Raw genomic sequence first — 57,671 nt, forward strand, 5'->3', positions numbered from 1 at the left:
ATCGCTGTCAAACTCAATCTGCCAACTCAAGGGACGAACCAGTCTGCCGCTAGCAGCGTCGCCGCCCTCGTTGTGGCGCCATATAGACCCCACTCAACAAAACTGTCAACGTATAATCCGCAAAAAGGATAACTTTTCTTTCCACAGGCAATATGGTGGATTTTAACAGAATTTCAACCATTCGAAAGCGCTGATTCCAATTTTGCGACAATGAAATGACAAATATGACGATGAAATATCACTTTGGGATCGACGGCGGCGGCAGCGGGTGCCGTGCAATCCTTGCCGATGCGGCAGGCAACGTGCTTGGCAGGGGAGCATCTGGACCTGCTAATATTGGCGCGGATGCGGATAACACCATTCTCCATATCTATGAAGCAACCGAACGCGCGCGCGAAAATGCCGGTTTATCGGCTTCTATATATAAGTCAGCCAATGCCGTGCTTGGACTGGCCGGAGCCAACGCGCTATCCAGTCATGCCACTCTTTATAAGCGTCTGCCATTTGCAACGAGCAAAATTGTTTCCGATGCGCTCACCGCATTAGAAGGCGCGATGGGTGACGGTGATGGCGCAATTGTCATATTGGGAACCGGCTCGGCCTTTGTCCAGCGTATCGACGATGTGATTCAAATCATCGGGGGGCGCGGTTTTATGCTCAGCGATCATGCGGGCGGAGCGCGTCTCGGTCGGGATCTACTGGAATATACCTTGCTTTCGAGTGACGGTTTCGAAGATTCGACCGATCTCTCACAGGCCGTTTTGGAGAAATTCGAGGGCGATCCGCGCAACATCACCACATTTTCGCGCACAGCCAATGCTTCCGACTATGCGAGCCTTGCACCATTGCTTTTTGATTTTGCGGCGAAACGCGACCCGCTGGCGATCACTCTCCTCACCCACGCCTGCAACATGATCCGCACAGGATTGGAAAAAATGGCAATTAAAGAGCACAAACGTTTCAGCATAACAGGTGGACTTGCGGCATCATATATAGCGCTGCCATTCTTTCCTTATAGAGAATTTTATGCAGAGCCCCGTGGCGACAGTCTGCAAGGTGCACTTGCTCTCGCCATGAAGGGCTCAAGCGTCTGACACGTGCGACGTGAAGGTAACTTGCCCGGGCCGACATAACCCCCTAATTCTTATATATTCACTCACATGCGTGATCGGCTGGTTCTTAAGACAGTGCAACAGGGGTGCCATGCTAACCAAAAAAGGCAAATACGGCCTGAAAGCCATGGTGCATCTTGCCGGTGTAACGGACGGACAATTGGTTTCAGCGAGCGAAATCGCCGAGAAGCATCATATTCCGCGCAAATTTCTGGATAATATTTTCACTGAATTGCGCAATGCGGGCTTTGTATTAAGCCGCAAAGGCAAAGGCGGCGGATTTTGCCTCGCCCGCCCGGCCAATGAAATACATATCGGCAACATCATCCGCGCACTTGATGGCGCGCTTGCGCCCATCGCCTGTGCCAGCAAGACCGATTATCAGCCTTGCGATGACTGCGATGAGACCGATTGTGAAGTGCGGCACATGATGCTGGACGTGCGCGAAGCAATCGCCAATGTGCTTGATCACCGCACGCTTGCCGACAGCCGGGCTTCTGAAATGGCCGCGCTGTCGGCTGAATGAACTGGCGTTAAGCGGCAGCGGACCAGCTTGGAAACGGATCGCTGAGACGCTGCCAGCTTTCCGGCTTGAACACCTCTTCCGGCACCAGACAACCATCAAGTTCGGCAATCATGGCAGCCTTGTTCATCGGATCGACGCCGATAAACACAATTTCCTGTCGGCGATCTCCCCATTCAGCATCCAGATAGGGCTTCATTGCCTGATGCCATTCTGGCTCTGCAGGCCAATAGCTGCGCGGAACGGCAGACCACCAACGCCCACGCTTATTGGTGCGAACCAAAGCACCAGCCTGGCTGAGTTCGCCCACATAATCGGGACGTGTTGCCAACCAGAAAAAGCCCTTGGCGCGAACAACGCCCGGCCAGCTTTGATCGATAAAGGCCTGAAAACGGGCCGGATCGAACGGACGGCGCGCACGATAGACAAAGGACTGAACACCATATTCCTCCGTCTCCGGCACATGTTCATGGAAACCATGAAGTTCTTTATACCAAAGCGGATGCTCGTGGGCGCGATTGAAGTCAAACAACCGCGTATCAAGTATGGAATCGAGCGGGATTTTTCCGAAGTCCACTTCTTCAATGCGGGCATCAGGATTGAGTGACCGGATGACCTTGCGCGCCAGATCGCGCTCTTGCGCTGTCGCAGTCGAAATCTTGTTAAGCACCACAACATCCGCAAACTCAATCTGTTCGACCAGAAGATCGACCAGCGTGCGCTCATCTTCATCGCCCAGCGACTCACCACGATCACGCAAAAAATCGTTGGAAGAATAGTCCTTCAACAGATTGGCAGCATCAACAACTGTGACCATCGTATCAAGGCGCGCCAGATCGGACAGGCTTTCGCCCTTTTCATCGCGAAATTCGAACGTTGCGGCGACTGGCAAAGGTTCGGATATGCCGGTTGATTCAATCAGCAGGTAATCAAACCGATCCTGCGAAGCCAATTGTGCTACTTCTTTCAGGAGATCGTCACGCAACGTGCAGCAGATGCAGCCATTGGTCATCTCGACAAGCTGTTCTTCCGTGCGCGATAGATCGGCCCCGCCCTCGCGCACCAGAGCGGCATCAATATTAATCTCACTCATATCATTGACGATGACGGCCACGCGGCGGTTCTCGCGATTGTTAAGGACGTGATTAAGAAGCGTGGTTTTCCCCGCTCCGAGGAAGCCTGAAAGAACGGTAACTGGAAGCCTTTTCATGGCAACTCCTTTGCTGGCCAATTTAGACGGTACTGATTGTTAATGTTATATCATTACATTTGTGAGGCAAAAAAGAGGCGGCAAAGCCACCTGACAATCCTTAAACACCTCAACTGAGCGCCGTCGTTTATGATCTGATAGGTTTTTAAAAGCTTGCGTGCCGGACTGTTAGAGCTTTTCCGGCAAAAGCGCGCTGCGATTTTGCGCCGGATAATGCGTAACCAAACAAAGAGAGCATTTCTGGATTAAATTTAATCGTCAGAAATGCTCTGTCTTTTCATTTTAGCACACATCTTAGCCCGAAAACCGGTGCCCACTTTTCGGGATGTGCTTTATCTCGACAAACAGCCCTTCAAAGAATCTGCGAGATTACGGATGAGTTGCGGATAAAGGTCCGGGCCATTCTTCAATTCAGCTCCGAGCGGATCGAGTACACCGGTTTTTGCGTCCGTTCCGTCGATAACTGTGTTCACTAGCTTCGGCTCAAACTGTGGCTCAGAGAAAACGCATACAGCGCCAAGTGACTTGATCTTTTCGTGAATGTCCTTGATGCGCGCAGCACCGGGCGCTTTTTCCGGGCTAACCGTGATTGAACCGACAGCCTTCACACCAAAACGGTTTTCAAAATACTGGTAAGCATCGTGGAAAACGATGAAAGGCTTATCTTTTACCGGCTGCAGTTCGTTGTCGATATCTTTGGTCAGCGCATCGAGCTTTTCAGCATAATCGGCAGCATTCTTTTCATATTGCACCGCATGGTCTGGATCATTTTCGCTCAAAACCTTTGCAATGTCACCAACCAGAACCTTGCCATTTTGTGGATCCAGCCAAAAATGCAGATCGTAAGCACCATGCTCATGCTCATGTTCATGCGCCTTTTCAGCCGCTTCATTTGCGTGATCATGACCATCATGAGAACCGGCCTCGGCGCTATGATCGTGCGCGTCGTGATCATGGCTGTGACCTTCATGCCCGTGATCATGCGCCTCGAATGGCCCACCTTCGCGGAATTTAAGTTTGGTCAGACCGTCCGCATCACCAAGCGCCACCACTTTGGCACCATCGCCCAGTGTGTCGATCGATTTGTCGAGAAATGTTTCCATAGAAGGACCGGCCCAGAAAATGACCTTGGCATTTTCGATCGCCTTTGCATCTGAAGGCTTGAGGCTATAGGCGTGTTCTGATCCCGCCCCCTGCACGATCAATGTCGGCTCGCCGACGCCCTGCATGACGGCAGCAACCAGCGAATGCAACGGTTTGATTGAAACCACAATGCCAGTTCGCTCGGCAGCAGAAGCGGCATTACCAAAAACAGCCATAAAGGCGGATGCCAACAACAGGGATCGGAAGTGTTTCATAGAGCTCTCTTGAATGTCAGATTGGCGTTAACAATATGTGGGAGTGATATGTTATTTTATTACATCATTTGCGTTATGCTATAACGTCTGTAATAAGAAGACACAACCTCTTTTTGGAGAATTGTTCACAGCGCAAAACCACGAGACGCAAACGAACCCGAATCGGCATATGTTTCACACATGTTGAAATAAGGATTTCGGGGCTGCTGCGGGTTAATAACGCGAAGACGCTCTCAAAAAGGCAGCGAAAGCTCATTTTATATGGCTCATAAGACCGCCCTCCCCGCGCATTCGAAGCGGGAACCGCTGATAGAATTAAAAAATGCCGGCGTTTATCGCGACGGTCGTTGGCTTGTACGCAATGTTGATCTGAGCATTCATCGCGGCGAAATCGTCACCCTTATTGGCCCCAACGGTGCGGGGAAGAGCACAACGGCCAAGATGGCGCTGCATATTCTCAAGGCCGATGAAGGCAACATTCGCCATATCAAAGGCCTGCGCATCGGTTATGTGCCGCAAAAGATCAGCATCGACCGGACCATGCCGCTTTCCGTCGAGCGTCTGATGACGCTGACGGGACCGCTGTCCAAAGATGACATTCTGCGCGCACTCGACGCTGTCGGGATCACACATCTTATAAAGGCAGAGATTACCAATCTTTCAGGTGGTGAGTTTCAGCGTGCATTGATGGCGCGCGCGCTTGCGCGCAAGCCCGACATCATGGTGCTTGATGAGCCGGTGCAGGGCGTGGATTTTTCCGGTGAGGCCGCCCTTTACGAACTTATTGCCAAATTGCGCGATGATATCGGCTGCGGCGTGCTGCTAATTTCCCATGATCTGCATCTGGTGATGGCTGCAACGGATCGTGTTATTTGCCTCAATGGTCATGTCTGCTGCAGCGGTTCACCGCGTGATGTGGCCTCAAGCCCGGAATATGTGCGCCTGTTCGGAAGCCGAGCCGTTGGCCCCCTGGCTGTCTATGAGCATCACCATGATCATACGCACCTGCCTGACGGCCGCGTCATGCATGCGGATGGCACGGTGACAGATCATTGCCACACAGAAGACGGTCATCATCACGAGGGTGAGCATCATCACCACCATGAGGGAGACACGCCCCATGCTTGACGATTTTTTCACCCGCGCGGTCATTGCCGGTGTTGGGCTTGCGCTCACCACAGGCCCGCTGGGCTGTTTCATTGTGTGGCGGCGTATGGCCTATTTCGGTGATACAATGGCGCACTCAGCACTTTTGGGCGTCGCATTAGCTCTGATTCTGGACATCAATCTCATGATCGGTGTCTTTGCGGTGGCCGTTGCGATTTCAGCCATTATGCTGCTGCTTCAGAAAAAGCACTCGCTTTCAGCGGATTCGCTGCTGGGCATTCTATCACATGCAACATTGTCATTGGGTCTGGTTATCGTCGCCTTCATGACATGGGTGCGCGTTGATCTTTTGTCTTTCCTCTTTGGTGATCTGCTTGCGGTTTCACGTCTCGACATTGCGTTTATTTATGGCGGCGGAATTCTGGTACTCGCCTTGCTTGCATGGTTGTGGCGCCCATTGCTTGCCGCAACAGTCAGCGAAGATATTGCACGTGCAGAAGGATTGAACCCCGCCTTATCGCGGGTCATTTTCATGCTTCTGCTGGCAATCGTTATCGCCATCTCGATGAAGATCGTCGGTATATTGCTGATCACATCACTGTTGATCATTCCTGCCGCAACCGCCCGCAAATTTGCCACAACGCCGGAGCAAATGGCCATCATCGCATCCCTCATTGGCGCATTTGGCGTAATCGGCGGGCTTTATGGTTCGGTTGAGTTTGATACGCCTTCCGGCCCATCGATCGTCGTTGCCACACTGGCTATTTTCATTTTAAGCCTCCTGCCATTAAATAGGAGAGAGGCTTCACCGAAACGGACCGCAGGACAATGAGCAATCACACCGACCATAACCATGCCCATCATCATGCATCCCAAGACCTGACCCGCAATCAGACGCTCGTTTTCGATGTGTTGTCCAAGGCGGAAGGACCGCTGAGCGCCTATACGATCCTTGATCAACTCCGTGATGACGGTTTTCGCGCGCCCTTGCAGGTTTACCGTGCGCTGGAAAAGTTGCTTGATTACGGGATGGTGCACCGACTTGAGAGCCTCAATGCATTTGTTGCCTGCGCGCATCCGCAATGCCACGAACATGGTCTGATTGCTTTTGCCATTTGCGAGCAATGTGGACAGGTCACGGAATTCTCGGATTCAGCAATTGAAAACCTCGTCAGCGCATGGAGCGTGCAGACAGGCTTCAAATCCCGCAAGACGACGCTTGAGCTGCGCGGCCTGTGTGAAAAATGCGGTAATCACTAAAGCATCTCGCGGAAAAGTGGGAACTGCCTTCGCGAAGAAGTTCAATTCACCGAACTGATCTCTATTCCCGCTCCGATCCGAGAGTGACATACGTAAGAGCAAGAAGATAGAGCGAGCCTATTGGGGATGATTAAGCGCGACACGCTCTAAAACATTTCCAGACAAACTGCGAAGCGGTTTTGCTCGAGATAGAATTCGTAAAACAAAAACGGCGGGGATTCCCCGCCGTTTTCTATTCGCGTGCGCTCAGTTTACATCACATGAATAGATGCTGAACTTCAGGCATATCAATAATGCCCAGGGAGAGTGCCGTCGCAACTGCAGATGTCCTGTTGGAGCAATTGAGTTTGATCTTGGCATTCTGCAGATAGGTGACAACCGTCCAGCGGGCGATGCTGAGAATATCCGCAATCTCGCCGTCCGTTTTCCCGCTCGCCGCCCAGCGCAAGCAATCCACCTCACGGGGCGTTAACAGTCCATTTGCGGAATTGGCGTCTTTGCAGCCACAAAGCGAACTGTGGATGATGCCCGAAAGGCTGAGCAGACGCGGCCGCATACGCGCGATGAATTGTTCATGATCTTCATCCGTCACTTCAAAGCTAAACAGCGTGCAACCCATTACACCCTTTTGATTGCGCGCTGAAACTCCAATGAAAAGATTGCCAAGACCGTGCTTTTCGGCATCCTGTTGTAGCTCCATCACCGCAGGGCATACCTTCGCATCATCCGCCAAATTTCTGACAATGCCGCTGGCATCATTGCGAAAATACGGTGCATCTTCCTGAAAAATCGGATCAATCACGAAGTAGTTTTTCGTGGAGTAGCGTGTCGACCAGCTTACGGGAACGGTCATCACAACGGTCAGATCATCAGCACTGACTTTTGTGTTATCACCCATACGCCCCCTGAAAGTATGAATGATATGACGGCAGCCTATCTCATCACGAATACGCTGCAGCAGGGAGAGCACATCACTTTGAAAAGAAAGACCGAAAAACGTTTTTTTGAAGTTTGGAAAGTGAATCAAATCTAAAGTCATTGGCTAATATTCCTTAGCATATAAATATTCAAAACCCATATTTGAGGCTCAGCACTTCTCCTGAGAACCGACACTGTAAGTGCATCAATTCGCCATAAGTCAGATAAAAAATACGTCTTAAATCAACTCGCAATTTTTTCGTTGCAAATATGCATTTGCATGAAAAGCGTTGGGAAATGTGGTTAACGGGTCAAAAAAATAGATTTGTTACAAAAAATAACCAAATTGTGATCGAGCCATAAAGTAGGTGTTTCATTTCTAAACACCTTGCGCGTTTTTTCCAAAAGCTCTGAAGAAAAAATCAACGGCTGATTCTACGTTTTTTCTGATTGATTCTGGCGATGGCGGTTCTGAAAGAGTACCGAAAAGACGCGGACGATACATACCCGCCAAAAACAAATCCGTGAGCTGGTAGGCTTTCTCCATGACATCAAATGGCTCAAGCTCGCCTGCCTTGATCATCCGGTCCATATAATCAGCCATGACAATCAGGCTGCGCTTGGGGCCGCGTTCATAAAAACGCGCCGCAAGTTCCGGTTTGCGCTCACTCACGCCGATGATGATACGCTGCGCGCGGACTGCTGTTGATGAGGTAATAAGTGTTACCAAGGCTATGCCGAATTCCACAAGTTCCTGACGCGATGAAAATCCACGATCAAGCGTCTCCACCAATTTACTGAACAGCGTCTGCCGATAATGCTCGCAAAGCTCTACAAAAAGGTCTTCTTTGGAGTTAAAATAAACATAAATCGTGCCCTTGGAAACGCCGGCTTCGCGGGTAATGTCGTTCATGCTGGCGGCATCAAAGCCCATGCGCAGAAAAACACTCTGCGCGCCTTCAAGGATCTGCATGCGCTTTATAGGATCCTGTCCCGCACCCAGACGTGTGCGCGAGCCATCACTATCAGGTTCATCGGTGAACCGACCCACTTCGCGCTCCTCAACAGCTACATAATCAACATTTTCTATGCAGCGTTCACGATTCATTGTGCAATCTCTTCATTATTTTCGAACCAAGCGGTTCGATCACTCTTGATATGGGAAACTTATTGCTCTAAGTCAACATCGAACCAAGCGGTTCATTGAAGCGGTTGTAAAGAAAGTTTGCCTCATGTCCGCCCACAAATCTGTCGATACGGCTGATATCCGCCCATTTCCGAAACATTCCGTTCTGGATGATCAGAGCAAGGTAGATGCATACCCGATCAGTGAGCGGTCATCGCCCCACACCGAGCCACATGCAGCAACGCAGGATCTGAAAAAGGCAGACGCTGGCAATAAAAAAGGCTTCGGTAAGCGCGTTGTGCTTCCCGGCATTCTCATTGCGGCTGTGGCGGGTGGCCTCTGGTACGGTTATGACTGGTGGACCGTGGGCCGTTTCATGGTCTCGACAGATGACGCTTATGTGCAGGGCGACATTGCATCGATTGCACCAAAAGTGACCGGCTATATAGAAAACATTCCGGTTGTTGCCAATCAGGCCATCAAGGCTGGCGATGTGATTTTCCAGCTTGATTCTGGCGATTATCAGATTGCACTTGATGATGCTGAAGCCAAGCTCAACACGCAGAAGCAGACGCTCAATCGGATCACGGCCCAAATTGATGCCGCAAAAGCGAGCCTGCAACAGGCCCAGGCCGACGAGCAGGCTTCACAGGCAGTTTTGAAGAATGCCGAAAGCACGATGGTGCGCGTCCAGAAGCTGCACGATACCCGTTTCTCTGCGCAATCTGAACTCGACAACGCACAATCTTCGCTCGATCAGGCGAAGGCAAAGCTTGCGGGTTCAAACGCCCAGATCGCTTCAGCCAATGCCAATATTGAGGTGCTGAATGCGCAATATAAAGAGCAGGAAAGCACCATTCGCTCGCTGGAACTTGCACGCGATAAAGCTGCGCGTGATCTCAGCTTCACCACTCTGCGTGCGCCTTTTGATGGTGTTGTCGGTAATCTTTCCGGTAAGAAGGGCGATCTTGTAACACCCGGACAGAAGATTGCGGCGCTTGTTCCTGTGAACGCGCTCTATATCGACGCCAATTTCAAGGAAACGCAGCTCAGCCATATCAAAACGGGTGAAACAGCACGCATCTATGTGGATGCGATCGATGGTCCTTACATTGAAGGCAAGGTTGCATCCGTTGCTCCGGCGTCAGGCGCCGTGTTCTCGCTGCTGCCTCCTGAAAATGCGACGGGTAACTTCACCAAGATTGTTCAGCGCGTTCCAGTTCGCATCACAATTCCTCAGGATGCGCTCGATTCAGGCAAAATCCGCGCCGGTCTCAGCGTGACGGTGGATGTCGACACACGCACTGCGCCAGACGATAAGGCCAAGCAATAAAAGCGATTGCGCTTATGAGATGACGATATGGTGGTGCGGCTTTCATGTCCGCACCACCTTCCTTTGTTGAATTTCGGAGTGCGCCTTCATGGCTGCAAACACCACCATGGGGCCAATAGCTCCGGCAGATGATCGGATCGATCCCAAGAAGGCCATTGCCTTTCTTGCGATGGTGTTCGGCATGTTCATGGCCATTCTGGATATCCAGATTGTGTCGGCATCGCTTTCAGAAATTCAGGCTGGCCTCAGTGCCAGTTCCGATGAAATCTCGTGGGTTCAGACATCTTATCTGATTGCCGAAGTCATTATGATTCCGCTTTCTGGCTTTCTCGGACGCCTTGTGTCCACGCGGGTTCTGTTCACGGTTTCAGCCGCGGGCTTCACGCTGGCCTCCATGCTCTGCGCCACTGCGACCAGCATCGATCAAATGATCGTTTATCGCGCTATACAGGGTTTTATCGGCGGCGGCATGATCCCAAGTGTGTTTGCGGCAGCTTTCACAATCTTTCCACCATCCAAGCGATCCATCGTGTCGCCGATGATCGGCCTCGTCGCAACACTGGCGCCCACAATTGGCCCCACTGTTGGTGGCTATCTCAGTCACGCTTTTTCATGGCATTGGCTGTTTCTGGTCAATGTCGGCCCCGGCATTCTCGTCACCATCGCTGCATGGAACCTGATCGATTTCGATGAAGGCGACAGCTCTCTGCTGAGCAAGTTCGACTGGTGGGGTCTCGCTGGCATGGCAGCCTTCCTTGGTTCCATGGAATATGTGCTCGAAGAAGGCCCCCGCAATGACTGGTTACAGGATGAAGCCATTTTCATCATGACCGGCATTATGACAATCGGCGGTATCATATTCTTCTACCGCGCCTTCACAGCCGAAGAGCCCATTGTAGATTTGCGGGCTTTCAAGAACGTCAACTTTGCCTTTGGCTCTCTGTTTTCATTTGTCATGGGTGTCGGCCTTTACGGCCTCACTTATCTTTATCCGCTCTATCTGAGCAGTATACGCGGATACGACGCACTCATGATCGGCGAAGCACTGTTTGTGAGCGGTCTTGCCATGTTCTTCACGGCACCCCTGGCGGGTTTCCTGTCCAATCGCATGGACCCGCGTCTCATGATGATGATCGGTTTTCTTGGCTTTGCAGCCGGAACCTGGATGGTCACGGGCCTGACGGCCGACTGGGATTTCTATGAGCTTCTCATACCGCAAATCTTGCGTGGCTGCTCGCTAATGCTGTGTATGGTGCCGATCAACAATCTGGCACTCGGAACCCTGCCCCCGGCATTGATGAAAAATGCTTCCGGCCTGTTCAACCTGACGCGTAACCTTGGCGGCGCTGTTGGTCTCGCCGTCATCAATACCATTCTGACCCGCCGCAGCGATATGCATTATGAGCGGATGGCTGAGCATGTTCGCTGGGGCAATGCCCAGGCCGAGCAGATGCTGGCCAATCTGACAGCCAAATACAATGCCGCCGGGATGGATGGCGCAACAATTGCAATTTCGAAAATGTCGGGCATGGTGCGCCAGCAAGCAACCCTTATGTCCTTCATCGATGTCTTCTTCATCCTGACGATGATGTTCTGTTCGCTTGCAGTTTGTGCGATCCTGTTACGCAAGCCAAAAGCCGGTGCCGGAGGTGGTGGCGGTCACTAAACTGCAACCACCAAGCTTGAAAACTCAGGTTCAAACGAAGCTGATCCAGCTTCGTCCTCCGTTCATTAATTTTCATTTGAAAGCCACTTGCGCGCGTCATGCCGCCAGCAGACTAAAGCCTGTCGTTTTGGGAAAAGCCTCTCTTATAAATGTGACAGCGGCGAAAGCTCTGTCACATTTATTGTCATAAAAATGCAGTTCAACCTTATGGGTCAATTGCTAAGTGCCTGAAAACGTGTTTCACTTTCCACCGCTGACATTTTGTGACAAGCCGCGATCTGTCATCCAACCGTCATCTATGGCGGCTATCGGGAGTGCGCGAACACTGGAATCGACCGGGAGCGTTCGTCCGACTTAACAGGGGAGTCTAACAATGCTTGCTTTTACTGCGCGTCTGCTGTCTCTATCGACGGCAATCGCTGTTGGCGGAGTTTCTATTGCTGCTGCCGAACCATCAGCCGAACTCATCGCCGCTGCCAAGGCAGAAGGCCAATTGACAACGATCGCTCTCCCGCACGACTGGTGTGGCTACGGCGAAATCATCAAAAGCTTCAAAGACAAGTATGGCCTCAAGGTCAACGAGCTGAATCCTGATGCGGGTTCCGGCGACGAAATCGAAGCCATCAAGGCAAACAGAGACAACAAAGGCCCTCAGGCTCCTGACGTTATTGACGTCGGCTTTGCTTTTGGCACGACAGCCAAGAAAGACGGTCTGATCCAACCTTACAAGGTCTCAACCTGGGACGAAATTCCGGATAGCGCCAAGGACCCAGAAGGTTACTGGTATGGCGACTATTACGGCGTTCTTGGTTTTGAAGTAAACAAAGACATCGTCAAGGACGTCCCTCAGGATTGGGAAGACCTGCTCAAGAGCGATTACGCAAACTCGGTTGCTCTGGCTGGTGATCCACGTGTTTCCGCACAGGCAATCCTCGGCGTTCATGCAGCCGGTATCGCCCGTGGTGGAGAACCGGGCGCGGAAGCTGGCAAAAAAGGCCTCGAATTCTATAAAGAACTCAACGCAAATGGTAACTTCGTTCCAGTCATCGGCAAGGCTGCTTCGCTGGCGCAGGGTTCGACCCCGATCATCATCCGCTGGGATTATAACGCGCTCGCAGACCGTGATACGCTCAAAGGCAATCCGGCAATCGAAACCGTGATTCCAAAGTCGGGCGTTGTTGCTGGCGTTTACGTGCAGGCCATCAGCGCTTACGCACCGCATCCAAACGCTGCCAAGCTCTGGATGGAACACATCTACTCTGACGAAGGCCAGCTTGGCTATCTGAAGGGCTACTGCCATCCGATTCGCTTCAATGCGATGGCGAAAGCTGGCAAGATTCCACAGGAACTGCTCGACAAGCTGCCACCGGCAGAATCTTACGAAAAGGCAATCTTCCCAACGCTTGAACAGATTGAAACCGCTCAGGAAGAAATCACCAAGAACTGGGATAGCGTCGTCGGCGCAAACGTTCAGTAAGCGATTTCATCTCGCCCTGTTTATGCCTGTGACGACCAGAAATGGTCGTCACAGTGCTTCCAAAACAGATATAGAAAGAACGCATGAATTCATCAGCCGAAACAATCGCGCCAGTTAGCAGGGTGCGTAAGCGTCAACTGCCGCTTTCATATGTTGGCGTTGCGCCTTTTTTCCTGTTTGCCATTCTCTTCCTTTTATGGCCGACCATGTATCTTATCGTCGGCGCGTTTCAGGACCCGAACGGCAATTTTACGCTGAAAAATGTCTACGACCTTTTCCAGCCTCAAATTATGAGTGCCTATTGGGTTTCGATTAAAGTGAGCCTCGCATCTGCCATCGGCGGTGCATTCATCGGCTTCTTTCTGGCCTGGGCCGTTGTGCTTGGCAATCTGCCGCGCTGGCTGCGCCCGACCGTTCTGACATTCTCAGGTGTTGCATCGAATTTCGCTGGCGTTCCGCTGGCCTTCGCGTTTCTCGCGACCCTTGGCCGGACCGGCTTCGTGACGATCCTGTTGCGTGAGTGGTTCGGTTTCAATCTCTACTCGACCGGCTTCAACCTCTTGAGCTTTTTTGGTCTCACAATCACCTATTTGTTCTTCCAGATTCCGCTGATGGTGCTTATTCTGACCCCTGCCCTCGACGGTCTGAAAAAAGAATGGCGTGAAGCCTCTTCGATCTTAGGTGCCACCAATCTGCAATATTGGCGCATGGTAGCTTTCCCGATTCTCTGGCCAAGCCTGCTCGGCACAACACTGCTATTGTTCGCAAATGCCTTTGGAGCAATTGCCACGGCCTATGCATTGACCGGTTCTTCGCTCAACATCGTTCCGATCCTGCTTTATGCGCAGATCAGAGGCGACGTGCTGCATAACCAGAATCTTGGCTATGCACTGGCGCTTGGCATGATTGTGATCACCGGACTTTCCAATCTTCTTTACATCTGGCTGCGTATGCGTGCCGAAAGGTGGCAGCGATGAAGAAAGGTTTTAACGCCCAGAAAATCGGGGCATGGATCGCTTTCCTGATTGGGGCGATCTACTTCATCGTGCCGTTGATCGGTACTTTTGAGTTTTCATTGCGTATGCGCCGCGGCGAATATTCCTTTGATGCCTATCGTGTTGTTTTCAGCGATCCGAATTTTCAGGCCACATTCAGCTATTCGATTGTGCTCGGCATCCTGACCATCATCTTCGGCGTGCTTCTTGTCGTGCCAACGGCTTATTGGGTACGTCTGCGCCTGCCGCATCTGCGCCCTTTGATCGAATTCATAACCCTGATGCCGCTGGTTATTCCGGCAATCGTCATCGTGTTTGGATATCTGCGCATCTATAATTCGTCATCATGGCTGCCATTCACCTCCTCAACGCGTGCAACCGACCTGTTGCTGATGTTTGGCTATATGACGCTCTCGCTGCCTTATATGTATCGCGCCGTCGATACGGCCATGCGCACGATTGATGTTCGCACATTGACGGAAGCGGCCCAAAGTCTTGGCGCAGGCTGGGGCCGGATCATGTTCAAAGTCATTTTTCCCAATGTCATGTCGGGGGTGATGAGTGGTGCGTTCATCACTTTTGCGATCGTTATCGGCGAGTTTACGCTTGCCTCGCTGCTCAATCGTCCGGCCTTCGGCCCCTATCTCCAGCTCGTCGGCGCAAACCGCGCTTATGAACCCTCCGCGCTGGCGATCATCTCCTTTGGCATTACATGGCTCAGTATTATCATGTTGCAACTCGTTTCACGCCTTAATAAATTCAAGACAACCGCCGGGTAACCTTCATGGCTTTTCTTAATCTCAAGCACCTGAAAAAAAGCTTCGGCGCCAATACCGTCGTCCACGATTTCAATCTCGCCGTCGAAAAGGGTGAATTCGTTTCCTTCCTCGGACCTTCGGGCTGCGGTAAGACAACGGTCCTGCGCATGATTGCAGGCTTCGAAAGCGCCGATCAGGGGGCAATCGAAATTGATGGCAAAGATGTCGTTGATTTGAAGCCTAACCAGCGCAACATCGGCATGGTCTTTCAGGCCTATGCACTGTTTCCAAACATGACCGTTGCCCAGAACGTCGCCTTCGGGTTGCGCGTATCAGGCAAGCCAAAGGCTGAAATCGACGCGACGGTCAAGGAAATGCTCAGCCTGATCCGGTTGGAACATCTCGCCGACCGCTATCCTTATCAGATGTCAGGTGGTCAGCAGCAGCGTGTGGCACTGGCGCGTGCACTTGCAACCAAACCGCAAGTGCTTCTGCTCGACGAACCCCTCTCCGCACTTGATGCCAAGATCCGTATTTCTCTGCGTCAGGAAATCCGGGCAATCCAGCAAAAGCTCGGCATTACCACGGTTTTTGTGACCCACGATCAGGAAGAAGCACTTTCCATTTCTGATCGTATTGTCGTTATGCATGAAGGCAAGGCCGATCAGATCGGCACACCTTTCGATATCTATAACCGCCCTGCGTCGCGCTTCGTCGCCTCCTTCGTCGGCACGCTCAATATGCTGGAAGCATCGGTTGCCGAACCAGACCAGAACAGCATTGAGCTCGACGGATGCACGATCAAGGTGAATGAAGAACTTGGGCATCACGAAAAGGGCAAAACGATCACGCTCGCCCTGCGCCCGGAAGCGGTCAGCCTTGAAGCGCGCAAGAGCCATGACACATCGCTTGATGCAACCATCGAAGATGTCCACTTTCTTGGCTCGGTTATCAGAACCCGCGTTGCTCTTGGCAATAATCAGCTTTCATTCGACACGTTCAATGATCCGGCGCTTAAACCACCACAACGTGGCGACAAGGTCATTGTGCATTTTGCAGCACATGATTTGCTCGTTTTGGCAGATTAACACCAAAAAAGCCGCCCAAACGGGCGGCTTTTTTGTACTTTCATGCAATCAGGGCTGCAATATCTCAGTTCCATGGGCCGTGGAAATCGCCTTCTTTGTCCACACGCTTGAAGCCGTGCGAACCAAAAAAGTCGCGCTGGCCCTGAATGACATTGGCCGTACCCTGCGACTGCGTAAAGCTGTCGAAGTAGCTCAATGCCGAACTGAGTGCTGGAAGCGGCAGACCTGCAAGCGCAGCCTGTGCAACGATCTTGCGAAGGCCTTTCGATGCCTTGCCCATGCGTTCAACAAAGGCCGGAACCAGCAGAAGATTTTCGATATCCTGACCTTCAAAAGCCTGTGCAATATCGTCGAGGAACAGCGAACGGATGATGCAGCCTTCGCGCCAGATACGCGCCGTTGTAGCGAGCGGAATATTCCAGCCATGTTCCTTTGACGCTGCGGCCAGAACGGCAAAGCCCTGCGCATAGGCGACGATCTTTCCAGCCAGAAGCCCCTGCTCAAGATCAGCAAGAAACTGCGCCTGATCAGCAATATCGAGTTTGCGCGGCGCAGGATTATAAGCCTTTTCCGCAGCCTGACGTTCAGCTTTCAGCGACGAGATTGAACGTGCATCAACCGCAGCTTCAATGCCAGTCGCAGGCACACCGAGCATCTGCGCTTCAATCGCAGACCAGCGACCTGTACCCTTCTGCCCGGCCTGATCAAGGATCATATCGACCATCGCCTTGCCAGTTTCAGGATCGGTAGCCTTCAGAACTTTTGCTGTTATTTCAATGAGATAGGAATTTAGCGGGCCGGCATTCCATTTCTCGAACACATCACCGATTGCAGGCGCCGAAAGGCCAAGACCATCACGCAGAATACCATAAATTTCGGCAATCATCTGCATGTCAGCATATTCAATGCCGTTGTGAATCGTCTTTACAAAATGGCCTGCGCCATCAGGGCCGACAAGAGCGCAGCAAGGCTCGCCGTTATATTTTGCAGCCGCAGCCAGAAGAATTGGTGCGATGCGATCATAGGCTTCTTCAGTACCGCCAACCATCATGGATGGACCATGGCGTGCACCTTCTGCGCCACCCGATACGCCCATGCCGACAAAGGTCGGATCGTTAGGACCAAGCGCTTTCAGACGGCGCATCGTGTCACGATAATCGGAGTTACCCGCATCAATCATGATGTCGCCCTTCTCAAGATAAGCCTTAAGACGGGTGGTTTCGGCGTCAACGGGCGCGCCAGCCTTGATCAGAAAGATGATCGGACGTGGCTTGCGGATATTGTCAGCCAGTTCTTCAAAGGTCGCGCAAGGGATGATCTTGTCACGCAGAGCACCAGCTTTTTCGATGAATGCTTTCAGCACGGGCTCGTCGCGGTCATAAACGGCTACCTTGTAGCCCTTCTCGGCGATATTCAGCGCAAGGTTCGAACCCATGACGCCGAGACCGACCATACCGATATCTGCTTTTTCCATTTTTTGCCCTTTTGAAACACAGCCAACTGGCTTGCCGTAGAGAAATAGAGAGCCGACAGACTGGGCTGTCATAGCTGTTGCTGTCGCATTATTTAGCGCCAGCTTATACCAGTCTGTATCCTATTCTTGGATGATCTAGGGCATATGACACAAATTTGATAGAGCCTTTTCTAAGAAACTAACCGATTTAAATGCTCAAACACGCTCGAGTTTCTCATGCGGCAGCGGTGGCAGTTCAATCTTGATATGATCACCAGGCTGCACATTTCCACCCGCAAGAACGATCGACATGACGCCAGCTTTACGCACCAGTTCGCCATTTTCCGTTTTATCGAGGACAGCGCCCAAAAGCCCCTTCTCAAATTTCTCAATCTGCGAACATGGATTACGCAAGCCCGTGAGTTCAAGGACAACATCGGACCCAATTTTGAGAAGGGTCGATTTGGGCAGTGCGAGCAGATCGATCCCGCGCGTGGTGATGTTTTCACCCAACTGCGCAGGCGCAATGTCAAACCCCTTCTCTGTCAGCTCATCGAACAGTTCGGCTTGAATGAGATGGACCTGACGCAGATTGGGTTGCGTGGGATCTGCCCTCACACGCGACCGATGTTTGACGGTCACTCCCTTGTGCGCATCCCCTTCAACACCCTCGCCAGCGACAATGCTTATCTCTGAAACCAGCTGTTTCGAGAAGTGATGCTTCGCATCGCGTGCAACGGCTACAACAATTCCACTCATATTTTTACCTTGATCACATGAAGAGAGACGTCGGCGGCAAAGCCAGTCGTAATCCCGCATATCATGCGATATACAGTCGATGAAAGACAAGGGTATTGCGCAGGGGTAGGCGGTAAAACCATGACGAACAAGCAGCGCGACGGCAAGGATTTTCGCTGGGGCATCTGGGGCACAGGCACGATTGCCAAAGCTTTTGCTGCCGATATTCAGGCAAGCAGCGATATGCGCGTGAGTGCTGTCTGTTCGCGTTCCATGCAGAGTGCAGAGGATTTCAAAAGCCGCATCGGTGCGGATCAAGCCTTTAATGATGCTGCTGCCTTTCTCAACAGCGCGGAAATTGATGCGGTTTATATTGCCACGCCCAATGCCATGCATGTGCCGCAAACCTTGCAGGCCATTGCCGCTGGCATAGCGTGCCTCACGGAAAAACCGCTGACGCTTGATGCCGACGGCGCCAACCAGATCGAAGCAGCAAGCAAAGCGCATCATGTCTTTGCCATGGAAGCCATGTGGAGCCGCTTTCTTCCGGCAATTCATGCCACCCGCGAGCATATCAAAGCGGGGCGAATCGGAATGGTTAAGCGCATTGAGGCCGATCTGTCCTATTTGCGCGAAGAAGACCCAAAAAGCCGCTTTTTTGATCCCGCGCTTGGTGGTGGTGCGGCCTTTGATCTGGGCGTTTATCCGGTTTCGCTTGCGCTCAGTTTTCTCGGATTGCCCGATGCGGAGAGCGGTCGCTGGATACGCGCAAAGAGCGGCGTCGATATGCGTACAGTAATTGAGCTGACCTATCCCCATGCCAAAGCCCATCTTTCCTGTGGCTTTGATCATGACGGCGAAAACCGGATGCTGATTGAAGGTACCAAGGGTGCGATTATGCTGCATGCACCGTTTCTCAAGGCACAACGGCTCACGATCTTTTCGGAAAGCGTGCTGAATTCAGCCATCGGGCCAAAAGGACCGGGCGGCCTGGTTGGAAAAATTCTCAACCGCCTGCCGCTTCCGGGCAGAACCGTTGAGCATCATCCATTCTCAGGCAACGGACTTCAATTTCAGGCGCAAGCCGTGCGCGATGCCGTGACACGCGGCGAGACTTTAAGCCCGATCATGCCGCTTGAACACAGTGCTGCGGTTGCAAACATCATCAGCACTGTGCTTGCGCAAAAGCCGAATTAGAAGCTGCTCCGCACCTTATAGGGTGCTGCATTTTCGCCAGCATTGTTGAGTGCAAGGGCCACTTCGGTGATGTGCAAAGCCACATTACCAGAGAAAAACGCTGCCTCACCTGTTTCAATGGCGCGCGCCTGATCCGCCACGCCACGCATGAAATCAATCTGTGACGGGAATGACGGCAGGCTGACCGTGTTCCCCTTTGGATAAGCGAGCTTGCTGCCAACAGCGGGTTTCCACGCCAGCGTCTTACCAAGCTTTGCTTCCAGACGCCCAAAAACGCGCGACAGGATGGAACGCTTTCTCTCTGTCGATTCAAGACGAACCGCAGAGCGATTATCCCAGAGATCATCGACAGTAATGGAGCCTTTGTCGGCCACGATTGTCAGGCTGCGATCTTTCGGCATGGCAAGGCCGGACGTCAGACGTGCAACAAGACCGGATTTAAAACGCAGGCAACCCACGGAAAAATCTGGTGCCATGCGCAGATGCTCCGTTCCCGGCCCTTTGTTCTGGAAGGTGATTGAGGAAAAAGCCGTCACGCTTTCCACAGGACCAAACAGCGATACGAGCCATGAAAGTGCATAGCCTGCATGTTCCAGCGTACAGCCAATCTCAAACTCATGCAGACCCGGCCAAGGTGCACCCGATTGCGAGCGCCATGTCGCCCATTTGTCGCGGAAAACCGGGCCGTCTTCCATTTCGGCATAGACCAGCCGCGGCGTACCGATCTCGCTTATGGAAGTCGCAACAAGCTTCTGTGCATCGCTCAAAGCGTTGGCGGGGGCAGCGGCCAGTGTCAGTCCGTTTGCAGCCGCAAACTCAACCAGTTCCTTGGCATCGTTGAAATCCATGGCCAGCGGCTTTTCCGAATAGACGTGCTTGCCCGCTTCAAGCGCTGCGCGTGAAATGGCGTAATGGTTCTCCGGCGTTGTCAGGTTAAGCACAATCTGCACATCTTTATCAGCAAGGATTGCTTCAAAGCTTTCATAGGCACGAACATTATAATGCGAAGCGAAGACTTTCAGGCGCTCTGCCGAGCGATCAAAGGCACCGAGCAGCTTAAGCTGCGGGTAATTGCGCAGCGTGGTCATGTAGTAATCGGCGACGAAGCCCGTGCCAATGATCGCGATATTCATGATTAACTCCGGGATTATACAGACCGCTTGGGAATGGTGACTTTCGCTGTCATGCGCAAGCCAAAGATCGCAAAGATGAGCATGAGCCAAACCGGGTCCATGCGGCGGAAGAAAAAGCTTTCCAGCATCGCGTTCAGCGTGCCGAAAAACACAAACATGAGAAAAAAGTCTGCGAGAAGCAGGTTTTCTCGCGTTGGCCTGCACCGCATATAGTTGACCAGCGGCATGACAATGATCACAAAAATTGCGCAGATAAGACCGATGAGCCCCGTGGACAGCGTGATGTCGAGATAGCCGTTATGGCCATGCACGATGCCGCGCACATCCCAATCAAGGTAATATGGATTGGCCGCTTCTTTTGCTGCCCCAGTACTCCAGAAGCTTTCATAGCCAAAGCCGGTCCATGGGCGGTTATGCAGCGCTTCAATAGCAAAAGCCCAGATTGATGTGCGCCCGGTGAAAGTCGGGTCCACCGAGAAATTCAGAACAATCTGGTGGAGAGGCTCAAACAGCACCGTGCCGATTGTGAAAAGCGCAAAAACAAGCTGAATGACCACGATCATAAGTGGCGCCAGCCCACGTACACCAAACATACCCGGGGCAATGACCAGAATCATGGCAAAGGGTACCAGTGCAACCGTGGTTTTTGATCCGGTATGCGCCACGAAGAACAGGGCAAATAATGCAATCAGTGCCCCACTGACCCGCCAGCCGCGTCGCCACAGATAGATGCCACCAAAAGCAAAAAACGCCATAACAGGCCCGGCAATATTCTTATGCGTGAACACCCCGCGCCACAGATATGAGTTTTGTGGCTCGGCAGCGTCAGCGCCATGGGTGCCAAGATTAGGCAACAGCACCACACCAGCATATGAAATCACAATCACAATTGATGCCACTATAAGCAGCATAATGGAATAGCCGTCAGCGTCCTGCGGCAAAGCCAGCACAGCGACTATGGCAAGAACACCGATCAGTGTCAGCATGATCCCGCGAATGGCCGTTCCCAGATCAGGACTGGTGAAGGCCGAAGCGATGAGAATGGCAAACATCAGGCCCCAGCCAAGGCTTGCAAGCCGCAAGACCTTGCGCGGATCAGCAAACATCGCAAGCGCAGCCAGCGAAATAACTCCGACGAGACCGAAGCCAAGCTGATTGACACTATCGCCCGCCTGCTGGCCATCAACGACAACGGCCTGCGAAAACGGGCGAAAAGAAATCAGCAGAATGCAGAATATAATTGTTGCTGCGACGAGCGCGATCTGGCGCATCGTCGCCTTCAACGGATCGAACGAGGCCGTATCAGTTCTTGTCCGGGTTGCGATACTGCTCATTCAAATATCCAAAATGCGCCATCACCCGACCCAGACCGATATGAATAAAGTAAGTGCCGACAGGCGCAAAGCCGGCCGCAAAACCTCTTCTGAGTGCTTTGATCGGCGAATAGGCCAGAAGAGCCAAACTCTTCAGGAACACGCGCACCTGACCAAACGGCTCATCCTTGCGTTTACGCTGCTCAATCAGTGTTGAAAGAACGCCATTGCGCAAACCACGCGAGGTGATCCAGTCGCGTTCCAGACGGCGCGCAGGAATGGTTTCGCGCACGATGCCTTCCGCACACCACGCAACTTTAAAGCCCTTGGCAATAGAGCGGGACAGGAAGTCAGAATCGCCGCCACCAGTAAAGTTGAACTTCAGATCCATAAACGGATAGCTATGCGCTTCCAAAACAGCACGCGCAATCAGCAGGTTGCCCGATGAATAGATGATCGGCACCGGGCCGGTCTTCGTGTAATGAGGCAGGAAAACCGGATGCTTCGCCCACTTTTCAGAATTCGGCTTTTCAAAAATCGGATACTGCGGGCCGCCAACCAGACTGACATCATAACGCTCAGCCGTCGAAACCATATTCTCGATCCAGTCAGGATCGGCCAGTTCATCATCATCAATGACAATGACATATTTGAAATTTGGAAAAAACTTGGTCGCCGTCAGCCAACCGGCATTATAAGCATTGCAATTGCCGCGATGCGACTCGCCAATAAGCATGCCGTTATATTTGCCAGCCTCGAAAAGCGGAGCTGCAACGGTTGCGCCTTCTTTCTTTTCAGTCTCATTCTCGATAACCACCACTGCCCAACGACGCTTTGTCGTTTGCGCATTCAACGTATCGAGGGTTCTGATCAGATGCTCAGGCCGCTTAAATGTAGGAAGAGAAACGACAATATCGATCTCATCATAGGCAAGCCCAGGCGTTTTAGCGATTACTTCAATATGATCCGGTAATTCTATCATCTCGGCTTCCGATTTATTTCAGAGATTTACATTTTTATGTTTATCTTTCCACTATTGATAAACGTTTAAAGAAAAGTTCACTGCATGGCTGTAGAGAGTGGCTTTAGCAAATACTCATTAAGATCGGTTAGGAGCTGAATTGCAACCGTGTCGTCTTGTCTTCGTAACATCACTTGTTCCACATGCGGTCGCTTCGACGGGTTATGAAGTTGCGAATGCCGCCGTTATCGATGGTCTGCGTCGCGCCGGTGCTCATGTCACTGTTCTCGGTTTCACCTGGCCGGGACATCCGGCGGCTGAAAACAAAGACACGATCGTTCTTGGCGAAGTGGAAGTACGCACAGAAGGCGCCGGCATCAAGCGCAAGATCGGCTGGGTGGTGAAATCTTTTCTCACAGGGCTGACGGTTTCGTCGGCAAAGCTGCGGGTTATCCCAGCAATTGAACTGCATAATGCAATCACCGAACTCGGTGAATTCGATGCCTATGTGCTCAACGGTGTGACGCTGCCGGGCGCCTTTGAAGATATTTTCAAGGACAAGCCATCGATTTTCGTTGCGCATAATGTCGAATACCGTTCGGCAGAAGAAAATGCGGCAGATGCCAAAGGCAAGGTTCAGAAATTTCTGTTTGGCCGCGAGGCTAGGATTCTCAAAAAGCTGGAGAGCAGGCTTTGCAAACAGGCAAGCTTTGTCTTCACCTTTGCAGAAGAAGACGGCCCGGCACTGGGCCTCGACAAAAATAAATTTGCAACACTCCCGCTTGTCATGCCGGGCAACAGCGAAGCCGTGAAACCGGAGGCAGCCAAATATGATCTCGCGCTCATCGGTACATGGACATGGCATCCCAACCGCATTGGCCTTGAATGGTTTCTGCGCGAAGTCAAACCGCTTTTGCCAAAAGACATCACAATCGCCATCGCAGGCAACACACCCGCCGATCTTATTGCGGCCTGGCCGGGTGTGAATTTCGTCGGCAAAGTGCCTGATGCCACCAAATTCGTTGAAAGTGGCAAACTGATACCTCTGATCAGCCGCGCGGGCACAGGCGTTCAGTTGAAAACGATAGAAACGTTTGAGCTGGGAAAACCAAGTGTTGCCACCGCTCATTCGGTTCGTGGTATTGGCAATGTCCCGGCCAACTGCACAATGGCCGACAAGCCTGCTGAATTTGCCGCAGCCATCGTAGAGCGCCTTAAAGCAATCAATGAAGGTGACGATCAAAGACTGGACGGCAAAGCCTTTAAACAGGCACAAATCGCAGGCATGGACAGCGCAATCGCCCGAGGCTTAAAGAAACTTCAGGACGTCACAGGAAAAGCAGACTGAATATGACGCATAGTGCATCCGAAAAACTCGAATACCGAAATATTCTCGGCATCAAGGTTGTCTGTTTCGACTGGGGCAGTTCATTCGCTTATTTTGAAAAGCGAATCGAAAACCGGGCCTTCTTGAAGCAGGGTTGGCTTAATGCCAACAATGCCAATATTGCGCATGAAGACCCGGCCTATATGGCAGCGCTCAAAAATTTTCTGATCCTGCCTGATGGTGTTGGTGTCGATATTGCCAGCAAGGTCGCTTATGGTGAAAAATTTCCGGCCAATCTCAACGGCACAGACTTCATCCCCGGCTTGATGCAGCATATCAAACGCCCGATGAAAGTGGCGTTGCTTGGTGGCGGTCCCGGCGTTGCTGCACACACAGTGCAGCTTTTTGAGAAGCAAATCCCGCAGCACGATTATCGTGTGATCTCGGATGGCTATTTCAAGCCTGCGGATATAGACGGCATTCTGGATCAGCTTAAGGAATATCATCCCGATATGCTGCTGGTGGCCATGGGTGTTCCGCGGCAGGAGCTGTTCATCGACAAATACATCACAGCCGAACATTGCACGATTGCGAGCGCGGTTGGCGCCTTATTCGATCTGCATACCGGCCGCGTGCAGCGCGCACCCCATTGGGTCCGCACGCTCAAAATGGAATGGGCGCATCGCCTGATGCAGGAGCCGCGCCGTCTGGCAAAGCGCTATCTGGTCGGCAATCCGGTGTTTCTCTGGCGTGTTGCAAAAGCAAAGCTGTCAGGGGGTAACCCTTGAAGACAGCTATTGTCACCGCAAGCTGGGATCAGGACTTTGAGCGTTGCAAGCTCTTATGCGAAACCATGGACAAACATGTCACTGGTTTCACCAAGCATTATATTCTTGTCGACAGCAAAGATGTTGCGCTTTTTCGGCAGATAGAGAACGCCAATCGCATCGTGATTGACGAGCGAGATTTGCTGCCGTCCTGGTTGCGAGCCTTCCCCGATCCGACCTATCTCGGGCGCCGTCGCGTCTGGTTGTCGTTTAAAACCAAACCGTTGCGCGGTTGGCATGTGCAGCAGTTGCGCCGCATTGCACTGGCAGACAAGGTGGAAGAAGACGGACTGCTTTATACCGATTCCGACACTGCTTTTGTCCGGCCCTTTGATTGCAACACACTCTGGCACGAGGATAAGCTGCGCCTGTTCTACCGGCCCAATGCGCTTGCCAATCCTGAATGGCCGGAACATCCTGTTTGGGCAGAGAACGCAGGAAAGCTTCTTGGCGTCAAGAATGGCAAGAGTGCGCTGAATGACTATATCGGCCAGCTTGTTTCCTGGCGCAGAGATTCGGTCATCGGCATGTGCGAGCGTATCGAAAAGCACACCGGTCAGCATTGGGTTGCTGCCATCGGCAATGTCCGACGCTTCTCCGAATGCTTTATCTACGGCCATTATGTTGATGATATTCTGGATGGCGCAGGCCATTTCCACGACACGCACGATCTGTGTCGCATGCAATGGTTTGCACCGCCACCCACGGAAGAAGAATTCCGCACCTTTATCGCTGAAATGGAACCACATCAGGTTGCCATCGGCATGCAGTCATTCCTGAGCTTGTCGGTTAACGATATTCGCCGGATCATCGGCGCTTAATCCTTAGAGCATTTCCTGTTTTGATTGAAACATTGGAAATGCTCCAAAGGACGAACTTCCCACGCGCGGCATAAAAGTCGTGCACAATACCATCTGGGCAGTTCTGCGATGCGAGGGGTTTAGCTTCAAAGAGCATTGTTCACCCTTGAATTGGCGCATGCCTAAATTGCTAAGCGGTGTCAGTGCTAACAGTCTTATCAGGCTACGCTTGATCCCAGCTGATTATGTGGCGAGCTACTGCTAAGGATGGGTTTACGCTCAAAGTCCTTGCTCAGTAACACAGATGCGAGCGGGTCATGAAGCGTTTCAAGTCAGCACGACATGTGCAGCGCTTCACCTTAATTCACGACCCGATCAACAATTTTCACGACTTTCCCACAATCAATTTAGCACTTCAGAGCACTGCCAATATGTTGTGTGAGAACACATGTCTGAAATCCGCATAAAGTCAGCACCATAGATAGAGCTGCGTTCCCGCGTCGGTTAAAGTGGCATTACCACGCACCCACCGACACCAACGCAAGCTGAAAATACTAACTCGAAAACACTCGCTTCCGAGAAGCTCTATCATATCGCGTTGTCAGATTCAGATTCCGCTTTTTAAACGCCTACCCATCGATTTCAATCCAGACCCAAACGCATCACCTGTTGCTTGATTTAGAAGCTAAAACCTTTCAATCGTCACAAAAATTCATAACTAACAATTACTTAGCATCTTGCAACGCTTCTGCCATAGCGCGCAGGGTTACGAATGTAGATGCTGCACCCGGATCGATATGACCGATTGAGCGCTCACCGAGCTTTGCTGAACGACCACGACGCGATTCCATTGCAGCTGTTGCCTTCATGCCCACTTCCGCACCATCGCGTGCCGCAATCAGCACGTCGAGCGTGGATTTGCCAGCCTTCGCAGCCTCGCTTGCCGCCTCAACCGCTGGAACCCAGGCATCGATCATCGTCTTGTCACCTGGTGCCGCGCGGCCCCGATCCTGGATGCCTTGCGACGCGGCTGCAAGCCATTCAGCAATGCCGGTTCCATCAAGGTTGAGACGATTGCTGACAGCCGTACCTGCACGCAGGAATGCCGTTGCATAAAGCGGACCTGACGATGCGCCAACCGCATCCAGAAACGCCTTGGCCATGCGCTTGCAGATGGCTTCAATCGTCTCATCGTCCTGTTCGTCTTCAAGCGCATGTTGCACAGCCTTCCAGCCGATTTCCATGGTAATGCCGTGATCGCCATCGCCAATCACGCCGTCGAGTTCCGAAAGCCAGTTCTTCTCGGCAATGATCTGATTGCCGACATTCATCATCATCGCCTTGAAAAGTGCAGGTGTCACATCACCCTCGGTGATGAGCTTGCGCGGCGCTTCAGAAGCCACTTCCTTGTGGTCTGCACTGCGTTGAGCCTTGCGGTGCGAGGCCGGTTCACGATCACCTGCCTGCACAGCGCCAACGCTCAAGGCCGGCGTATGACATGGATGATCAAGCAGCGTCTGCAAGGTGTCATCAAGCTTCATCAGCGTGACAGATGCACCGGCCATTTCGAGCGACGTTGCATATTCGCCAACCCATGAGGCGTGGATCTGTATTTCCTTGCTATCCAGAATCTGTTTGACGCGGCGGAAAATAAGATAAAGCTCGATATGCGTGGTTGCACCAAGTCCGTTGACAAGAACCGCAACACGATCCCCGGCCTTGAGCGCCAGTTCCTCAACGACCGAGGCCATCAGCTCGTCAGTCACTTCATCAGCAGGCGCAAGCTTCTGACGACGAATGCCCGGCTCACCATGCAGGCCCATGCCGATTTCCATTTCATCGTCACCGATGGCAAAGTTCGGCTTACCTGTCTGGGGCAGGGAGCAAGGGCTTAAAGCCACGCCCATCGAACGGGTCGCCTCATTGGCGGCCTGCGCAAGCGCTTCGACGCGTGGCAGGGATTCACCCAGATCAGCGGCAGCACCTGCAACCTTGAATACGAAGAAGTCACCGGCAATACCGCGACGCTCCGACTTGCGATCAAGCGGCGCCGAGGCTACGTCATCCGCAACCGCGACATGGCGCACATCCATGCCGTCCTGCCCGAGTTCTTCCGCAGCCATCGTAAAATTGAGAACGTCGCCGGTGTAATTGCCATAAAGCAACAACACGCCAGCGCCGCCATCCGCAGCGCGTGCCGCTTCTGCAATATGTGCAGGCGATGGGGAGGCAAACACGTTGCCAACAGCTGCTGCATCTGCAAGGCCGCGTCCGACATAGCCAGCAAAAGCGGGTTCGTGACCTGAGCCACCGCCGACAACAATGCCGACCTTGCCTTCGCGCGGGCCATCGACTGCCACAACCGCACGCCCCGTTTCACCTTCAACACGCAGCATATGGGGATGCGCGCCGACCATGCCTTCGATCATTTCTGCAATGATGTTTTCCGGTGCGTTGATCAGCTTCTTTGTTTTGACTTGTTCATTCATGTCTTTAGCTTTCTAAAACTCGTCGCGTGTTCAGATCAGTGGGCATCCCGGCGCAGATAACGGCGCGATATGGCATCGAATGAGATAGCCAGCACGACGATTGCACCCGAAACAATGCCCTGCCAATAAGGAGAGACACCGAACAGAACGATAATGTTTTCAATAATTGCGATAATGCCTGCACCGAAGATCGCACCAATTGGACTGCCGATGCCACCCGTTGTGGCAACACCACCGATAACCGATGCAGCAATCGGAGCCAGCACCCAGCTGTCGCCAATCGACGGCTGGGCAGTTCCAAGACGCGCAACCATCAGCACACCAGCAAGACCAGCAATCGCACCAGCAGCACCAAATACCATCAGACGCACACGATCCACACGAATGCCCAACATACGGGCGCCATCGCGATTGTTGCCAATGGCATACATGTAACGACCAAACGGGGTTTTCAGCATCACGAAAGTCGCGATCAGCAGGGCAACAAACATGATGATGAATGGCACCGGAATGCCGAACAGATCGCCACGGCCGAGATATTGCACATCACGCGGAATACCGGTGATGGCAACGCCACGGGTCAGCACCAGATTGGCACCGCCGAAAATGCCTGCCGTACCAATGGTCAGCACCAGCGAATGCAAGCGGAGGAAGGTGACGAGGAAGCCGTTGAACAGGCCGAGGCAAAGGCCAAGCAGGATCGCCAGCAACATGGCCGAATAAGGCTCAAAACCCATCCGTACCATCAGAATGCCGGACACCACGCCACAGAGTCCGCCGATCACGCCAAGTGACAGATCAAGCTCGCCCAGCACCATCAACATCGACTGAGCAATGGTGATGAGACCGACAAAGGCCAGGCCACGTGCAACAACCGACAGATTGTAAGGCGTGAGAAAGTAAGGCGATAGGGTTGCCGACAGGGCAAAGATCACCAGAAGCGCCACAAAGACACCGGCCAGCGGCGTACGAATGAGATTGGAAAAGGGATTAGTTTGCATCGGCTTTTACCTCTGTTCCAAAGATCGCGCCCACGAGTGTTTCATTGTTGGTATCGGTGGTGGAGAACTCACCGGTGATATGGCCGTTATGCATGGTGATGATACGGCTTGCGCATTTCTGTAATTCATTAAGTTCCGAAGAGACGAGTATGACACCGACACCCTCTTCAGCGAGATTTTTCATGATGCGATAAATCTCTGATTTCGTCCTGATATCGATGCCCTTGGTTGGCTCATCAAAAATCAGCACGCGTGGGCGCGTGGCCATGGCGCGGCCAATAATGGCTTTCTGCTGATTGCCACCCGAAAGCTGCGAGATACGCTTGCCCATTCCTGATGTGCGGATGCCGTAATCATCGATGATTTTCTGCACGATATTGCGTTCACGACGGTCGGAAATGCCGAGCTTGCCGCTTGTCAACTCCAATATCGAAATGCCGATATTTTCGCGCAGCGACAGAAGCGGCAGAATGCCGTGATGTTTGCGCTCTTCCGAAAGATAGAGCATGCCGCCCGAAACCGAGCGCGAGGTATCATTGAGTGTCCAGTTTTCGCCTTCGACCTTTACCTCGCCGGATTTAGCTTTTAGAAAGCCGAAGATCGTCTGCATCACTTCGGAGCGTCCAGCGCCCACCAGACCGGCGAAGCCAAGAATTTCGCCTTTACGCAGATCAAAACTGATGTCTTCAAAGCGCGATCCCGAAAGGTCACGCACTTCCATAATGGTTTCAGTGGTCGGCTTTGACGGACGGAAATGCTCATCAAAGGACAGGTCGCGGCCAGACATGGCGCGGATCAGATCGGCTTCGGTGATGTCCTTGATGTGACCGCTCTCGATCTTGGTGCCATTGCGCAGAACGGTATAATCATCGCCAATCTGGAAGACTTCTTCCATCTTATGGCTGATGAAGACAATCGCATGATCGCGGTCAAGAAGACCGCGAATAACCTTGAAAACACGCTCAACTTCAACACGTGTTAGCGAAGACGTCGGCTCATCGAGAATCAGCACCTTCATCTGCTCATTGGTGCAGGCACGCGCGATCTGCAAAAGCTGCTGATCAGACACGGAAATATTGGCAACCAGATCGTCAGGCCGCGCTTCAATACCAAAGCGATCGAGATAGGATTTTGCCTCGATCATCAGCGCTTTGCGGTTGACAACAAAACCGCCATGCCCCGTTCGATTGAATGGCATGAACAGGTTTTCCGCGACGCTCATCTGCGGAAAAAGCGTCAATTCCTGCGGAACATAGGCAACGTTTTTATAAAGCGCAGGATCAGTAACTGGATCACGACCATCGATCAGCACCTGACCGCGCGAAGCGCTGTCGGTTCCGGTCAGAATTTTTACGAGCGTGGATTTGCCAGCACCATTTTCGCCGGCAAGAATATGCGTGCGACCCAGCTCGATTTTCAGGTCAACGCCATCCAGCGCGGTTACGCCCGGAAAGTCCCGGCCTAATCCGCTTGTTTCAAGATAAGCCATGATGGACACCTTGGAAAACTATCGCTGCGTTTCCGGCAAGCTGCCGGTCAAAGCCGATAGGACAGGAAAGAATGGAGCACGGGAGAACCCGTGCTCCTGCAACAAGATCGGAACGGATCAGTTGCCTACGTTTTCCTTGGTGAGGAAAGCATTGCCAGTGTCGATATAACCTGGAACCGGCGCGCCGGTTGCCTGTGCCCAGAGCGTCATCACCGACCAGTAACCCTGAAGTTCAGGCTGCGATGCGGACGAGCTGTCAGCGACGCCATTGCGGATCATGTCGAGCATTTCCGGCAGGTTGTCGAGGCCGACCAGCGTGACCTTGCCCTGCTTGCCAGCTTCAACGATGGCCTGACCGATGCCGATCGGGCCAGCGGCATCCGAAGCAACCCAGCCCTTCAGGTTTGGATTGGCCTGCATAATGGCGGCTGCCTGCTGCTGTGCAATTTCGATGCTGTCATTGTCGATGCCTTCAGCAACGACCTTGATACCCGGATGTTCCTTGAACACTTCACGGTGGCATTCTGCACGGATCGAATGGTTCGGTGCAGTTGGCACGCCCATCATGATTGCAACTTCGCCTTCACCACCCAGCACTTCAACCAGACGACGCGCAGCAATCTTGGCCTGCTCGCAGAAATCTGAACCGATATGGGTGATGCTCATGCCTTCCGGCGGCACGGAGTCGAACAGCACCAGCGGCACTTTCTGGCTCTGCGCTTCTTCAAGCGATGCACGGTTGCCCGATGGATCAAGCAAATCGAGTGCGAGACCGTCAGGACGGGTGGCCAGCGCGCTGTCGATAATCTGGTTCTGCTGAACAACGTCTGCGCTCTGTGGTGCGGAGTAGACGATTTCAACATTGGCGCCGGTCTGCGCCTTGAGTGCAGCAGCGGCCTGCTGTGCACCTTCATTCACCTTGTCAAACCAAGGATGAACGACCTTTGGAACGATGACAAAACGATAACTGTCCTTTTTGACAGTGCCGGGCGCGTCCTGCGCCATGACCGAGACGGGCAGCGAAAAGGCAGCAACGGCTGCCAGCAAAGCAAGCTTTTTCATAAAGTCCTCCCTTGGAAATCAGACGAAACTTCCTCCCGCCTGACTGCTTGAAAGATCACTCGGGAAGGCTCCTCTGCCTTCATCCCTGTAGCGAACTCGACTCCTGAATACAGATGTATAATTGAAAATACAAGAGTAAAATTACCCGCCGCCGAAAACCACGTGATACGATGGCGCGCTCATAAGATGAGTAAATTGTTCATATATAATTGCATTTAATTGAGCACATCCTTATAATGCGGCCATACAAATCCGGTGCCCGCCTTGAACCAGTCAGAGAAATCTAATCTGCCCGCGGCTTTTCCGCTGCGCGATATGGCAGAGATTGATGTTGCCATTACTGATTATTATGACGAGCTGTGTCGCGCAGTCCGTCGACGCGGGCACGTATCCTCAAATGCCAACGACATTGTCCATGATCTTTATGTGAGGCTGAAAGATCGCCGGACCGACCTTGAAGGCAAGTCATCTCTCCACGCATTTTTAACGCGTGCGGCTATTAATCTGGGCCTTGACCGGTTTCGCCGCGAGCGTTTTGAAGCCAAGCTCTTTTCCGGCACGCAAGAAGAAGCCGCGTATATCGCCAGCAAAGACGCCAATCCTGACATCGCCCTTGACATGCCGCGACGGCTCAACCGCCTGCGTCATGCGATTATGGAACTTCCCCTTCGCCAGCGCCGCGTTTTCATTGCCCATCGCATTGGCAATCTGCCGTCAGATGAAATTGCCAGCCGCTTTGGAATCACGCGCAATATGGTGGACCGCCACCTTCGCAAGGCGCTGATTCACTGCCTCTGTCGGCTTGATGAACTGGATCAGGGATGATGCGCTCATCCACGTCAAAACCAGACAAGGCACAACGCCTGATTCAAGAGCAAGCCGTCGATTGGCTGATGCAGCTTCAGGCATCGCCGAAGGATATGGCGCTGGCGGAGGCATGCGCACGCTGGCGCGCAAGCGATAGCCGGCATGAGCTGGCCTTCAAAAAAGCCTCACGTGTTTTCAGCGATACGCGTTTACTGCTGTTGCAGGATATCGATTTCGCCAAAACAGCTGCCAGAAGACCGCGTTTTCCGGTGCGCGCGACAGTGGCGTCAATGCTGGTTTTTGTTGCTTTCGCAGCAGCTTTCATCGCTTTTGATGGCCCCATGCGCCTGCGCGCAGACGCGATGTCTGCAAGCAGCGAAATGCCCGTGATAAAACTCGCCGATGGATCGACCGTTCAGCTCAATTCAAGTTCGGCCATCTCTTTTGACATCACAAACCAAGGCCGTCACGTTCATCTCCTGCGCGGGGAAGCCTATTTCATCGTTGCCAAGGACACGCAGCGCCCTTTCACGGTGAGCGCTGCCAAGGGCAATATTACAGCTCTTGGCACTGAGTTCGATGTGAAGCTGAAAGAGCGCGGTGCAGACGTGGTCGTCACGGAGCACGCCGTTGAGGTCAAGAGCAGCGCTTCAGGCACAGCACCCACCCCGCGTGACACCTTGCGTCTCGAACAGGGCCACAGCGTTTTTTACGACAGTGCAACAGGCATCGGACAGGTCACGGCGATTGATCCTGAATTCGCAGCCTCATGGCGCAATGGGCGGCTCATTTTTGAAGACCAGCCGCTTTCGCACGTGGTCGAAGATATTGCACGACATCTTCCCGGCCGGATCATGATTGCAAGCAATGATCTTGCGCAACGCCGCATTACTGGCACTTTCGATCTATCTTCACCCTCCACCGCGCTTGATGATTTTATCAAGGTGTTTGATCTGAAAGCCACGCATATCGGGGCGCTGCTGACAGTCCTGCATAATTAATTTTCAATTGAATGTCCCATAAGCCGGTTTTCATTCGTCCAGTCCATGAAAGGCAATGCGCGCAACATGCGCGGATGCTTCAACACCGAAATTTTCAACGCCTTGAACGTTGAGACTGGACACGACATGAAAAGCCCCTCCTCACGCATTCTTACCGCCTATATGCGGCCTCTTTTTGCTTCGCTGCTTTTAAGCGGCACTGTTTTAAGCCCATTTTTTGCAGCACCAGCTATGGCCCAAGCGGCAACCCAACCCGTCACCGTGAATGTTGCGGCAGGGTCGCTTGCAACAGGCCTCAACCGCCTTGCTGTTCAGACAGGCTTGCAAATTGCATTTGATGCATCTGTGACAAAAGGACTGAATACACCGGGCGTGCACGGAACGATGACGCTCGCTGAAGCGCTTTCAACGATACTCCGCAATACCGGCATTCAATACCGGTTTACCAGCGAAAAAACCGTTCGGCTGGAGCGCCCGGCGGAAGCAAACAATGCGCCAGTGCCGGCCGATGACGGCTCGCTGCAACTTGATACAATCAGCATTTCGCATATCACCGGCGTGAATTTTGCCGAACTTGATCCGCGAGTATCGCAAATCACATCGGAACAGCTCGAACAGGCTCAAGCCTCGACAATTCCGGAACTCGTCAAAAGAACACCCGGCGTCTCCATGCTGGGCGGCGTGCGCACCGAAGGCCAGTCGATTGCCATCCGCGGCTTTTCACGCCAGACAGATGTTCGCATTTTGCTCGATGGCGCCCCTAAGAACTTCGAGAAATACGATCAGGGTACAATTTTTGTCGAACCCGAACTTCTCAAACGCATCGAAATAGAAAAAGGGGCAACGACCGTTCGTTACGGCAATGGTGGCTTTGGCGGCACCATAAAGCTGGAAAGCAAGGACGCAGCCGACATGCTGCGCGATGGCGAAAGCTGGGGCATTTGGGGCAAGACTGCCTATCAGACAGCAAACAAGCAATTTCTGGAAACCGGAGCCATCTATGGCCGCTCCAATCTCGGCACTGCAATTGATTTCGACGGCATAGCCAGCCTGACCTGGCGCAAGGGTGACAATATGCGGATCGGCGGCGGAGACATCTACAATTACTCCAATTCTGAACTGACGTCTTTCTCCGGCAAGCTGAGTGGCGAATATGGTGGTCACGCAGTTAAAGCTTCCGTCCTTTATGGTGAAAGTGCCAACTGGGGACCGCTTGCCGCCATTCGCGGGCAGTTTGAGCCAAGCAACAATGCGCTGGTGCCGGGTACGCCCGCATATAAAGCCGCCATTCAAAGGCTTCTCGCCTGGCGCGAACTGAAGGATTTCACATCGGTTGTCGAACACACCTATGACGGCGACAGCGATTTGGTGAACACGCGCATGATGGCAAGCTATTCCTCAACCGATATGCATGCCGAACGCTTTCCGGGCGTGAATGGCACTGGATCGCTGGGAGGCACCGAAAACGATGCAAAATATTCGGATTTTCACCTCGAAGCAGAAAACACCTCCAATTTTGAACTGGCCAGCATTGAACACAGTCTGAATTACGGTGTGCAATATAATCATCACGTCCGTGATGTGACGATGTTCGATAAAGCCAATGCGAAGCAAGCGCAGTATAATTACGGCTATTATGCGCCATGGATCATGCCCGCTGGCAAGCAGGACATGACATCCTTCTTCATCCGCGACCGCATGGCAGTCACCGATAAGCTCATCATCACGCCCGGTATTCGCTACGATTATGTACGCTCCGAGGGCGTTCCGAACGCCGCCCCTCGTTATAACAATCCCGCAGCTGGTCACGATTATTCGGCGACATCACATCACGGTTTCACGCCCGCCCTGAGCGCCTCCTATCAGCTCACCCCCGCAACGCGGCTTTTTGCCGACTGGGCCTATGCAATGCGTGCACCAAACATCGATGAAATCTACTCGACCCAGAGCATACAGACGAAAGCGTCAGGAACCAGCCGCAACCTCAAGGTAGAGCGCAACAATACCATCAATATCGGTGCGGACACTGCGCTCAACAACCTGTTTACCGATGGCGATATGCTGATGGTGCGCGGTTCGTTCTTTAACAATCATGTTTCCAACCCGGTCGGACGACGCGTCGGCAGCGCGAACAATGCCAATCTCAGCTACGGTGAAGCGCCATTTTACTGGAATATGCCGTCCTACTATACGCGCGGTATCGAGCTCGAAGCCCATTACGAAAACAACTTCATGTTCGCCGATGCCAGCCTCACTTACATGATCGGCAGACGTGAGGGCACACTCAACAATGTGCGCGGACCGGACAGCTATATCAACGACATCATGCCAACGACTGCGGTGGCGACGCTGGGCTACAAACTTCCCGATAACGACATCAACTTCGGCTGGACTGGGACCTTCGTCGACAAGCAGGACAGAACCTCGCATGTCAAAGGTGATTTAAGCTATAATCGCCCCAAAGCACCGGGCTATTCCGTGCATGACCTGTTTTTCAACTGGACCCCGACGCAGGGGCTGATGAAGGACTCTGAATTGCGTCTTGCGCTGGAAAACGTGTTCGACAAGAACTATGAGCCTTATCTCAGCGATGGCATTTCTGCCATGCCGGGACGCAACTTGAAAGTCTCATTCAGCCGCAAGTTTTAAAGTATTTCCAGCAAAAGTGCGAAGCGGTTTTTCGCGGGATAATGGGTGCAACAAACAGCGAGAGCATTTCCAGCGATCCACCCAAAACAGGAAATGCTATCGGCTCGCTCCGCTCTGATCCAGACTATCCGGCTGGTCAAAATTGCGCGCACATTTGACCAGCCGGTGCCGTGGAAGACCAACAACGCGATTGTTTAATTGGACGATGTTTTTGCACCTTTCCTCTGTAAGTCTGCAAGATCAACAACAATCGCAGCAGCTTCATTCTGCAGCACATCCTTAATGTCCTTGCGCGCCTTTTCCAAAGCGATGTCATCGCTCAGGCTTCGTTCGTTTGACTGCAAGCCATCATCATTTTGACCCGGTGTACGCGCGCGCGCTGCCTGCGCCTTCATTTCGGCCCGACGTTCATCTTCATTGAGAGAAATCGTCGTTTTTTCGCGATTGAGCTTCAACGCAGAAACATCATCTGCAAAGCGCTGGAACTCGACATCCTCTTTAACGCGTGCATCGTGCTTTTCCTGCAGCAAGGGAAGGAAAGCCTTCGCCTCGCCAAAAGACTTGTGTTTCGCAGCCTTTATCTGGGTCCACGGTAAAGCATTGTCAAAGCTTGCTTCACCAACAGTTTTGAGATCGTAAAGACCCGGCAAACTTATATCGGGCGATACGCCGCGCAATTGGGTCGTGCCACCGTTCACTCTGAAAAACTGGGCAACCGTAAACTTCAACTCACCAAATTTTGGTTGCGGATTTTGTGCCACCTCGTCCAGATTGACCACCGTCTGCACAGTGCCCTTCCCGAAGCTCGGCTCACCGATAATCACACCCCGATCATAGTCCTGTATCGCAGCCGCAAAAATTTCGGATGCGGAGGCAGAACCACGATTAATCAGCACACCAAGCGGACCTTCCCACGCAGGCTTAGAGAGATCATCGCGTTCGACCTTGATTTCACCCTTTGCGTTGCGCTGCTGAACAACAGGGCCTTTTCCAACGAACAAACCAGTGAGATCAATCGCTTCACTCAATGATCCGCCGCCATTGTTACGCAGATCAATCAGAATGCCATCCACTTTTTCCTGCTTAAGCTCGCCAAGAAGCTTTGCAACGTCGCGGCTGGCACTTCTGTAGTCCTTTTCACCTTTTCGCCGCGCTTCAATATCTTCATAGAAGGCGGGAAGTGTAATGACACCAATTTTACGTGTTGCGGTGCCATCTTCTACAGACAAGACTTTCTTCTGAGCCGCCTGCTTTTCAAGGCTGATCTTATCGCGAATAAGACTGATAATCCTATGTTTACCGTCGGCTCCGGCTTCTGCAGGCAATATCTCAAGACGCACGATAGAGCCTTTGTCGCCGCGTATCAGTTTGACGACCTCATCAAGTCGCATCCCGACAACTTCCTTGATAGGCCCATCCTCGCCCTGGCCGACACCAACAATCCGATCACCAACCGCAAGCTTACCCGACAATTGCGCCGGACCACCCGCAGTCAACTCGCGAATGGTTGTAAAGTCGTCCCGATCCTGCAACACCGCGCCGATACCCACGAGGGAAAGCTTCATCGAAATATCGAATTCGGCAGCAGCATTGGCACCAAAGTAATCTGTGTGCGGATCGACAGAGGTTGTATAAGCAGCCATAAAGAGCTGGAATACGTCGTCAGCTTTGGATTGTGACGCCCGTGAAAGTAAATTTTCATAGCGTTTGGTCAGCGTATCGCGAATAGCACTATCATCTTTGCCGGCAAGTTTCAGACGCAGCCAATCATTCTTGACGCGCTTTCTCCAAAGATCATTGCGTTCCGCTTCCGTTTTGGGCCAAGATTCTTTCTTGCGATCGACCAGATAGCTCTCTTCTGCACTGAAATCGAACTTCTCATTGAGCAACTGCTCCGCATAAGACATGCGATCAGCAATGCGCTGGCTATAGATGTTAAAAATAGCAAACGGAATACTCAGATCCTGCCCCTCGATTGCATCATCAATCTGCGTGCTGCGCGTTTTAAAACTATCAATGTCAGATTGCAAAAAGATCAGCTTTTCAGGGTCGAGCATCTCGATAAAGCGATCCATGATTTTGGCTGACAATGCATCGTCTAATGGCACGGGCTTATAATGAAAACGCTGAAGAAATTCAGATGTCAGTTGAGCAGCCTGTGCCTGCTGTGGCAGCGGCTTTAGAACAGGCAGCGCACCAGCTTCTAGAGCGTTGGCAGGAGAAGCAATTGCGAGGATGAGGCAAAGAAAAGCAAATTTGATACGGAGCACGTCTATCCCGCTTTCGATTGGTGAGCATATGGCCGATGGACTATTTGAAATAATTACGGCTTTTTGGCAATCACCTATCCCAGCTTTGTGAGCACAGGTGGTTCAACACAGGCCAGAAAAGCGCGAAACGAATTACCAATGATCATGATTTAAAGATATAAACATTTCTTTATGTGATGTTGACAAGCGGCAATGCTTCCGCCAGACTGGCCATTGTTATGGTTCTTTCGTCAGATTTCAGACGGAAGCTAAGAGGGAAACCGGTGCGTTACAAACAATACCGGTGCTGCCCCCGCAACTGTAAGCGGTGAGCCTTGATCCATCATGCCACTGGAATGAAAATTCCGGGAAGGCGGATCAGAGTGCATCCCGAAAACGTGAAACAGTTTTCGGGTGAAGATGCGCGCTAAGGTGCTGACCCGCGAGCCAGGAGACCTGCCATGACAAATAACGTCCACGGGCGGGGTCTCCCGGAGTGTCGCATATCTGGTCGCTTTTTGGCGGCCTTCTGTGCACATCTGCAAGCCCACGCCCCTTTCTATGTCGGGGTATATAGCTATGTCACAAACAACAATCGCCACAGCAACACTTGCTACCGCCACGCTGGGCGTGCCGCGCATTGGCCGTCATCGTGAGCTGAAATTCGCACTCGAAGCCTTCTGGTCCGGTAAGACGTCCGAGGTGGAACTGCTCGCAATCGCAAGCGCCCTGCGCGCCGCCAACTGGACAGAACAACGCGACCGCGGCATCACGAAAATCCCATCCAATGATTTTTCGCTTTACGATCATGTGCTCGATACTGCCGTGATGGTGGGGGCGATCCCCGCGCGCTATGGCTGGTCGGGCGGCGATATATCACTTCAAACCTATTTCGCCATGGCGCGTGGGAGCGAAGGCAAAACGCACAGTGATTGCAGCTGCAACCATCAGGGTAACGGCGTAACCGCGCTGGAAATGACCAAATGGTTCGACACCAATTATCATTACATGGTGCCAGAACTTGCCGACGATCAGAACTTCGCGCTTTCCTCACGCAAACCGGTTGAGCATTTTCTTGAGGCAAAAGCGCTGGGTATCCACACGCGCCCGGTCATTCTTGGGCCAGTCACGTTCCTGAAACTGGCAAAATCCACCGCTGCGGGTTTCAACCCGATAGCGCTGCTGCCGAAACTGCTGCCCGTTTATGAAGTGCTGCTGGAGGAACTGGCGGCAGCCGGGGCAGACTGGGTGCAAATTGACGAACCAGCGCTGGTTCTGGATCTCATTCCCAATGAACGTGCTGCCTTTGAACTGGCCTATCAGCGTTTGAGCACCGCAAGCCCGGTCAAAATCCTGCTTACCAGCTATTTCGGAGACCTTGGCAGCAATCTCGAAGCAGCACTTTCCCTGCCGGTTGCGGGCCTGCATGTCGACCTTTTGCGTGGGGCAGACCAGCTTGCGGACGTTGTGAACAAAGCACGAAAAGAGCAGGTGCTTTCACTTGGCGTCATCGACGGGCGCAATATCTGGCGCGCAGATCTCAGCGCAATCATCGACCGTATACAGCCTGTGATCGACAAGCGCGGGCTGGAAACAATCGAAATCGCACCGTCCTGCTCGCTCTTGCATGTGCCGATTGATCTGGAGCTTGAAACCACTCTCGATGAAGAACTCAAAAGCTGGCTTGCATTCGCAGCGCAGAAGATCGACGAGCTTTCCATCATCGGACGCGCCCTGGCATCCGGCAAAAGCACTGTTCTATCCGAACTCAAGGCTGCAAGCGAAGCGGTCGGCGCGCGAGCCACCTCACCCCGCGTGCATAATGCAGCCGTTAAACAGCGGATTGCGAATATCACCGAGGCGCAGAAAAGCCGCCAGAGTGCTTTTGCAAAACGTCAGAAGCGACAGAACGCAAAGCTTGGCCTGCCCGCTTTTCCGACCACAACCATCGGTTCTTTTCCGCAGACCCCGGAAGTGCGCAAAGCACGCGCAGCACATAACAAAGGCGAGATCAGCAGCGCCCAATATGAAGGTTTTATTCAGCGTGAGACGGAAGCCGCAATCCGCTGGCAGGAAGAAATCGGCCTTGATGTGCTGGTGCATGGCGAGCTTGAACGTAACGATATGGTGCAATATTTCGGCGAGCAGCTTTCGGGCTTTGCTTTCACCAAGCACGCATGGGTGCAAAGCTATGGCTCGCGCTATGTCCGCCCGCCCATCATTTTCGGCGATGTCTCGCGTCCTGAACCGATGACGGTGGCATGGTGGAAATATGCACAATCGCTGACCGACAAGCCGGTCAAGGGCATGTTGACGGGCCCGGTCACGATCCTCAACTGGTCATTTGTCCGCGACGACATTCCACGCTCGGCAAGCTGCCGCCAGATTGCGCTCGCCATTCGTGACGAGGTGCATGATCTGGAAGTTGCAGGCGCCACTATGATCCAGATTGATGAGGCCGCATTGCGTGAAGGTCTGCCGCTGCGCCGCGCCGATTGGGCACATTATCTTGACTGGGCCGTCGAATGTTTTCGCCTTTGCTCGACCGGCGTTGCCGATGAAACGCAGATCCACACCCACATGTGCTATTCGGAATTCAACGATATCATCGCGGCAATTGCCAATATGGATGCCGATGTGATTTCTATTGAAACGTCGCGCTCACGCATGGAATTGCTCGAAGCCTTCAAGACCTTCAAATATCCCAATGAAATTGGGCCGGGCGTTTATGATATTCATTCGCCGCGCGTTCCGAATGTCGGTGAGATGGCTGATCTCCTGCAACTGGCCCGCAGGCAGCTTTCCGATGGCCAGTTATGGGTCAATCCCGATTGCGGCCTGAAAACCCGCAAATGGGATGAAGTACGCCCTGCCCTCGTCAATATGGTGGCGGCAGCGAAAGCGCTTCGTGCTAAACGAGCTTACTGATGCAAGCCTGCGCCGGAAGTCCGGCGTAGGTTACCCTCCGTTCACGAGTGCCAGAATAAGCTGTTCAACATTGCCGCCGGATCCCATTTCAATGCGGTCGAAATCACGGCCCTGCTGACGCTGAACGGCGACCAGCGCATTGATACGGTTAATCAGTTCGCGGCGCATTTTCTGGCATTTCGGATCGTTGGGGATGGAAAGCCCAACCGTTGTGCGGACGATCTCGCGCGTCATATCCTTGGCGGTCTCGCCATGGACAAGCTCGTGCTTGTAAATGCCGTCATAAAAGCGTTCCCAGTTTTCTTTCACTGGCGAGGAAAGCTTCTGTGATGGCTTGGGCAGCGTATAGGTGATCTTGAGTTTTGGCTTTGCTGATACAATCCGACAGCCATTGTTGGAATTGTCGAACTTGCGATCCCAGGTCAAGACAAAGGTCGTGTGCGCAATCACGCGGGATTTTCCGGCCTGTGGGCCACGCTCGCCAATGGATTCATAAAGCTGCGGACCAGTGTGGCCGGAAATCGCATAAGGTTTTATAATTTCAACGGCTTTCCAGACATCGTCTGCATAAGCCTGACCCGACAACACAACACCGGCAACAATTCCCAACACAGCTATGCGCACAACAACTCCAGGGCCAATCAGCGAAATCACTGCGTGAAAACTACAATATCATGAGTGTAAGCAGAAGCCCTTTTGCTCAGCTTTGCGGATTGACTATAACTTCATGGTTTCGTAGTTATGAAGATATGAATAGAACTCACCCAATCGACCCCGGTGTCAAAACCCATCTCGCGGCCGACAAGGCAAGTGAATTTCTCAAAGCAATTGCCAACAATCACCGGCTTATGATTCTGTGTCGGCTGTACGGAGGAGAAAAGTCGGTGGGACAGCTTGCAGAGCTGATCGGCCTACGCGACTCGACCGTTTCACAGCATCTGGCTTTGTTGCGACGTGAGGGCATTATCGCCGGGCGACGTGACGGGCAGACGATATGGTATCGCGTTGAAAGCGATATAGCGCGGCAGGTGATGGCAGTGCTTTGCACAAATTTTCAGGTCCCGGCTGAATAGCCACGACCTGACCAGGCACCACGAAACGCGCATCCCGAAAGGGTGAAACATGACCGACCAGACCATCGCCAAACGCAATATTTTCGTGCTGACCGCAGCACAGGCACTGGGTGCTTCAAGTCCACCCATCATCATTTCGCTGGGCGGTCTGGTTGGCCAGCAGCTTTCTTCCGATCCGGCACTCGTCACGCTGCCGGTGAGCCTGTTTAATCTTGGTCTCGCATTGGGCACATTGCCAGCGGCTTTCGTGATGCGGACCGTTGGACGCCGCAACGGCTATCTGTTGGGGGCGTGCTTCGGCATGGCAGCAGGCCTGATTGCAGCCCTTGGCATTTTTTCAACGTCCTTCCTGATCTTCTGTCTTGGCACGTTCACTGCTGGCTTTTATGCTGCATATGTTCAAAGCTATCGCTTTGCGGCTACCGATGCCGCAACAGGCACGCTCAAAGCGCGCGCCATTTCCTATGTGATGATCGGCGGCCTGATCGCCGCGATTATTGGCCCACAGCTTGTCATCTGGACACGTGACGCATTGCCGTCAACGCCATATGTGGGAAGCTTCCTGAGCCAGGCCGTTCTTGCGCTTCTCGCAATTCCGGTGCTCATGCTGTTTCGTTCGCCGAAAACTGCCAAATCCAACAAGGCCGCTGATAGCGGACGACCGCTCAAAGAAATTCTTTTGAACCCGCGTTACATGCTGGCTTTGGCCGCTGGCGTCGTCTCCTACGGATTGATGACGTTCGTTATGACTGCCGCCCCCATCGCCATGGTTGGCCACGGCCATTCGGTTGATCACGCGGCGCTGGGTATTCAGTGGCATGTGCTGGCAATGTTTGGGCCAAGTTTCTTTACAGGCCTGCTGATCACGCGGTTCGGCAAGGAGCGCGTTACCGCTTTGGGCCTGCTGATTATTGGTCTGTCGGCGATCGTTGCTCTCTCGGGCCTTGGTCTCAGCCATTTCTGGATTTCGCTGATCCTGCTGGGCATTGGCTGGAATTTCGGTTTCATCGGCGCAACCGCGATGGTCGCCGATTGCCACACGCCGGAAGAACGCGGCAAAGCGCAAGGCGCAAACGACTTCTTCGTCTTCGGCACGGTTGCCTGTGCGTCCTTCTTTGCCGGATCGCTCTTGCATTCATCAGGCTGGCAAACCATCAACTGGATGATATTCCCGGCGGTCGCTCTCATTCTTGTGCCGCTCTTATGGCAATCGGCACGAAAGCAGAAAGCCAATATCCCAGCATAGAAAAAAGGCCGCAGATCAATCTGCGGCCTTTTCTTCATCAGAACATGATCTTACTGTTCGATCGTGCGGTTCCAGCGGCTGTTAAGCTGCTGACGGCCTTCGTTGACGGCATCCCAATCAAGCGTATTGGCTGTCTTCATGTAGCCGTTGAATGCATCAAGTTTAGCCTGTGCTTCTGGCGTACCGGCCTTTGCTTTCAGGTTCGACGGAATGACGTTGCCGTGGTCGAGTGCCTTGCTCTGCGCATCTGCGGAAAGCAGGTAATGGGCCAGCTTCTGGCTCAGCTCCGGTTCATTATTACCAGCGAGAACACATTCAGTCACAGCGAGAATGACAGAACCTTCCTTTGGCTGTGCATATTCAACCGGAATGCCCTTGTCTTTCAGGTTGTTGACGCCGGTTGGGGTCAGCGGGAAAATTGCTGCTTCGCCAGTCTGAACCATTTCCGAAATTTTGGCCGATGACGGGATGAATTCCAGAACATTCTTGCCGATGGTGTCCGGGAATTTTTCAAAACCTGGCTCCAGGTTCTTTTCATCACCACCCTGAATGCGGTTGAACATCAAAAATGCATGCAGGCCGAAAGTCGAAGCGGAAGCTGACTGGAACACGACTGCGTTCTTGTACTTTTCATCCGCGAAATCCATCCACGAGGTAGGAGCTGCCCAACCCTTTTCGTCGAAAAGCTTCTTGTTGTAGGCAATACCGGTCATGCCCATATCAACGCCGATGGCCATATCGTCTTTCAGACGCGCGGCTGGCTGAATGTCGGTAAGAACTGCATCGTCGGTGATCTTCTGGCAAAGACCGCCATTGATCGCGCGCACCATCACACCATCATCGAGCAGCATGACATGCATCTGTGGATTGTCTTTCTGCGCGGTTGCTTTAGCGAGAATATCAGCCGACGTGCCCGGAACGACAACGACCTTCACGTTGTTGGCCTTTTCGAACTCCGGCAGAACGTGCTCGGTGTAAGCCTTCTCCATGTTGCCGCCATTCATGCCGATATAGAGCGTCTTGGTCTCAGCGGATGCAGCTGATACAAACGCGACTGACAGGCCGAGCGCCATTGCCGTCATTGCGGTAATATGTTGATTTTTCATGCTAGTTCCCTTCCATGTTAAGATTGGTATTGGTTGAAGTGAAGCGGTTGATCGAAAATGCATCGATCGGTGTTTCAGTCTCGCCCCTGATTGCAAGGTCAGCGAGAACCGCGCCGACTGCGGGCCCGGTCTGGAACCCTGCACCGTTAAAACCAAAGGCGTGATAGAGATTTTTGACGCGGGAACTCGGCCCGATAACCGGATTATCATCTGGCATTTCGGCTTCCGTTCCTGACCAGAAGCGGATCACCTGCGCATGTTCAAGATGCGGGAAAAGTTCAATCGCGCGCAGCATAACGGACGATGCCGCATTGACCGAAGGCCGCGAAAAATCCGGGTTTGCAAGCGGCGTACCGCGCCCGCCACCCATCACATAATTGCCGCGCGTGACCTGACGACCATAGAAACCGCCGCCTTCTTCGCCAAGGCTCATTGGCAGGCGATAGGGCATTGGCTCGGTCACAACCATCGACGGATAAATGCGCGTCAAAGGCACAGGCTCGCCAAACGAGGCAGCAAACTGATCCGCCCATGCGCCAGCGCAATTGAACAAAAGGCGTGAACGGATTTCGATACCATTTCCGGCGAGAATGGCAAAGCCATCGCCGGTTTCACGCGTTTCAATAACCGGGGTATTTTCCAGAACCGTTGCGCCAGCAGCCCGTGCCGCACGCGCAAAGGCCGGTGAAACCAGACGCGGATTGGCATTGCCATCTTCCGCACAAAGCGAAGCCCCCGCCACATCGCCGGGCATCCATGGGAAGCGTTCGCGCACGGCATTACCGCCAATCATTTCGACAGCAAGCCCAAGCGGCCTGACTTTGGCGGCATAGGCTTCCAGCGCTTCAAACTGGGCTTCCGTGCGTGCAAGTTTCAGATGGCCGCAACGCATATATTCGCCGTCAATGCCGATAAGTTCCGGCAGGCGCGCCCATAATTCATGCGAGCGCTGTGCCAGCGGCAATTGTTCCGGTGCGCGGCCCTGTCTGCGCACGCCACCATAATTGACACCACTTGCCTGCGCGCCGCAAAAGCCCTTATCGAGCAGGATGACCGATAGTCCGGCCTGACGCATAAAAAGTGCTGCCGACCCGCCCACAATCCCGCCACCAATAATCACCGCGTCGGCCTGAAGATGTCTCATCATGACGAAGTGCTTTCTCTGGCCGGTGCGCCAAAGCCAAGCGGGATCGGCTTGACGGGTGCCTGCGCACGAATACGCCCTGCCTCCGCAGGGGTTTTGTCCTGCATCGAGGCCAGAAGTTCTGCGGCGGCGGCACTGCACATGCGCCCCTGACAACGACCCATGCCAACACGGGTCAGTGCTTTCAGCCGGTTGATCTCGCGCGTATCGCCTTGGCTGATGACATCTTTTGCGTCACGGACCGCGATTTCTTCGCAACGACACAGCGTTACGTCGCCCGCAACCGTATCGAACCAATCACGCGGAAACGGGAAGGCTTTTTCCACGATCAGCCGCTCGCGATAAATATGGTCGAGCTTTTTCAGAAGCACGCGCTCGCGGCCTTCATCAAATGGCTTTCCCATATCGCGCAAAAGCGCAATCGCCGCCAATGCCCCGCGAATTTCAGCGGCATCGGCACCGGCAATACCTGCACCGTCGCCCGCTACATAAACACCTTCGCGGCTTGAACGGCCAAACCTGTCGGCCACAGGAAGCCATGCGCGGTCGCGTTCTTCAAAGCAAAATTCGCAACCCGCGAGATCGGCAAGCTGTGTTTCCGGACGCAGCGCAAAACCATAAGCCAGCGCATCGCATTGAGCCTCGCGAACGCGCGTGCCCGTACGATAGCGAATGCCTGTTACATGGTCATCACCAAGCACTTCATCGGGCCGCACATTATAATGGATCGGCACACCACCAAGCTTGAGACGCAGTCCATAATAAGCGCCAAGCGCCACGATGCGCGGGGCATAAAGTGCCAGATGCGCCAGATGGAATTTTGACGTGACAGGCGCTGTATCCAGCACGGCTGCAACCTTTGCGCCCGCATGGTGATATTGCCATGCCACCAGATAAAGCAGTGGCCCCGACCCCATGAAAACCACGCGCTCGCCAACAGTGCAGCCCTGTGCTTTCAGTGCCGTCTGAGATGCGCCGAGCGTATAAACACCGGGTTTGGTCCAGCCTTTAAACGGCAGAACCCGATCAGTTGCACCCGTCGCCAAAATAAGATGGCTGTAAGGCAATTGGCTATGCGCACCGCTGGTCAGCAGATCGAGACGATCCTCGGGCTCACGCGTGATATTCCACACCAGCGTTTCCGGGCGATAATCAATTGCGCCGCGAAGCGTATCAAACGTTTTGTGCAGCGCCTCAGCCTTATGGGCTTCGGAGCCATAGCGGGCACGATAGCTGCGGCCATCATCAAACGGTGGACGACGATAAATCTGACCGCCCGAACGAAAGCCCTCATCAAGAACAATCGGATCAAGGCCCGCTTTGACCAGCGTTTCGGCGGCACGAATGCCCGCAGGACCAGCGCCCACGATAACCGGATTAAGCGCCGCGCTCATCGTTGAGCCTCCGTCACAAAGGACATGCCATTTTCCAAAAGCGTTGTGCAGGCACGAAGCTTGCGACCCTCAACGGTCATGACATGACAATCCTGACACGCGCCAATCAGGCAGAAGCCTGCACGCGGTTCTCCGGTAAATTCGGTATGACGCACCTTCCCCTGCACCGAGAGAATAGCGGTCAGCACGGTATCGCCACGGCGTCCCTCGAAAGGCACGCCGTCAAGCGAAAAGCTGATCGGCTGTTCAGTCAGCCGATACCGTCTGCGGAATTGCGCCGCAGCAGGCGAAACCGGGATCGTCATGACTACCTGCTTAGCCTTTGCCCACGAGGACGCGATCAAGACCAAACAGACGGTCGATGATCACCATGGTCACGGTTGCAACGAGGATCATCAGGGCCGATACAGCCGCCATCATCGGATCGATGGATTCGCTGGCATACATATACATGCGGACCGGAAGCGTGACCGTGGAAGGCGAGGTGACGAAGATCGACATGGTCAATTCGTCAAACGAATTGATGAAGGCGAGCAACCAGCCGCCCGACAGACCCGGAAGAAGCAATGGCAGCGTGATCCGGCGGAACACCGTCCATTCACCGGCACCCAGCGTACGGGCTGCATTTTCCGCATTGCGGTCCATGCTGCTGAGTGACGCGAGAATAAGCCGCAACGCATAAGGCGTTACAACAATAACATGCGTTGCGACCAGCCAGCCAAACGAACCTGTGAGGCCCATCAGCGAGAACAGACGCAAAAATGCGACGCCCAGCACCAGATGCGGAATAATCAGCGGCGACAGAAACAGTGCGTTCAGCGCATCGCGGCCCCGGAAATTATACTGTGCAATCGCAAGGCCTGACGGAACAGCCAGCAATGTCGAAATTGTTGCCGAAAAGATTGCAAGCTTCAGCGAGTTGGAGAACGACGTCATGAAGTCGTTATGGGCAAAGACTGCCTCAAACCAGCGCAGCGAGAAACCATTCCATGGCATGGTCAGCGTGTTTTCCGGCGTGAAAGCCACCAGACACACGACAACCATCGGTGCCAGCATGAAGATGACAATCAGCGTGTGGAAGAGAAGAGCGAAAGGACCGTTCTTGACCATGGCCGTTATCCCAGCTTCTTTCTCGCCTGCCCTTCAAGCATGCGATTATAGGCGATCATGATCACAAGATTGGCGACCAGAACGATAATGGCGATAGCAGCGCCCAGCGGCCAGTTCAGCTCAATCAGGAACTCGTCATAGACGACCGTTGCCGCCATCTTGAGACGTCGACCACCAAGCAGACCCGGAATAGCAAAGGAGCTGGCCGAAAGCGCAAAGACGATCAGGCTGCCCGACAGAATGCCAAGCACAGCCTGCGGAAACACCACGCGGCGTAGGGCGGTGAAACGCGACGCACCAAGCGTGAGCGCAGCGGCTTCTACCGTTGGGTCCAGCTTTTGCAAAACCGTCCAGACAGGGATCACCATGAAAGGCAGCATGATATGCACAAGACCGATCACGATGGCTGTTTCGGTGTAGAGAATTTGCTGGGCTGGCAGGCCGACAAATTCCAGCACGCTGTTCACAAGGCCATTACGCCCCAGCAGCATGCTCCAGCCAAATGTGCGCACAACGACCGAAACCAGCAGCGGGCCAATAATCACCAACAGGAAGATCGAGCGCCAAGGTGAGCGCATATTGGACAGAATATAGGCTTCCGGCACCCCGATCAGCACGGTGATCACAGTGGTAATCAGAGCAAGCTTGAGCGTGCGCCAGAAGATGTTCAGGTAATAGGGATCCTGAAGCACCTGCGTGTAATTGGAAAGCGTGTAAATATCTTCGATGCCCTTGTCATAGCTGTAGCTATTAAACGAGAGCAGAATGGTCAGCCCCAGCGGCAAAAGCACAAGGGCGAAGAACATCAGTGTCGAAGGGGCACTCAGAAATAATGGCAGATAATTACGCCGTTCTTTCGTATCGCCCGAAGCTGTTTGCGAAACCGCACCCATGATCAGTGCGCTCCCTTGTTGAGAACCCGGCAATCCTCATGATCCCATGATAGCCCGACTTTGCTGCCTTCAATTGGCGGCGGATTGCCAAGGTTTGGCAGCGCGACCGACAGCATACCGGCTGGCGTCAGAACACCGAGCAGCCACTGCGCGCCCATGAAATAACGCGTGGTCACCTCACCGCTGACATGGCCCTGATCCGCATCGACCAGATGCACTTTTTCAGGGCGAATAAACACCGAGACCTCGCCGAAAGCAGAAGCGTCTTTTGCAGGGAAACGCACTGCCGTATCGGTCAGCTTGATATGGCCTTCACCGGCATGAGCTTTGAGGAAGTTCGATTTACCAACAAAGTTGGAAATGAAGTGGTTACGCGGATGCTCATAGAGCTTATATGGCGCATCGACCTGCGTAATCAGACCTTTTTCCATAACCACAACGCGGTCGCTGATCGACAGCGCTTCCGCCTGATCATGGGTGACCATGATGGTTGTAATGCCAACTGTGCGCTGAATGCGGCGCAGTTCGAACTGCATTTCTTCACGCAGCTGCGCATCAAGATTGGACAGTGGTTCATCGAGCAGCAGCACCGGCGGATTGATGACCAGCGCACGGGCAATGGCAACACGCTGGCGCTGACCGCCGGACATTTCTCGCGGATAACGATCAGCGAGAGCGCTCAGACGCACCAGCTCCAGCACATCGCGAACGCGTTTTTCTCGCTCGGCCTTTGGTACTTTGCGCATTTCAAGGCCGAAGCTCACATTCTGCGCAACCGTCATATGTGGGAAGAGTGCGTAACTCTGGAAGACAACACCAAGCTCGCGCTTTGCTGGAGCAAGGCTTGTGATATCACGCCCATCTAGGGTGATCGTGCCGGATGATGGCGGCACAAGACCAGCGATCATCTGCAATGTTGTTGTCTTGCCGCAGCCCGAAGGGCCGAGAAGCGAGATGAACTCTCCCTTTTCAATCTCCAGATTGAAGTTATCGACGGCTGCGAATTTGCCGTAATAACGGGAAATATTGGAAAGGGTCAAAAAGCTCATTGCGTCTCCCTCTCGGCAAGACTTCCGCCATAGGCTGGGGGGAGCGGAAGCGCCGTGATGTTGTCTCACGTCGCCTCTTCAATAGGGCTGGCTGACGGAAGCGGCTCGACCGCGCATCAAGCGCTGATCACACTTGGATCGTTAGAACACGTGTTTATCCGGTCTCGGATGCGACCGCAGCGTTCCCTTGACTGCAAGTTAAAACCGCCGACCCGCTTACAGCATCTTGTTTGATACCTTGCCGGACCTTCCCATTGGCGACGGATTTTAAATGGCAGAAAATTTTGTACGATTACAAATTATAATTTTCAATTTCGGAATAAATTATATATTTCTTTCATTATGCAAAATTTGGAAGCAATTTCATGGATGATATATCAGAGAATATGAAATCTGGTGCCGCGCTTAACTCAAGTCTGGTGAAGGCAATTCATATTCTGAAAGGTCTGGCAGCCAGCACGGAAGACGGCGTGCGGTTGATCGATCTGGCGCGCGATCTGGAACTCAGCCAGCCATCCGCCCATCGTTTGCTCAAAACACTGATTGCGGAAAATCTTGTCGAGCAGCTTCCCGACAAAAAAGCCTATCGTCTGTCGCTGGACTTTTTCGCCATGGCGGCACAGGCGCGTCAGCGCGATGGAATCCTCACCGTTGCGCGCCCCTCACTGCTGCGTCTCTCAACCACCTTCAACGATACCGTCTTTCTGCTGGTACGCAGCAATTTCGATGCCGTCTGTCTTGATCGCGTGGAAGGACCGTTTCCGATCCGCTCCTTTACCGGTGATATTGGCGGCAAGGTTCCGCTTGGCATCGGACAGGGCAGTCTTGCCATTCTGGCGTTCCTGCCGGAAGAAGAGCGCGAGGCGATCATTCGCTTCAACATGCCGCGCATTCTCGACAAGGCCACTGTCGATGAGGTGGATCTGCGTATCATGATTGAAGATGTCCGGCGCACAGGTGCCGCCACCTATAATTTCAACATGATCGACGGCATGTCCGGCCTTGGTGTTCCCGTCCTCAACCGGAGCGGTGAAGCGGTCGCAGCCCTCAGCATAGGCACACTGGCGTCGCGATTAACAGAACAACGTCAGCACACCATCACTGACCTGTTGCGCAGAGAGGCAGCCATTATCACCGAAAAACTCAACCCTTTTGATCTGACATTGCGCCATCCCAACCAGGCACTTGTGAAATAACCCATCCCTGTGAAGACGATGCCCTCGCGCCTTTGCTGACCTTAGGCCCTCGCATATTGGCTCAAACCAGAGCTTTATTCCGGTCGCCAGTCCAACAAAGCCGCGCCAGTTGAACCAGCGCGGCTTTTCAAGATTAAAAACGCTTAGTTTTTGCCGATCAAATCAGCAACTTCCCGGGCTGTTGGCGCAGCCGATCCTGCACCCGCACGCGTCACCGCAATCGCGCCAGCGGCAGAAGCAAAACGCACGCAATCATGCAACGACTGGCCTTGCGAATAGGCAACAGCGAAACCGCCATTAAAGCTATCACCTGCCGCAACCGTATCGACCACCTTCACTTTGAATGGCTCAAAATGCTTGACCTCATCCGCTGTTACCAGCAATGCACCGCGGCTGCCGAGCTTGACGATCACAATCTTCGGGCCACGCTCAAGCAACTTGCGCGCAGCCGCTTCAGCAGATGGCAGATCCGTGGGTTCGATCCCCGTTATTTCAGCCGCTTCCGTTTCATTGGGCGAAATGATCTCACTCAATGCAATCAGATCAGCCATGCGGCTTGCATCGCCCACAGGCGCAGGGTCAAGCAGCACTGTTCCGCCCGCCTCTTTCACAGCCCTTGCCACCGCAAGATTAACCTCATGCGGCACTTCACGCTGCAAAAGCGTGATCTTAGCCTTGGCAATATCAGACCGATAAGCGTCTACATCCGATGCAGACCAAAGCGCATTGGCGCCAGCACAAACGACAATCGTGTTCTGCCCCGCTTCTTCAACCTGAATAATCGCAATACCAGTATCAGCACCATCAACGGCGCGAATACTCTTGGTATTCACACCAAACTCCTGCATTTGCCTGACAGCCAAATCGCCAAAAGAATCTCTGCCGACCGCGCCGACAAAACAAAGTTCGCCACCAAGCTTGGCGATAGCAACCGCCTGATTGGCCCCCTTGCCACCAAGACCAATGCCATATCCCGACGCATTGATGGTTTGTCCCGGACGCGGCAATGCGGCCATTCGGGCGCTAACATCGACATTCACACTGCCAAAAACAAAAATTTTCAACGCAAGTTCTCCATAACTGCTCTTGCGCGCACCATAACCGCGCTTCCGCAAAACTTCCATGGAGCGCGCCACACGATGCACAAATTACAATTGCTAAAATCTGCATTAAATAGTATTAATCAAAAATTGTGCGTTAATAAAATATTTACATTTAATAATCATTTCATCACCTATCTCATATTAAAGAACCCTTTTTATTACATATTGTAAGTTCTTGGAAATCAGGGGAATAGTATTGATAAGCTCTATCAGACTTTCGACAGATTTAATTGAAGAACGCGATAGAAATGACTATTGGCGCGAAGTAACGCTGCCTGCCTTTGAAACCGTTATAGATCCACGAGAGGCACCACAGACTCTTTACGGAGAAATTACGGCCAACCAGATTGGCGAATTAGTTATGGGCGAAACGAAATTCAACGCCCAAAAATATATACGTGACGAGCACTCCATCTCACGCTTTGGTCTCGACCATTATATGATTCAGGTTGTCACACAAGGAACGCAACGCGGCGACTTTAACGGAATATGCTCACAGGCTTTTGTAGGCGATATTCTCATTATGGACATGGCCTATAAGCTGACAACCGAAGTAACGCCGGGCAGCAGAATGACAATGGTGCTACCGCGCGCTCTGGTTCAACGCAGCGGTTTAAACGGCAATATTCACGGGCGCGTTCTGGGATCAGAAGACCCACTGACAGCGTTTCTGGTCAACTGCACACAAGGTTTTATGAAGGTCTCACCACACCTCAACACTGTACAAATTGAGGGCATTCAGAATTCTATTATAGATATGTTTGCAATGAGCCTGAACGGCAAAGAGTTTAACGCTGCTGAATCAACAACATTGAGCATTATAACGAAGCAGAGAATTTTGGATTACATCGATAGAAATATCGAAAATCTTTCGCTCTCCACAGGAAGCATCCTGAAACGCTTCAACATATCGCGCTCTCATCTGTATCGAATTTTCGCCGAAGAGGGAGGCATTGCGGCCATTATCAGAAATAAACGACTGACTCTCGCTTTCAGGCGCCTAAGAGCCTCGAATGGCAGACGTATTCACCTTGCTGAACTCGCCTATCAGTCAGGCTTTAGCGACTATAGCTCGTTCTCGAAGCTATTTCATGAAAAATATGGTGAAAAGCCGACAGATATTCGCAGTAAGATACAGCAAAGTGTTTATCAAGAAATAGGCTATGATGGCAAAATCATAACCTATTTCAAAAATCTGCACAAATTTCATTATGCTGAAGAGAGTGAAACCTCTTCGGAAGAAGGCCTTTGAGGTTAAAGCATTTCCAGCAAAAGCGGGAGCCGCTTTTCGGAATTCTCTCCTCCCCTCACCTGACGTTATTTCAAATAATGAATATGAGGCCGCGCACTGTGTGGAGATATTTCGACACGGGCATCAACGGAAAAAACTTGCTTGAGAAGATGCTGATTTATAACGTCTTCCGGTGAGCCGAAAGCCACGATCTTGCCTGCCTGCATAATCATCAGCTCATCACAGAACATAGCCGCATGATTGAGATCATGCAGTGCAATGATGCTGGTAATCGGCAGTTCTGAGACAAGCCGCAGCAAGGCCATTTGATGTTGAATATCAAGATGGTTGGTCGGCTCATCAAGGATCAGCTCTTTGGGTGTCTGTGCAAGCGCCCTTGCAATATGCGCGCGCTGCTTTTCACCACCCGACAGGCTTTGCCAGCTTTCGTTACGTTTGGCTTTCATGCCGGTGCGCTCAATCGCATACTCAACGGCCGCATCATCGCTACTCGCCCAGCCCGAAAACATGGACCTGTGAGGAAAGCGCCCAAGCTTGATAACGTCTAGGACCTTCAAATTGGCATTGGTGGTCGCATGCTGTTGGACAAAAGCAACGCGTTGAGCAACAGCACGGCGCGCTATTGTTGTAATATTCGTATTATCCAGCAAAACGCTGCCCGAATTTGGTCGCTTCAATCCAGCGATCAGCCGCAGAAGCGATGTTTTTCCAGAACCGTTTGGTCCGAGAAGACCGAGCATTTTGCCGGATTTCGCTTCAAAGGAAACATCATCCAGAATGGTCTTCTTACCAATTTTCCAGGTTAGGTTTTCTACCTTAATCGTCATGACGCGCGCTGAAACCGATAAAGAATGATGGAAAAGACCGGCACACCGACGAGTGCCGTCACAACGCCAATGGGCAAAACCTGCTGCGGTATGAGGGCACGCGAAGCAATATCAGCCAGAATCATGAAAATCGCGCCTATCACCGCACAGGCTGGCAGCAATCGTATATGCAGCGGCCCGACGATAAAACGTGCTGCATGCGGGACAACCAGTCCGACAAATCCGATTGAACCCACCATACTGACGATTGTGGCAGTCATCATTGCCGTCAGTGCAAAAAGAACAATGCGCGCGCGGCCGACATTGACCCCAAGTGAGGACGCGGCTTCATCACCAAAGGCAAATGCATCGAGAACATGGGCATAGAGCAGACAGGCCAACAGACCAAGCGTGATAATGATCGACACCAGCACAAATTCAGGCCAGCGCACACCACCAAAGCTACCGAGCAGCCAGAACATCACATCGCGCGCCTGCTGCGCATTTCCCGAGGTCGTGACAATATAAGAGGTTATGGCGTTGAAAAGCTGCGACGCGGCGACACCCGCAAGAATGGTTCTATCCGCACCACCCCTTGTGCCGTTGGACAAAAGGGCGACAAAGAAAAATGCTGCGAAGGCGCCAACAAAAGCACCCGCTGAGAGCGAGACCGCGCCCGCGCCAACACCTAAAATTACCACAACCACGGCACCGGTGGAGGCGCCAGCCGAAATACCAAGCACATAAGGCTCGGCCAGTGGATTGCGCAAAAGTGATTGCATGATCGCACCCGAGAGGGCGAGGCCCGCACCGCAGAAAGCTGCAACCAAAGCGCGGCTGAGACGATAGTCCCAGATCACCGTCTCATGAATGCGGCTAAGCTCGATGTTCGTCCATCCCAGACGATTGGTTATAGCCGCCAATGTGGTTGACAACGGGATTGGAAGATCTCCAATCCCGACGCTGATACCGACAACTGTTCCAATACAGGCAAGGGACGCCAACAGCAAAAGGCCGAAAGCCCCCCAGTGCCTCAGAGAATGGCTTGCGACATTCACTTTAGAATACCAAGTTCTTTCAACTGGCTTGCGACCTGTTCGGCACCGTAAATCGTGCGAATGGTCGGGTTCATCGCCTGGCCGTCCATGACAACAATGGCTTTGTTCTTCACTGCGGGCATTTGGCTGACAGCCGGATCGGTGTTGAGGAACTTAATCTTTGCTTCCGGCTTGTCGAGTTCCCACCGGTTGCGGTCAAGATTGGCAACAACGATAACATCCGGGTTGGCTGCAATGATGCTTTCCCAGCCAAGTGTTGGCCATTCAGCTTCTGCTTTGATGGCGTTTTCGCCACCCAGAACATCCGCGATAAAGGTCGAAGCACCATTTCCACCGCCCAGATAGGCATCAGCAGACGGTGACTGGCTGGAGAACCAGAACACATAGGAAAGCTTTTTATCGCCAGCGGGTACGCTCGCACGCAATGCCGCTTCACGCGCCTTGAAATCAGCAATCAGCGCCTGACCACGATCGGCCACATCGAAAATCTGAGAAAGCTCGTCAATTTCCTTATAAAGCAGATCCATGTTCCAGAGCTCGTCGCGGCTGCCATATTGGTCCTTGACCCGCGTTGTGCTCAGGCAGGTGCTGGGTGACAGATAGGCTGGAATATCAAGCTTATCAAAATCTTCGCGCTTGGCGACCTTGCTGCTTGGCCCGATCAAGGTCGGCAATGCAGCGGCTACGAAATCTGGGTTTTCTGCAAGAATCGATTCGAAGGTTGGAAACTCGACAGTCAGAAGCTTGACCTTGGCATTTGCTTCCTCGAGCTGCGGAAGAACTTTACTCGGCCAAAATGCTGTTCCGGCCATCTTATCTTCAAGGCCCAGAAGCAGCATGATTTCAGCACTGTTCTGTCCAAGACCAATTGCACGTTCCGGCGCTTTTTTGATGGTAATCTTTGCGCCGCAATTATCAATGGTCAGCGGATATTGTGTCGTTGCAGCACCAGCCGGGCTGATTTGCAGCGCCAAAATGGCAACTAGGCCAGAAGCGGAAAAGAAGGACTTCAATGAGAGCACGGAGAGAAACCTCTGGGTTGATCGATGGAGGCGATTAGAAAGGCCTGTTATATAATTCTCCCTATAATCCCTATGCCTGCTTAAAAACAAGATAGATAAAGTCATATTTTAAAGCATGATGCCTGTCGGATCGAAATAAGGACCGATAAGATTATGCATCAGGTAAAAGGGTTGAGAGCGCCGATTGTGGCATTTAAGTCGTGCATATGATCCGCAAAAAGCAATTTACAAACGACAATCGTTCACCATTCGTTTTTTTTTGCAACAGAACACATCATTTCCGGGGCTTTTTTTATAAATTCTATAACCCGTTGCCCGCTCGATGGCTTAAGGATAATTTGTAGCCATGACAGAAGCAGAAAACGGCATGGCCGAGACAGTTTTTTCCCGCATTCAGGCAAGCCGCACGGCAGATGATGTTGTGCATCAAATCGAGAGCCTGATTCTTGAAGGCGTACTTCGCGGTGGCGACCGGCTTCCGGGCGAGCGTGAGCTTGCGCGCCAGCTCGACATTTCGCGCCCTATTCTGCGCGATGCGCTCAAGCGCCTTGAAAATGCGGGGCTTCTGACATCACGGCACGGTGGCGGCACATTTGTGGCCGACGTTATCGGGGTGGTGTTCAGCGCCCCCGTTGCGAAACTTTTCGCTGAGCACCGTAAAGCGACAACCGACTATCTCGAATATCGCCGCGAGATCGAAAGCATTGCAGCCGAATATGCAGCCCTGCGCGCAACATCGGCAGACAAGGCCCTTCTCACCGAAATTCTGAGCGCAATGGAAGCCGCAAACACTGCAAAAGATCTCGAACAGAGCGCGCAGCTTGATGTCGAGTTTCACAATGCAATCGGCGAAGCGGCGCACAA

At 52.8% G+C, this 57,671-nt stretch carries 52 protein-coding genes, 1 pseudogene and 1 riboswitch (1 of these 54 running past the window's edge); of the genes and pseudogenes, 26 read left to right on the top strand and 27 right to left on the bottom strand.

Going from position 1 to position 57,671, the window contains the following annotated elements:
- Positions 1-215: 215 nt before the first annotated feature.
- A complete protein-coding gene (locus ABE530_RS16080; RefSeq protein ID WP_499695172.1) occupies positions 216-1,094 on the top strand; it encodes a glucosamine kinase nucleotide-binding domain-containing protein in 879 nt (292 codons plus the stop codon).
- Positions 1,095-1,203: 109 nt separating this feature from the next.
- Complete coding sequence (locus ABE530_RS16085) at positions 1,204-1,638, top strand: RrF2 family transcriptional regulator (RefSeq protein WP_265986397.1); 435 nt, start codon at positions 1,204-1,206, stop codon at positions 1,636-1,638.
- A gap of 7 nt (positions 1,639-1,645) precedes the next feature.
- On the opposite strand, the gene zigA is transcribed toward ABE530_RS16085, so the two are convergent.
- On the bottom strand, positions 1,646-2,845 hold the full coding sequence (gene zigA, locus ABE530_RS16090) for a zinc metallochaperone GTPase ZigA (RefSeq protein ID WP_499695173.1): 1,200 nt from the start codon (positions 2,843-2,845) through the stop codon (positions 1,646-1,648).
- Between the two features lie 332 nt (positions 2,846-3,177).
- Entirely contained in the window at positions 3,178-4,203 is a 1,026-nt protein-coding gene (znuA, locus tag ABE530_RS16095) for a zinc ABC transporter substrate-binding protein ZnuA (RefSeq protein WP_499695174.1), read from the bottom strand.
- 261 nt (positions 4,204-4,464) lie between these two features.
- Between znuA and ABE530_RS16100 the strand changes: the two genes are divergently transcribed.
- From ABE530_RS16100 to ABE530_RS16110, 3 genes are read left to right on the top strand one after another with little or no spacing between them, the layout of a single operon-like run.
- A complete protein-coding gene (locus ABE530_RS16100; protein WP_499695175.1) occupies positions 4,465-5,331 on the top strand; it encodes an ATP-binding cassette domain-containing protein in 867 nt (288 codons plus the stop codon).
- Positions 5,279-6,142: a zinc ABC transporter permease subunit ZnuB gene (gene znuB, locus ABE530_RS16105; protein ID WP_499695230.1), complete on the top strand. Its 864-nt coding sequence runs from the start codon at positions 5,279-5,281 to the stop codon at positions 6,140-6,142. The genes ABE530_RS16100 and znuB overlap by 53 nt, the downstream gene beginning before the upstream one ends.
- Positions 6,139-6,570 (top strand): Fur family transcriptional regulator, encoded by a 432-nt coding sequence (locus ABE530_RS16110; RefSeq protein ID WP_265986402.1) that lies wholly within the window; start codon positions 6,139-6,141, stop codon positions 6,568-6,570. The genes znuB and ABE530_RS16110 overlap by 4 nt, the downstream gene beginning before the upstream one ends.
- A gap of 256 nt (positions 6,571-6,826) precedes the next feature.
- Here ABE530_RS16110 and ABE530_RS16115 read toward each other — a convergent pair whose 3' ends face one another.
- On the bottom strand, positions 6,827-7,609 hold the full coding sequence (locus ABE530_RS16115; protein WP_396998557.1) for a helix-turn-helix transcriptional regulator: 783 nt from the start codon (positions 7,607-7,609) through the stop codon (positions 6,827-6,829).
- Positions 7,610-7,867: 258 nt separating this feature from the next.
- Positions 7,868-8,596: a TetR/AcrR family transcriptional regulator gene (locus ABE530_RS16120; RefSeq protein WP_323054571.1), complete on the bottom strand. Its 729-nt coding sequence runs from the start codon at positions 8,594-8,596 to the stop codon at positions 7,868-7,870.
- Positions 8,597-8,720: 124 nt separating this feature from the next.
- Between ABE530_RS16120 and ABE530_RS16125 the strand changes: the two genes are divergently transcribed.
- From ABE530_RS16125 to ABE530_RS16150, 6 genes are all read left to right on the top strand, one after another.
- Positions 8,721-9,947, top strand: coding sequence for an HlyD family secretion protein (locus ABE530_RS16125; RefSeq protein WP_499695176.1), 1,227 nt, complete (start codon positions 8,721-8,723; stop codon positions 9,945-9,947).
- Positions 9,948-10,035: 88 nt separating this feature from the next.
- Positions 10,036-11,613 (top strand): DHA2 family efflux MFS transporter permease subunit, encoded by a 1,578-nt coding sequence (locus ABE530_RS16130; RefSeq protein ID WP_499695177.1) that lies wholly within the window; start codon positions 10,036-10,038, stop codon positions 11,611-11,613.
- Positions 11,614-11,986: 373 nt separating this feature from the next.
- Positions 11,987-13,090: an ABC transporter substrate-binding protein gene (locus ABE530_RS16135; protein WP_499695178.1), complete on the top strand. Its 1,104-nt coding sequence runs from the start codon at positions 11,987-11,989 to the stop codon at positions 13,088-13,090.
- 83 nt (positions 13,091-13,173) lie between these two features.
- Positions 13,174-14,067 carry an ABC transporter permease gene (locus tag ABE530_RS16140; RefSeq protein ID WP_499695179.1) on the top strand — a complete coding sequence of 298 codons (894 nt, stop codon included), beginning with the start codon at positions 13,174-13,176 and terminating at the stop codon, positions 14,065-14,067.
- Positions 14,064-14,864 (top strand): ABC transporter permease, encoded by an 801-nt coding sequence (locus ABE530_RS16145; protein WP_265986408.1) that lies wholly within the window; start codon positions 14,064-14,066, stop codon positions 14,862-14,864. Before ABE530_RS16140 ends, ABE530_RS16145 begins: the two co-directional genes overlap by 4 nt.
- Positions 14,865-14,869: 5 nt before the next feature.
- Entirely contained in the window at positions 14,870-15,931 is a 1,062-nt protein-coding gene (locus ABE530_RS16150) for an ABC transporter ATP-binding protein (RefSeq protein WP_265986409.1), read from the top strand.
- 64 nt (positions 15,932-15,995) lie between these two features.
- Here ABE530_RS16150 and gnd read toward each other — a convergent pair whose 3' ends face one another.
- Both gnd and ABE530_RS16160 read right to left on the bottom strand, forming a co-directional pair.
- Positions 15,996-17,405 carry an NADP-dependent phosphogluconate dehydrogenase gene (gene gnd / locus ABE530_RS16155; protein WP_499695180.1) on the bottom strand — a complete coding sequence of 470 codons (1,410 nt, stop codon included), beginning with the start codon at positions 17,403-17,405 and terminating at the stop codon, positions 15,996-15,998.
- A 195-nt stretch (positions 17,406-17,600) separates the two neighbouring features.
- Positions 17,601-18,143, bottom strand: a complete 543-nt coding sequence (locus ABE530_RS16160; protein WP_499695181.1) for an MOSC domain-containing protein — start codon at positions 18,141-18,143, stop codon at positions 17,601-17,603.
- Between the two features lie 120 nt (positions 18,144-18,263).
- On the opposite strand from ABE530_RS16160, the gene ABE530_RS16165 reads away from it, so the two are divergent.
- Complete coding sequence (locus ABE530_RS16165; RefSeq protein ID WP_499695182.1) at positions 18,264-19,319, top strand: Gfo/Idh/MocA family protein; 1,056 nt, start codon at positions 18,264-18,266, stop codon at positions 19,317-19,319.
- Here the strand turns inward: ABE530_RS16165 and ABE530_RS16170 are convergent.
- The 3 genes from ABE530_RS16170 to ABE530_RS16180 are packed head-to-tail and all read right to left on the bottom strand — an operon-like array spanning position 19,316 to position 22,747.
- A complete protein-coding gene (locus ABE530_RS16170) occupies positions 19,316-20,452 on the bottom strand; it encodes a Gfo/Idh/MocA family protein (protein ID WP_499695183.1) in 1,137 nt (378 codons plus the stop codon). The genes ABE530_RS16165 and ABE530_RS16170 overlap by 4 nt on opposite strands.
- Before the next feature lie 14 nt (positions 20,453-20,466).
- Positions 20,467-21,786, bottom strand: coding sequence for an O-antigen ligase family protein (locus ABE530_RS16175; protein WP_499695184.1), 1,320 nt, complete (start codon positions 21,784-21,786; stop codon positions 20,467-20,469).
- Entirely contained in the window at positions 21,755-22,747 is a 993-nt protein-coding gene (locus tag ABE530_RS16180; RefSeq protein ID WP_265986415.1) for a glycosyltransferase family 2 protein, read from the bottom strand. Before ABE530_RS16180 ends, ABE530_RS16175 begins: the two co-directional genes overlap by 32 nt.
- Positions 22,748-22,886: 139 nt before the next feature.
- On the opposite strand from ABE530_RS16180, the gene ABE530_RS16185 reads away from it, so the two are divergent.
- From ABE530_RS16185 to ABE530_RS16200, 4 genes and pseudogenes are all read left to right on the top strand, one after another.
- Positions 22,887-24,074, top strand: coding sequence for a glycosyltransferase (locus ABE530_RS16185; protein WP_499695185.1), 1,188 nt, complete (start codon positions 22,887-22,889; stop codon positions 24,072-24,074).
- Positions 24,075-24,076: 2 nt separating this feature from the next.
- The gene (locus tag ABE530_RS16190) at positions 24,077-24,841 is read left to right on the top strand and encodes a WecB/TagA/CpsF family glycosyltransferase (protein ID WP_499695186.1); all 765 of its coding nucleotides are present in this window, start codon (positions 24,077-24,079) and stop codon (positions 24,839-24,841) included.
- Complete coding sequence (locus ABE530_RS16195) at positions 24,838-25,701, top strand: DUF6492 family protein (RefSeq protein ID WP_265986418.1); 864 nt, start codon at positions 24,838-24,840, stop codon at positions 25,699-25,701. The genes ABE530_RS16190 and ABE530_RS16195 overlap by 4 nt, the downstream gene beginning before the upstream one ends.
- A gap of 281 nt (positions 25,702-25,982) precedes the next feature.
- Positions 25,983-26,147 (top strand): annotated as a pseudogene (locus ABE530_RS16200) (IS6 family transposase); the annotation flags it as partial.
- A gap of 258 nt (positions 26,148-26,405) precedes the next feature.
- Here ABE530_RS16200 and dhaL read toward each other — a convergent pair.
- The 4 genes from dhaL to ABE530_RS16220 form a co-directional block, all read right to left on the bottom strand.
- The gene (dhaL, locus tag ABE530_RS16205; protein WP_499695187.1) at positions 26,406-28,169 is read right to left on the bottom strand and encodes a dihydroxyacetone kinase subunit DhaL; all 1,764 of its coding nucleotides are present in this window, start codon (positions 28,167-28,169) and stop codon (positions 26,406-26,408) included.
- A 35-nt stretch (positions 28,170-28,204) separates the two neighbouring features.
- Positions 28,205-29,170: an ABC transporter permease gene (locus ABE530_RS16210; RefSeq protein WP_265985025.1), complete on the bottom strand. Its 966-nt coding sequence runs from the start codon at positions 29,168-29,170 to the stop codon at positions 28,205-28,207.
- A complete protein-coding gene (locus ABE530_RS16215; RefSeq protein ID WP_499695188.1) occupies positions 29,160-30,659 on the bottom strand; it encodes a sugar ABC transporter ATP-binding protein in 1,500 nt (499 codons plus the stop codon). The genes ABE530_RS16210 and ABE530_RS16215 overlap by 11 nt, the downstream gene beginning before the upstream one ends.
- 117 nt (positions 30,660-30,776) lie before the next feature.
- Positions 30,777-31,721: a substrate-binding domain-containing protein gene (locus ABE530_RS16220; RefSeq protein ID WP_265985023.1), complete on the bottom strand. Its 945-nt coding sequence runs from the start codon at positions 31,719-31,721 to the stop codon at positions 30,777-30,779.
- Between the two features lie 255 nt (positions 31,722-31,976).
- On the opposite strand from ABE530_RS16220, the gene ABE530_RS16225 reads away from it, so the two are divergent.
- A complete protein-coding gene (locus ABE530_RS16225) occupies positions 31,977-32,546 on the top strand; it encodes an RNA polymerase sigma factor (RefSeq protein WP_499695189.1) in 570 nt (189 codons plus the stop codon).
- On the top strand, positions 32,543-33,529 hold the full coding sequence (locus tag ABE530_RS16230; protein WP_499695190.1) for a FecR family protein: 987 nt from the start codon (positions 32,543-32,545) through the stop codon (positions 33,527-33,529). The genes ABE530_RS16225 and ABE530_RS16230 overlap by 4 nt, the downstream gene beginning before the upstream one ends.
- On the opposite strand, the gene ABE530_RS16235 is transcribed toward ABE530_RS16230, so the two are convergent.
- Complete coding sequence (locus ABE530_RS16235) at positions 33,526-33,657, bottom strand: hypothetical protein (RefSeq protein WP_265985019.1); 132 nt, start codon at positions 33,655-33,657, stop codon at positions 33,526-33,528. The genes ABE530_RS16230 and ABE530_RS16235 overlap by 4 nt on opposite strands.
- Here ABE530_RS16235 and ABE530_RS16240 point away from each other — a divergent pair.
- Positions 33,656-36,178, top strand: a complete 2,523-nt coding sequence (locus tag ABE530_RS16240; RefSeq protein ID WP_499695191.1) for a TonB-dependent receptor — start codon at positions 33,656-33,658, stop codon at positions 36,176-36,178. The two genes, ABE530_RS16235 and ABE530_RS16240, sit on opposite strands and share 2 nt — an antisense overlap.
- Before the next feature lie 45 nt (positions 36,179-36,223).
- Positions 36,224-36,376 (top strand): hypothetical protein, encoded by a 153-nt coding sequence (locus ABE530_RS16245; RefSeq protein ID WP_499695192.1) that lies wholly within the window; start codon positions 36,224-36,226, stop codon positions 36,374-36,376.
- Here ABE530_RS16245 and ABE530_RS16250 read toward each other — a convergent pair.
- Positions 36,373-38,448: a carboxy terminal-processing peptidase gene (locus tag ABE530_RS16250; RefSeq protein ID WP_265985015.1), complete on the bottom strand. Its 2,076-nt coding sequence runs from the start codon at positions 38,446-38,448 to the stop codon at positions 36,373-36,375. The genes ABE530_RS16245 and ABE530_RS16250 overlap by 4 nt on opposite strands.
- Before the next feature lie 202 nt (positions 38,449-38,650).
- Positions 38,651-38,905: riboswitch (cobalamin riboswitch) on the top strand.
- Positions 38,906-39,006: 101 nt separating this feature from the next.
- Here ABE530_RS16250 and metE point away from each other — a divergent pair.
- A complete protein-coding gene (metE, locus tag ABE530_RS16255; RefSeq protein ID WP_499695193.1) occupies positions 39,007-41,355 on the top strand; it encodes a 5-methyltetrahydropteroyltriglutamate--homocysteine S-methyltransferase in 2,349 nt (782 codons plus the stop codon).
- A 30-nt stretch (positions 41,356-41,385) separates the two neighbouring features.
- On the opposite strand, the gene ABE530_RS16260 is transcribed toward metE, so the two are convergent.
- A complete protein-coding gene (locus ABE530_RS16260; RefSeq protein WP_499695231.1) occupies positions 41,386-41,973 on the bottom strand; it encodes a DUF922 domain-containing Zn-dependent protease in 588 nt (195 codons plus the stop codon).
- Between the two features lie 131 nt (positions 41,974-42,104).
- On the opposite strand from ABE530_RS16260, the gene ABE530_RS16265 reads away from it, so the two are divergent.
- Together ABE530_RS16265 and ABE530_RS16270 are read left to right on the top strand one after the other, a co-directional pair.
- Positions 42,105-42,428, top strand: coding sequence for an ArsR/SmtB family transcription factor (locus ABE530_RS16265; protein WP_265985012.1), 324 nt, complete (start codon positions 42,105-42,107; stop codon positions 42,426-42,428).
- Between the two features lie 49 nt (positions 42,429-42,477).
- A complete protein-coding gene (locus ABE530_RS16270; RefSeq protein WP_499695194.1) occupies positions 42,478-43,674 on the top strand; it encodes an MFS transporter in 1,197 nt (398 codons plus the stop codon).
- A gap of 50 nt (positions 43,675-43,724) precedes the next feature.
- Here ABE530_RS16270 and ABE530_RS16275 read toward each other — a convergent pair whose 3' ends face one another.
- Genes ABE530_RS16275 through ABE530_RS16305 form a run of 7 tightly spaced genes read right to left on the bottom strand, consistent with a single transcriptional unit; the run spans position 43,725 to position 50,370 of the window.
- Positions 43,725-44,780, bottom strand: a complete 1,056-nt coding sequence (locus ABE530_RS16275) for an ABC transporter substrate-binding protein (RefSeq protein WP_265985010.1) — start codon at positions 44,778-44,780, stop codon at positions 43,725-43,727.
- Position 44,781: 1 nt separating this feature from the next.
- A complete protein-coding gene (locus ABE530_RS16280) occupies positions 44,782-45,927 on the bottom strand; it encodes an NAD(P)/FAD-dependent oxidoreductase (protein ID WP_499695195.1) in 1,146 nt (381 codons plus the stop codon).
- Complete coding sequence (locus ABE530_RS16285; protein ID WP_499695196.1) at positions 45,924-47,318, bottom strand: FAD/NAD(P)-dependent oxidoreductase; 1,395 nt, start codon at positions 47,316-47,318, stop codon at positions 45,924-45,926. Before ABE530_RS16285 ends, ABE530_RS16280 begins: the two co-directional genes overlap by 4 nt.
- A complete protein-coding gene (locus ABE530_RS16290) occupies positions 47,315-47,623 on the bottom strand; it encodes a (2Fe-2S)-binding protein (RefSeq protein WP_499695197.1) in 309 nt (102 codons plus the stop codon). Before ABE530_RS16290 ends, ABE530_RS16285 begins: the two co-directional genes overlap by 4 nt.
- A gap of 10 nt (positions 47,624-47,633) precedes the next feature.
- Positions 47,634-48,428 carry an ABC transporter permease gene (locus ABE530_RS16295; RefSeq protein ID WP_499695198.1) on the bottom strand — a complete coding sequence of 265 codons (795 nt, stop codon included), beginning with the start codon at positions 48,426-48,428 and terminating at the stop codon, positions 47,634-47,636.
- 5 nt (positions 48,429-48,433) lie between these two features.
- Positions 48,434-49,321 carry an ABC transporter permease gene (locus ABE530_RS16300; RefSeq protein WP_499695199.1) on the bottom strand — a complete coding sequence of 296 codons (888 nt, stop codon included), beginning with the start codon at positions 49,319-49,321 and terminating at the stop codon, positions 48,434-48,436.
- Positions 49,322-49,323: 2 nt separating this feature from the next.
- Positions 49,324-50,370 carry an ABC transporter ATP-binding protein gene (locus tag ABE530_RS16305; protein ID WP_499695200.1) on the bottom strand — a complete coding sequence of 349 codons (1,047 nt, stop codon included), beginning with the start codon at positions 50,368-50,370 and terminating at the stop codon, positions 49,324-49,326.
- Positions 50,371-50,735: 365 nt separating this feature from the next.
- Here ABE530_RS16305 and ABE530_RS16310 point away from each other — a divergent pair, with 365 nt between their 5' ends.
- Complete coding sequence (locus tag ABE530_RS16310) at positions 50,736-51,566, top strand: IclR family transcriptional regulator (protein ID WP_499695201.1); 831 nt, start codon at positions 50,736-50,738, stop codon at positions 51,564-51,566.
- A gap of 143 nt (positions 51,567-51,709) precedes the next feature.
- Here the strand turns inward: ABE530_RS16310 and rbsK are convergent, their stop codons facing one another.
- Entirely contained in the window at positions 51,710-52,690 is a 981-nt protein-coding gene (rbsK, locus tag ABE530_RS16315; protein ID WP_499695202.1) for a ribokinase, read from the bottom strand.
- Between the two features lie 175 nt (positions 52,691-52,865).
- Between rbsK and ABE530_RS16320 the strand changes: the two genes are divergently transcribed.
- Complete coding sequence (locus ABE530_RS16320) at positions 52,866-53,921, top strand: helix-turn-helix domain-containing protein (RefSeq protein WP_499695203.1); 1,056 nt, start codon at positions 52,866-52,868, stop codon at positions 53,919-53,921.
- A 65-nt stretch (positions 53,922-53,986) separates the two neighbouring features.
- Here ABE530_RS16320 and ABE530_RS16325 read toward each other — a convergent pair whose 3' ends face one another.
- From ABE530_RS16325 to ABE530_RS16335, 3 genes are read right to left on the bottom strand one after another with little or no spacing between them, the layout of a single operon-like run.
- Positions 53,987-54,748 carry an ABC transporter ATP-binding protein gene (locus ABE530_RS16325; protein WP_265984996.1) on the bottom strand — a complete coding sequence of 254 codons (762 nt, stop codon included), beginning with the start codon at positions 54,746-54,748 and terminating at the stop codon, positions 53,987-53,989.
- Complete coding sequence (locus ABE530_RS16330; RefSeq protein WP_396996730.1) at positions 54,745-55,785, bottom strand: FecCD family ABC transporter permease; 1,041 nt, start codon at positions 55,783-55,785, stop codon at positions 54,745-54,747. The genes ABE530_RS16325 and ABE530_RS16330 overlap by 4 nt, the downstream gene beginning before the upstream one ends.
- Positions 55,782-56,807 (bottom strand): ABC transporter substrate-binding protein, encoded by a 1,026-nt coding sequence (locus ABE530_RS16335; RefSeq protein ID WP_265984994.1) that lies wholly within the window; start codon positions 56,805-56,807, stop codon positions 55,782-55,784. Before ABE530_RS16335 ends, ABE530_RS16330 begins: the two co-directional genes overlap by 4 nt.
- 367 nt (positions 56,808-57,174) lie before the next feature.
- Here ABE530_RS16335 and ABE530_RS16340 point away from each other — a divergent pair, with 367 nt between their 5' ends.
- Positions 57,175-57,671 carry the 5' portion of an FCD domain-containing protein gene (locus ABE530_RS16340; RefSeq protein WP_499695232.1) on the top strand. It continues 304 nt past the right edge of the window, so 497 of the gene's 801 nt are visible here — the first part of the coding sequence; it begins with the start codon at positions 57,175-57,177; its stop codon lies beyond the right edge, outside the window.

It is taken from the genome of Brucella sp. TWI559 (assembly GCF_039674265.1).
GTDB classification, from domain to species: domain Bacteria; phylum Pseudomonadota; class Alphaproteobacteria; order Rhizobiales; family Rhizobiaceae; genus Brucella; species Brucella chromiisoli.

Coding starts and splice junctions, on each gene's coding strand:
- ABE530_RS16080 (WP_499695172.1), top strand. CDS start 216: ATGACAAATATGACGATGAAATATCACTTTGGGATCGACGGCGGCGGC.
- ABE530_RS16085 (WP_265986397.1), top strand. CDS start 1,204: ATGCTAACCAAAAAAGGCAAATACGGCCTGAAAGCCATGGTGCATCTT.
- zigA (WP_499695173.1), bottom strand. CDS start 2,845: ATGAAAAGGCTTCCAGTTACCGTTCTTTCAGGCTTCCTCGGAGCGGGG.
- znuA (WP_499695174.1), bottom strand. CDS start 4,203: ATGAAACACTTCCGATCCCTGTTGTTGGCATCCGCCTTTATGGCTGTT.
- ABE530_RS16100 (WP_499695175.1), top strand. CDS start 4,465: ATGGCTCATAAGACCGCCCTCCCCGCGCATTCGAAGCGGGAACCGCTG.
- ABE530_RS16110 (WP_265986402.1), top strand. CDS start 6,139: ATGAGCAATCACACCGACCATAACCATGCCCATCATCATGCATCCCAA.
- ABE530_RS16115 (WP_396998557.1), bottom strand. CDS start 7,609: ATGACTTTAGATTTGATTCACTTTCCAAACTTCAAAAAAACGTTTTTC.
- ABE530_RS16120 (WP_323054571.1), bottom strand. CDS start 8,596: ATGAATCGTGAACGCTGCATAGAAAATGTTGATTATGTAGCTGTTGAG.
- ABE530_RS16125 (WP_499695176.1), top strand. CDS start 8,721: ATGTCCGCCCACAAATCTGTCGATACGGCTGATATCCGCCCATTTCCG.
- ABE530_RS16130 (WP_499695177.1), top strand. CDS start 10,036: ATGGCTGCAAACACCACCATGGGGCCAATAGCTCCGGCAGATGATCGG.
- ABE530_RS16135 (WP_499695178.1), top strand. CDS start 11,987: ATGCTTGCTTTTACTGCGCGTCTGCTGTCTCTATCGACGGCAATCGCT.
- ABE530_RS16140 (WP_499695179.1), top strand. CDS start 13,174: ATGAATTCATCAGCCGAAACAATCGCGCCAGTTAGCAGGGTGCGTAAG.
- ABE530_RS16145 (WP_265986408.1), top strand. CDS start 14,064: ATGAAGAAAGGTTTTAACGCCCAGAAAATCGGGGCATGGATCGCTTTC.
- ABE530_RS16150 (WP_265986409.1), top strand. CDS start 14,870: ATGGCTTTTCTTAATCTCAAGCACCTGAAAAAAAGCTTCGGCGCCAAT.
- gnd (WP_499695180.1), bottom strand. CDS start 17,405: ATGGAAAAAGCAGATATCGGTATGGTCGGTCTCGGCGTCATGGGTTCG.
- ABE530_RS16160 (WP_499695181.1), bottom strand. CDS start 18,143: ATGAGTGGAATTGTTGTAGCCGTTGCACGCGATGCGAAGCATCACTTC.
- ABE530_RS16165 (WP_499695182.1), top strand. CDS start 18,264: ATGACGAACAAGCAGCGCGACGGCAAGGATTTTCGCTGGGGCATCTGG.
- ABE530_RS16170 (WP_499695183.1), bottom strand. CDS start 20,452: ATGAATATCGCGATCATTGGCACGGGCTTCGTCGCCGATTACTACATG.
- ABE530_RS16175 (WP_499695184.1), bottom strand. CDS start 21,786: ATGAGCAGTATCGCAACCCGGACAAGAACTGATACGGCCTCGTTCGAT.
- ABE530_RS16180 (WP_265986415.1), bottom strand. CDS start 22,747: ATGATAGAATTACCGGATCATATTGAAGTAATCGCTAAAACGCCTGGG.
- ABE530_RS16190 (WP_499695186.1), top strand. CDS start 24,077: ATGACGCATAGTGCATCCGAAAAACTCGAATACCGAAATATTCTCGGC.
- dhaL (WP_499695187.1), bottom strand. CDS start 28,169: ATGAATGAACAAGTCAAAACAAAGAAGCTGATCAACGCACCGGAAAAC.
- ABE530_RS16210 (WP_265985025.1), bottom strand. CDS start 29,170: ATGCAAACTAATCCCTTTTCCAATCTCATTCGTACGCCGCTGGCCGGT.
- ABE530_RS16215 (WP_499695188.1), bottom strand. CDS start 30,659: ATGGCTTATCTTGAAACAAGCGGATTAGGCCGGGACTTTCCGGGCGTA.
- ABE530_RS16220 (WP_265985023.1), bottom strand. CDS start 31,721: ATGAAAAAGCTTGCTTTGCTGGCAGCCGTTGCTGCCTTTTCGCTGCCC.
- ABE530_RS16230 (WP_499695190.1), top strand. CDS start 32,543: ATGATGCGCTCATCCACGTCAAAACCAGACAAGGCACAACGCCTGATT.
- ABE530_RS16240 (WP_499695191.1), top strand. CDS start 33,656: ATGAAAAGCCCCTCCTCACGCATTCTTACCGCCTATATGCGGCCTCTT.
- ABE530_RS16235 (WP_265985019.1), bottom strand. CDS start 33,657: ATGTCGTGTCCAGTCTCAACGTTCAAGGCGTTGAAAATTTCGGTGTTG.
- metE (WP_499695193.1), top strand. CDS start 39,007: ATGTCACAAACAACAATCGCCACAGCAACACTTGCTACCGCCACGCTG.
- ABE530_RS16265 (WP_265985012.1), top strand. CDS start 42,105: ATGAATAGAACTCACCCAATCGACCCCGGTGTCAAAACCCATCTCGCG.
- ABE530_RS16270 (WP_499695194.1), top strand. CDS start 42,478: ATGACCGACCAGACCATCGCCAAACGCAATATTTTCGTGCTGACCGCA.
- ABE530_RS16275 (WP_265985010.1), bottom strand. CDS start 44,780: ATGAAAAATCAACATATTACCGCAATGACGGCAATGGCGCTCGGCCTG.
- ABE530_RS16280 (WP_499695195.1), bottom strand. CDS start 45,927: ATGATGAGACATCTTCAGGCCGACGCGGTGATTATTGGTGGCGGGATT.
- ABE530_RS16285 (WP_499695196.1), bottom strand. CDS start 47,318: ATGAGCGCGGCGCTTAATCCGGTTATCGTGGGCGCTGGTCCTGCGGGC.
- ABE530_RS16290 (WP_499695197.1), bottom strand. CDS start 47,623: ATGACGATCCCGGTTTCGCCTGCTGCGGCGCAATTCCGCAGACGGTAT.
- ABE530_RS16295 (WP_499695198.1), bottom strand. CDS start 48,428: ATGGTCAAGAACGGTCCTTTCGCTCTTCTCTTCCACACGCTGATTGTC.
- ABE530_RS16300 (WP_499695199.1), bottom strand. CDS start 49,321: ATGGGTGCGGTTTCGCAAACAGCTTCGGGCGATACGAAAGAACGGCGT.
- ABE530_RS16305 (WP_499695200.1), bottom strand. CDS start 50,370: ATGAGCTTTTTGACCCTTTCCAATATTTCCCGTTATTACGGCAAATTC.
- ABE530_RS16310 (WP_499695201.1), top strand. CDS start 50,736: ATGGATGATATATCAGAGAATATGAAATCTGGTGCCGCGCTTAACTCA.
- rbsK (WP_499695202.1), bottom strand. CDS start 52,690: ATGGAAGTTTTGCGGAAGCGCGGTTATGGTGCGCGCAAGAGCAGTTAT.
- ABE530_RS16325 (WP_265984996.1), bottom strand. CDS start 54,748: ATGACGATTAAGGTAGAAAACCTAACCTGGAAAATTGGTAAGAAGACC.